The following is a 51,101-nucleotide window of genomic DNA, read 5'->3' as shown; positions in this document are numbered from 1 at the left end:
CACACCTATAGACCCCGCAGCCGAACGCACCCGTCCGCTCGCCGGTCGAGCGAAGCCGAGACCCGCGGCGTACGACGGATCTCGACTCCGCTCGATCAACCGGGATGGCCGGCTCGCGTACTAGCCTCACCGCGGCACGCGCCCCATCCTGCTGGTCGAGCGAAGTCGAGACCCCTGGCGTACGACGGATCTCGACTCCGCTCGATCGACGTGGTTGGCGGGTTCGCGCTCTAGCTCACTTACGTGCGGACGACGGATCTCGACTCCGCTCGATCAACCGAGGTGGCCCGCTCGCGTATAGCCTCACCGCGGCACGCGCCCCATCCTGCTGGTCGAGCGAAGTCGAGACTCCCTGGCGTACGACGGATCTCGACTCCGCTCGATCAACGTGGCCGGCGGGTTCGCGCTGTAGCCTCACAGCGGCGTCCAGCGGATCTCGACTCCGCTCGATCAACGTGGCCGGCGGGTTCGCACTCTAGCCTCACAGCGGCGTCCAGCGGATCTCGACTCCGCTCGACCAACGTGGCTGGCCGGCTCGCGCTCTAGCCTCTCGAACCGGTCGATCAACGGGGAGCGTTGGCGTCTGTTTCTCTCAACGTTGGTTTATCGATCTTTCCGACGGGGTTCTTCGGGACGTCGTCGATGAGGATGATCTCGACGGGGATTTTGATTGACGCGAGTTGTGTTCGCAGCAGTGTGTAGAGACCGTCGACCGTAGTGCTGGCATCCTCGCGCAGAGACACGTAGGCGACCGGAACTTCGCCGAGGACGTCGTGGGGACGGCCGATGACCGCTGCTTCGTAGACGCCGACGTCGGTATAGATGACCGCCTCGATCTCCTTCGGATAGATGTTCTCGCCGCCTCGGATGATCATGTCTTTCACGCGATCGACGAGCAGTAGGTAGCCATCGTCGTCGAACCGGCCAACGTCGCCGGTGCGCAACCAGCCATCGATGATCGTCTCCGCGGTGGCGTCCGGTCGATTGAGGTAGCCAGCCATCACGACGTCGCCCGCGATGAGCACTTCACCGGGCTCGCCGGTCGGCACGTCTACGAGGTTCTCGTCCACTATTCGGATCTGCTGACCAGTCAGTGGCGGGCCCACGGTTCCGGGTTTACGAACGCCGTCGAGTGGGTTCAGAGCGGACGCCGTGGTCGTCTCCGAGAGCCCGTAGCCTTCGACGATCGGAACACCGAATCGACGCTCGAACCGACCGATCAGGTCGGCAGGCATCGGCGCAGCGCCACAGATGCCGAAGCGCAGAGATGAAGTGTCCGGTTGCACTGTCTCCGGAAGCGCGCTCAGCATCGCGTAAATGGCGGGCACCGCGGAGAAGTACGTCGGGCGATGCTTCTCGACGGCCGGGAAGAACTCATCCGGTCTGAACCGTCCGACGATAGTCGCTTGCCCTCCCGCCCGTAACGGGCTCAGGGTCCCGAGCACTACTCCGTTCGCGTGGAACAGTGGCAGCACCAGCAGACTGTGATCGGCTTCGTCGAAGCGGAAGTGATCGACGAAGGTCGCTGTCATCGCATCGATGTTGGCGTGGGTGGTCATCACCCCCTTCGGTTTCCCGGTGGTGCCCGCCGTGTAGATGAGGAGCGCGATGTCTGTGCCCTCGACGTCCACTGCATCGCGATCGTCCCCCGCGTTATCTGCCAGGAGGTCATCGCAGGAGAGTGTCGGGCAGCTCAGCCCGGTGTCGCTTCGCGCGTGGTCGCTGCCTGGCTCGACGACGAGGATCTTCGCTCCGGCGTCTGTGGTCTGGAACTCGATCTCCGGGCCCGCGAGCGCAGGATTGACGGGCGTGACGGCAGCACCCAATCGCCAGGCCGCGAACAATGCGACGACCAGCTCGACACGATTGGACAGCAGCACGCCGACCACGTCGTTGCGCCCGACGCCCGCACTTGCGAGGTGACCGGCCGAACGCCGCACCGCGTCGGCGAAGCCGACGTTCGTCAGTGCAGTGCGGGCGTCCGCCAAGGCAGGGCGGTCGGGAGCAGTTGCGGCCCGTGACTCGGGGAGGCCCGGGACGACGAGAACAGTCACTGTTGCACCGTCACGACGGGTGCCGAGATGAATCCGAACGATCGGAGAACGCCTTCGAGTTCGCGGTGTCCGAAGGCTTGGCATGCAGACGCGAGTCCTACGCGGCGTGGCGGCTGCTGCAGGAGACTGTAGGCCGCGTAGGCCTGCAGGAGTCCGGTCTGCTGGTAGTTGTTGTTGCCGTGGATCACGACGTGTGCGCGACCGAGCGGGCCGGAGGCGTGCACCGAGTCGAGAGACTTGTGCGTCCGTCGGTTCTCGCGTGGAGGCATCGAGTTCATGACTTGCGCGGCCACTGCGTCGAGAGCGGAGTCGCGCTCGTCGGGCGTCATGTCCTTAGTTGCCTCGAGCGCGTCTGCGACGATCACTGGGACGTTCTGCATGAGTGCCGCATTGAACACGCCGCCCTGCGCCTTGCATGTCGACACGCGTGGGTCCCGTTTGAACCACACCGGATGTGAGGTCCCACCCCACGGCAACGACTGCGCGAGTTCGTGCTGGCCGGGAACGATCAACGGCACGAGACCCTGAGCCGGATCGAACGGAACGAATTCGTTCTGTTCCAGGTGGTACGCGGCACCGCCCGCGGCGTTGACGAGGATCGTTCGGGTGGACGCGATCGTCGGACTGCCGCCCCAGAAGACAGCGATGTCGAGAGTGTCGAGGCCGGGGGTCTCGAGGGCGATCTGAGCCGCGATCTCACCGGTCGTATACATCTGCGCGGTTCCCGGTGCGATGAGCAGGCCGGCTGCTGCAAAGCGGGTACCGAACTCCTCGTCGCAGTGGATCAACCAATCCTGTTCGCCGGTGGTGTCCAGGTAGTGCGCGCCCGCCGCGAGGGCAGCTTCGACGACCGGGTCACCGAGCTTCATGAATGGCCCGACGGTATTTAGAACCACCGAGCTGCCGTGGAACAGGTCGGTGAGCGCGGCGACGGTGTGCTCGGTCTCGACCACCTCGTAGTCGGCGGTCTCGATACCGGGGACGTGCGAGTCCATAGATTCTGTCAGTGTGGCCGTACTGCGGCCAGCGGCGGTGAACGGAACGTTGTACTGGCGGAGGAATTCGCAGACGAGTCGTCCGGTGTAACCGGATGCTCCGTAGACGACGACAGGCTTGGTGCTCATGAGATCTCCTTAGGTGAGGTCGGGGGAGTGTAGACGAGGTCGTTCGTATCGTTGGGGCGCTCGTGCGGACTCACATGCCCATACCGCCGTCGACGGGTAGGCCTGCTCCGTTCACGAAGCGTGCGGCGTCGGACGCGAGGAAGACGACGGCGTCGGCCATGTCGCCGACCTCGCCGAGCCGGCCGCTCGGCGTGAGTCCGACGACGGCCTCGACCGCCTCCTGCGTGGAGCCGAAGAGGCCGAGATCAGCCATGTCGCTGGCGAGGCCCGCGCCCATCTCGGTGGGGACCAGCCCGGGGTAGATGCAGTTGACGCGGACCCCGTAATCGAGTTTTCCGGCCTCCATCGCGGCGACCCGAGTCATCCGGTCGATCGCGGACTTGGTCGCCGAGTAGATCGCGATGCCAGGGAAGGCAATGGTCGCTGCGACCGACGCGACATTGATGATCACCCCGCCGTGGCCCGCCGCTCCGCCCGGTCGCATCGTCCGGAGTGCGTGTTTGATGCCGAGGGCGGTGCCGAGAACGTTCACGTCGAGCTGGCGCCGGACGTCGTCGGCGGAGAGCTCGGTCATCAGAGCGCTGATCTCGACGCCCGCGTTGTTGACGACGATGTCGAGTCCGCCGAGCTGCCCGGTCGCGGCTGCGATCGCTGTCGACCAGCTTTCGTCGTCGGTGACGTTGAGTGAGACGGCTCCGTGGCCCGAACCCAGTGAATCGGCGACGGCGCCCGCGGCGTCGGTCTGCAGGTCTCCGATCAGCACTTTGGCGCCTGCGGCCGCGAGGGCGCGTGCCATGCCCTCGCCGAGGCCTTGGGCCCCGCCGGTCACCAATGCTCGCCGTCCAGTGAGGTCGAATGCGTTCATGAGTCGCTCCCTTGTCTCCGTTTAGTGGCGTGTGCCACACTACCGAAGTCTGGACGAGCGTCAAGAGAAAACCTGGACGACTGTCAAAACACTCGACAGCCTGCGGGTCCAGATGTTCTTGTGCCGGTTATGCTCGGATGATGAAGAGTGCCAGAGGAGGACCGATGACGATCGAAGCCGAGACGGCGAGCGAGCCGATCGCAAAAGCTGGGTCTCCGGCTGAGCGCGGCGTCGGCCGACGGGTCAGCAAGGTAGCGACGAAACGGGATGAACTCGCGCGCGCGGCGTTCAAGACATTGTCCGAACTCGGTTACGCGGGAGCGAGTCTCCGCGAGATCGCAGCGAATTCCGAGTACAGCCACGGTGTGCTGCATTATTACTTCTCCGACAAGCTCGACTTGATCTCGCACTGTGTGTCGCTCTACAAGAGCGAGTGTGTCGCCTCATACGACGATGTGCTCGACGACGTCGACGATGCGCAGACGCTGCGCGAACGATTCGTCCAGCGACTGGTCGCGACGATGGCAGGCGACCTACCGACTCACAAACTGTGGTACGACCTGCGGATTCAGGCATTGTTCGAGCCGTCGCTACTCGACGGGGTGCGGGAGATCGACGCAGAACTCGAGGCGATGATCTGGCGAGTGGTCTCACGGTATGCGGAACTCGCAGGCAGTGACCCGCTTCTGGACCCCGGCGGTGTCTACGCCGCGTTCGACGGTCCCTTCGAGCGGGCCGTCCGCCGGTCCGCGGTGGGGGAGGACGGCGTCGGCGCAGAGTTGGCGGCGCAGTTGGACGGGCTATTGGCCGCACTCGTCCCCACGCGTTCCTGACGTCCCCGGACAGTCTCGGCGTCACCGTGATCGCCTACACTCGGCGACTGTGAGACTCGTGATTGCCGATTGCCAGGTCGACTACGTCGGCCGTCTGACCGCGCACCTGCCGATGGCCAAGCGGCTTATCCTCGTGAAGTCGGACGGCTCGGTGAGCATTCACGCGGACGACCGAGCGTTCAAGCCGCTGAACTGGATGAGCCCACCGTGCTGGATGTCCGAAGAGGCTCCTGCCGAGGGTGTCGACGCCGAGGTGGTCTGGGTGGTCACGAACAAGGCGGGGGAGCAGTTGCGGATCACGGTCGCGTCGATCGAGCACGACTCTTCTCACGAACTGGGGCTCGACCCCGGGTTGGTCAAAGACGGCGTCGAAGCGCACCTGCAGGAGTTGCTCGCCGAGCACGTGACGACTCTCGGCGAGGGCTATACGTTGATCCGTCGCGAGTACATGACGGCCATCGGCCCCGTCGACATCCTGTGCCGCGACGCGGACGGGGCGACGGTGGCGGTCGAGATCAAGCGTCGCGGTGAGATCGACGGCGTCGAACAGTTGACCCGGTACCTCGACCTTCTCAACCGTGATGCGACGATCGCCCCGGTTTCCGGAGTCTTTGCCGCACAGGTCATCAAGCCGCAGGCACGGACACTCGCGACTGATCGCGGAATCCGTTGTGTGACATTGGACTACGACAAGCTTCGCGGTACCGAGAGCACGGAGTTCCGGCTGTTCTGAGCCGAGTCAGGCGCTCGCCGACGTGTGCCCGCTCTTGCCGCGACCCGACGCGCCGAAGCGTTGCTCGTCGTAGGCGTCGAGCGAGTACTCGTCGTCGACAGCGTCTAGGACGTCGGTAGCCTCGGTCGCCCGAGGATCGTCAAAAGGGGCGTCGTCGGACGCGTTCTCCTCGACCTCGCTGCCGTCGCCCGTCGTGAAACGGTCGCGACCCGATAGCGTGCGGTTGAGGAGCTCTAGATCGTCGGAGTCGGTGAGCGACACCAGATCCTGCTCGTCTCCCGACAGCGTCAGCGCCTCCGGCAGATCGACGAGGTGCTGCCGAAGGGCATCCAAGTGATCGAGGATCTGTCCGTGTGCGTCATGGGCGGCGCCCGCGAGTTCGCGGGAGCGTGCCAGGCGGTTCATCGAGATCGAGTGAGCGGCGCCCCGGAGGCGAGCGGCCTCCGACTCTGCTTCGTCGAGAATCTCCTGTGCGCGTCGGCGCGCGTCAGCGAGCGCATCCGCGGCTTCCTGTCGGGTCCGCTCGGCTTCGGTGTCGATGTCGGCGGCACGTTTCTCGGCATCGGTGATCAGTGAGTCGGCGTGATCCTGTGCCAGTTCCTTGGTCCGCGCGGCTTCGGCGGAGGCGTCCGAACGCTCCTGGTGTGCGTTCTGGCGAGCGATGCTCAGCGTCTCGTCGGCTTCGTCGCGGGCGTTCGCGCGGAGCTCTGCGGCCTCGTCGGTCGCGAGTTGAAGCATGCGCGACACTCGATCGCTCATGCCTGCCACTGTGGTCGGCGGCACCGAGAGGGCGTCGACCTCCCGTTGGAGCTCGTGCATCTGAGTGCGAGCTTGCTCGAGCCGGTCATGCAACTCGTCGGCGCTCGCGTGCGCGGAGTCGCGGTCGGCCGCCATCATCTGCATCTCGGCGTCGAGCCTCCGGAGGTGGTCGGTCACCTGGTCGCGGTCGTAGCCGCGCATGACGATGGGGAACGGGCTCTGACGCTGACCAGGATTAGACATGTCTCAATTGTAGGACGACGAGCTCGCGAGACACCGGACCCGCTGCCCTGTGTCTCGCCGCAGTTTGGTAAAGGGGCGTCCCGTCAGTGCTCCGCGGGCTCGACGAGCTCGAGGAGCACGCCGCCAGCGTCCTTCGGGTGGACGAAGTTGATACGCGAATCAGCGGTTCCACGCTTGGCCGCCGGGTACAGCAAGCGGACTCCCGCATCGGTCAGTCGAGCCGTCACCGCGTCGAGGTCGGTGACGCGCACTGCCATCTGCTGCAACCCGGGACCGTTTCGGTCGATGAACTTGGCGATCGTCGACTGCTCGTTCAACGGTGCGAGCAGTTGAATCAGTGCGCCGGAGCCACCGCGCGGACCGACCATCGCCTCACGCACCCCTTGGTCCTCATTAATCTCCTCGTGGAGGTTCTCGAAACCGAAGTTCTCGAGGTACCACGCAGCCGACGCGTCGAGGTCGGTGACGGCGATGCCCACGTGATCGATGCCCACGACGAGGTCGCCCGCAGCGGCCAGTGCGCCATCGTTCGGGGTGGTGGTGTTCACATGCTCGGATGCTGAGTTACTCATCTCCTAACGGTAGCTTGGAAGGGACTACGCACTGTTTTCGACTAGGAGTTGGCTGAATGTCCGACAACACCACCGTCATCGTCTCCGGCGCTCGCACGCCGCTCGGACGCCTCATGGGATCACTGAAGGGGCACTCCGGCGTCGACCTGGGTGCGGTCGCCGTGAAGGGCGCTCTCGCGCGTGGCGGAGTCGACCCCGACGTGGTCGACTACGTGATCATGGGTCAGGTGCTCACCGCAGGCGCCGGGCAGATGCCCGCACGGCAGACCTCGGTCAAGGCGGGCATCGGCTGGGATGTTCCGGCGTTGTCGATCAACAAGATGTGCCTGTCGGGCATCGACGCGATCGCATTGGCCGACCAGCTGATCCGCGCGGGCGAGTTCGACTGCGTCGTCGCGGGCGGGCAGGAGTCGATGACGCAGGCCCCGCACCTGCTTCCGGGCAGCCGTGGCGGCTTCAAGTACGGGAACACCGAACTCGTCGATCACACCGCGTACGACGGCCTGCACGACGTTTTCACCGACCAGCCGATGGGCGCCCTCACTGAGCAGGGCAACGATACCGACGGATTCACCCGCGAAGAGCAGGACGAATTCGCCGCGCGGAGCCACCGCTTGGCCGCTGCCGCAGCCGCCAACGGCGTCTTTGACGACGAGATCGTCCCGGTCGAGATTCCGCAGCGCAAAGGCGACCCGATCTCCTTCACGACCGACGAAGGCGTGCGCGCCGACACCACCGTCGAGTCGTTGAGCGGCCTGCGTCCGGCCTTCGCCAAGGGCGGCACCATCACCGCAGGCAACGCGTCGCAGATCTCCGACGGTGCCTGCGCCGTCGTCGTCATGAGTAAGAAGAAGGCCCAGGAGCTGGGTCTGTCCTGGCTCGCTGAGATCGGCGCGCACGGCGTCGTCGCGGGGCCGGACTCGTCGCTGCAGCAGCAGCCTGCCAACGCCATCCTCGCGGCGTGCGAGAAGGAGGGCATCACGCCTGCCGATCTCGACCTGATCGAGATCAACGAGGCGTTCGCCGTAGTCGGCCTCGCATCGACCAAGACGCTGGGCGTCGACCCGGAGATCGTCAACGTCAACGGCGGCGCGATCTCGCTCGGCCACCCGATCGGCATGTCCGGCGCCCGCATCGCGTTGCACCTGGCTCTCGAGCTCGCTCGTCGCGGCGGTGGCGTCGGGGCGGCGGCTCTGTGCGGTGCAGGTGGCCAGGGCGACGCCCTGATCGTCCGCGTCCCCAAGGCGTGATGACCATGAAAGACTTCTTCACTCTCACCACCCCGGCCAAGTGCTTTCGCTTCATCGCCGTTGTCGAAGCCATTACGTGGGCCGCGCTGCTGATCGGTATGGCGTTCAAGTACGGCGGCGGGATCGACAGCGCGGTGCGATACCCCGGTATGGCCCACGGTGCGGCGTTCGTCGCCTACCTGGTGATCACGCTCTGGGCCGCATACGCATTGAAGTGGAATTTCAAGACTCTCGTCCTCGCGGGCATCGCTGCGATCCCGCCGTTCTTCTCGGTGTGGTTCGAGGTGTGGGCGCGACGCAATGGTCACCTCGGCGAACTGTCGCATGATGTGACGGCACGTGGCGACGACGACGTCGATCGTGACAAACTGGCGGTGTGAGCAGTCCTATGAATCGTCGGCAGGCCGCAGCGGCGGCCATGCAGCAGGCAAGCACCATGTCGGGTGCCGTTGACCTGTCCGTCCTCAAAGAACGTGCCGAAGCTCAGCGGTCGCGGGCCGCTGCGCCCGCTCCACAACCCGGTGCCGAGCCGGGCGCGCCGGGGCAGGTCCCTCAGGGAGCGTCGATCATCGATGTCACGGAGGCCACGTTCGAGACGGACGTCGTTGCGCGATCCGATCAAGAACTCGTCATCACCCTCCTATGGGCGGGGTGGAGCGAGCCGAGCGTCCAACTCGCGCAGCTCCTCCAGGAACTCGCCGTCCGGGCTGCGGGTGCGTGGACGTTGGCCCGCGTCGATGTCGACGTCGCACCACGAATCGCGCAGGCCTTCGGTGCGCAGTCGGTGCCGATCGCCATCGCTCTCGCCGGCGGACAGCCGGTGTCGGCGTTCGACGGTCGTCAGCCGCTCGAGCAGGTCGGTGCGTGGCTCGACGAGATCACGTCGAAGATGGGCATCCCGAGTCCGGACACCGAGCCGGAGCCGGAGCCCGAGGACGATCCGCGGATGGTCGCGGCCGAGGAGTTGCTGAACTCCGACGACCTCGAGGGCGCGTTGGCCGCGTACCAGGCGATCCTTGCGCTGGAACCCGAGAACGTCGAGGCTGCGGCGATCGCGCGGAACGTCGAGTTCACGATTCGCGCGAAGCAGCACGACCCGACGATCTTGGAGACCGCGGAGCCCGGCGACGTCGACGCGCAACTGGCGGCTGCCGACGTGCTACTACTCGGTCAGCGTCCAGAGCAGGCGTTCGACCGCATCATCGACGTGGTGCGCGTATCGGACGGCGACGACAAGGCGCGGGCGCGCACGCGGCTCCTCGAGCTCTTCGAGTTGTTCGATCCGGCCGAGCCGTTCGTCGTCGCCGCACGCCGGAAACTAGCGGCCGCGCTGTACTGACACGCGGCGGGTTCAGGCCGGGGCGAGCCAGAGCGACGAACGCGCGGGGAGCGTCAGGTCCGCACTGAACCCGCGCCCGTGAGCCGGGCGGTCGTGTGCTTGCACCGACCCGAGGTTCCCCACGCCCGAACCCCGGTACTCCAGAGCCGCGGTGTTCAGGACCTCCCGCCACCGTCCACCGCGGGGCAGACCTGTCCGGTACTCGTACAGGTCCTCGTCGGAGAAATTGAACACACACGCGAGGGCGCCGTCGCCCGTGGGATCGAGCCGTAGGAACGCGACCACGGAATGCTCGGTGTCGCTGGTATCGATGATCTCCAGCCCCGCAGCGTCGGCGTCGCCGGTGTATAGCGCTGGCGAGGCGAACATGATCCGGCCGAGATCTCGGACGAGCCGTGCGATACCGCGGTGGGTGGGCCCATCGTCTCGGTGCAGGGCGGGCCAGTCGACGCCGACGTGATCGGACCATTCGTCGATCTGCCCGAACTCCTGCCCCATGAAGAGCAGATTCTTGCCGGGATGTGCCCACTGGTAGGCCAGTAGCGCGCGGACGTGGTCGGCGCGCCGTTCACCCGCACCGGGCATGCGGGTGGTCAGCGTGCCCTTGCCGTGCACCATCTCGTCATGACTGAGCGGCAGGACGTGCCGCTCGCGGACCGCGCTGGTCAGCGAGTCCAGAAGCAGTGGGTTGCTCGCACCGCGCTGCGCAGGCGGTGTGCCGACGTAGTCCAGGGTGCGGTGCATCCAGCCGAGGTCCCATTTGAAGTCGAAGCCGAGCCCGCCGCCGGAGGTCGGTGCGGTGACTCCGGGCCACGCGGTGGACTCTTCGGCGATGACCACGACCCCGCTATGGCGTCGATGGACCATGTCCGTGAGCTCCCGGAGGAAGTCCACCGCCTCCTCATTGCGATGGCTGCCGTCGACCGCGGGCCGCCACTGGCCAGGTCCCCGCGAGTAGTCGCGGTACAGCATCGCGGCGACCGCGTCCACGCGCAGTCCGTCGACGTGGAACTCGTCGCACCAATATCGCGCGCTTGCCAGGAGGAAACCGCGGACCTCGTCGCGTCCGAGATTGAAAGCGTAAGTGCCCCAGTCGGGTTGGTCGCGTCGCAACGGGTCGGCGTGCTCGTAGAGCGCGGTGCCGTCGAACTCGCCGAGCGCGAACGGGTCCTTCGGGAAATGAGCGGGAACCCAGTCGAGGATCACGCCGATCCGTCGTGAATGCAGATGGTCGACGAGATACCGCAGGTCGTCAGGTGCGCCGAATCGAGCGGTCGGCGCGAAGAACGAACCGACCTGATAGCCCCACGACGGACCGTACGGGTGTTCGGTGAGCGGCAGCAGTTGCACGTGCGTGAAGTTCAGATCGACAACGTGGTCGGCGAGCAGATGCGCTGCACGCCGATAGTCCAGCCCGGGCCGCCAGGAGCCGAGGTGGACCTCGTAGATGCTCAGGGGACGGCTCGCCGGATCGCCGTGTGCGCGGGCGGTCATCCACTCCTCGTCACGCCACGAATACTCGGAGACCGCGTCGACTATCGACGCGGTCTCCGGTGGACACTGCGTGCGGTGGGCGAGCGGATCGGCCTTGTCGCGGAGGAGTCCGTCGGCGCCGACGATCCGGTACTTGTAGCGATCACCGACTTGTGCGCCCGGGACGAAGAGCTCCCAGACGCCGTCGTGCCGGACCATCGGGAACTGTTGGCCGCCCCACGAGTCGAAGTCGCCGAATACGGTGACTCCGCGCGCATTCGGCGCCCACACGGCGAAATCGACACCGTCGATCGACCGTCCGGAGTCGGTGTCGCGGCGGCTGGGGGTTGAGCCGAGCATGTCGACGATCGTGTCGCCGCCCGCCCGGATGACGTCTCGATCGGCGTCGGTCAGTCGCGGTCCGAATCGGAAGGGATCGTCGAGGGTCACTGGACCGGAGCCGTAATCGACCTCGTACCAGTAGTCGGCACCGGGACGGTCCGCTTGCCAGAGCACATCGCGGATCTGATGTAGCGGCGTCCTCGCGCCAGAGGACGCGACGGCCTCGCCGCGGACGATGCCGGGCAGCAGTGCGTGCACCCGCACCGACGGCCCGTCCCGGTGCGCGCCGAGGATGCGGTGCGGGCTCGGATGGGTGCCCGCGAGGAGTCGGCCGATCCAGTCGGTCATGATCGGCTCGACGCCAACCTCGTCAACGCGGCCGTGACGGCCTTCAGGTCGCGCGTCTTCCAGAACGGTGGCAGCCCCGCCATCAGATAATTGCCGTAGCGAGCGGTGGCGAGTCGGGGATCGAGGACGGCGACCACACCGCGGTCCGACGTCGAACGGAGGAGCCGGCCTGCGCCCTGCGCCAGCAGCAGTCCGGCATGATTGGCAGACACGGTGAGGAAGCCGTTGCCCCCGAGAGCGTCCACATCGCGTTGACGCGCCGACAACAGTGGGTCGTCGGGGCGCGGGAACGGGATCCGGTCGATCATCACCAACTGCAGTGAACGTCCCGGGACGTCGACGCCCTGCCACAACGACAACGTGCCGAACAGACACGTCCGCTCATCGTCGGCGAACGTCCGGATCAGCGTCGACGTCGCGTCTTCGCCCTGGCACAGGATCGGGAAGTCGACGCGGTCGCGGAGTTGTTCGGCGGCCTCCTTCGCCGCGCGCATCGACGAGAACAGCCCGAGCGTCCGCCCACCTGCCGCCGTCATCAACTCGACCATCTGGTCGAGGGTCGCCGGAGCGATACCGTCGCGGCCGGGCGGCGGAAGTCGATCGGCGACGTACAGGATCGCCGATCTCGGGTAGTCGAACGGCGAGCCTGCGTCCAATCCGCGCCAGCCTGCGCCTTCGGCGTCGTCGCCATGTGTCGGGAGGCCCCAGGTGCGCGCGAGGGCGTCGAAACTCCCGCCCAACGTCAAGGTCGCGGATGTGAGAACCACCGTCGAGTCGGTGAACAGGGACGTTCGCAGCAGACCCGCGACCGACAACGGCGCGATCCGCAACGTGTGGCGTGTGTTGTTGCGGAAGTCGTCGACGGACTTCCACACGACGTCGAACCGTTTGGTGATGTCGGACTCGCCGAACACCGTCAGGGTGCGGACGACGCTGTCGTGCAGGGACTCGGTCGCCGACATCGCCATCTGGCGGGCGGCCGCGGCCTCCGGATCAGTACCCGGTTTGGCCGGTCCGATCTCGCTGCGCGCGTTCCACAGTCGATCGCGCAGCGACGCGAGGATCTCGCCCGCACCGTTGGGCAGACGGGTCCACTCGCCGTTATGCGTCGCCTCGAGCAGGATGCCGAGTTGCTCGCCTGCGCCGATCAACGAGTCGGCCGTCTCGTCGGACACGAGCTTTCCGAGACGACGGGCGACGATGGTGACGCCCGCGGCGGAGATCTCCTCGGTCGTCACCGACGTGATGCGATCGACCAACTCGTGGGCCTCGTCGATCACCACGACCCGGTGCTCGGGGAGGATCGTCGCCGGACTCATCGCGTCGATCGCGAGCATCGCGTGGTTGGTGACGATCACGTCCGATGCCCCGGCTTTACGACGCGCGAGTTCGGCGAAGCAGTCGTCGCCGTACGGACATGCGTTGGCGCCCAGGCATTCACGCGATGTGACGCTCACCTGTCGCCACGAGCGGTCCGAGACGCCCTGGGGGAGGTCGTCGCGGTCGCCGGTCTCGGTGTCCGACGTCCACTCGCGCAGCCGGGTGACCTCTCGGCCCGTTCGTGACAGTTCGAAGGCGTCGAACAGTTCGCTGTCGGGCTCGTCGGCGACTCCGGAGTGCAGCTTGTTCAAGCACAGATAGTTCGCGCGCCCCTTGAGGATCGCGAAGAGAGGCTCGCGACCCAGCGGTTTCGTCAGCGCGGTCGCCAGCCGCGGTAGGTCGCGTTCGGTGAGCTGACGCTGCAGTGCGATGGTCGCCGTCGAGACGACCACCGTCTCGTTCGATTCGACGGCATGCCGGATGGACGGGACCAGATAGGCCAACGACTTGCCGGTACCTGTACCGGCCTGCACGGCCAGATGCTCGCCGTCGTCGATCGCGGTGGCGACGGCGGTCGCCATCGTCACCTGTCCGTCTCGGCGGGTGCCGCCGAGTTCGGATACCGCGTGGTCGAGGAGTTCGGGGACCTCTGGAACGCTCACTGGGCAGGGGCGCCGGTGTGCAGCAGTGTTCCGGACACCTCGACGCCTGCCTCGCGGAGTTCACGCAGTGCGGTCTGTGTGGTCTCCTCGGCAACGGCTGCGGTGAAGTCGAGCAAGACGCTCGTGCGGAAGCCGTTGCGGGCGGCGTCCACAGCGGTCGCGCGGACACAGTGATCGGTGGCGACGCCGACGACGTCGACCGCTTTGACTCCGTGGGCGGTCAACCACTCGGCGAGCGGCGTCCCGTCGGCGTCTTCGCCCTCGAACCCCGAGTACGCGGCCGAATAGGCGCCCTTGTCGAAGACGGCCTGGAACGGCTCGGTGTCCAAGCTCGGGTGGAACCCGACGCCGTCGGTGCGAGCGACGCAGTGCGGGGGCCACGAGTCGACGAAGTCGGGGTCGTCGGAGAAGTGCGATCCGGGGTCGATGTGGTAGTCGCGGGTGGCGACGACGGTCGAATAGTCTCCGCTGATCGAGTTCACGCCGGCAGCGACGGCCGCCCCGCCCGTGACGGCGACGGAGCCTCCTTCGCAGAAGTCGTTCTGGACGTCGACGACTATCAGGGCTCGATTGGTGGACATCTACTTCTCCGGTCGGCTGACGTGTCGGGTGACTACTGCGGGATCGCCGTGGCTCAGGCCGAGCCCCTCCCAGGGGAGCGACACGAGGCCTCGCGCGAGATGCTCGCGGGCGTCGGTGAGCGTCGGCACGTCATCGACGACGCGGCCACCGCGCACCAGTGGGATCTGCAGGTCTCTCACTTCTAGGCTACCGAGGCCGCTCACCGCGTCGTCGCCCGCCACACCGGCTCCGGTCACGATGATCTCCTCCACGATCGTGCCGGTGTCGCGGGCGGCGCGCAGTGCACGCTTGGCTCCGCCGTGGCTCTCCTTGTGACTTGAGCGTTTGGCGACCGGAACGCCGTCCACCTCGACGAGCTTGTAGACCATTCCCGCGGTAGGCGCCCCACTGCCGGTGACCAGCGAGGTCCCGACGCCGTAGGTGTCGACGGGTTCGGCGCGCAGGGATGCGATCGCGTACTCATCGAGGTCGCCGGAGACGACGATCTGGGTGTTCGTCGCGCCGAGATCGTCGAGCTGGGCGCGTACTTGACGGGCGAGGACGCCGAGGTCGCCCGAGTCGATGCGGACCGCGCCGAGTTCGGGGCCCGCCACCTCGATCGCGTTAGCGACGCCTCGCGTGATGTCGTAGGTGTCCACGAGCAGTGTCGTCCCGATGCCGAGGGCGTCGACCTGGGCGGCGAACGCGGCCTTCTCATCGCTGCCATCGGCAGTAGCGAACGACAATGTGAACGCGTGCGCCGCGGTGCCCGCGCTCGGGACTCCGTAGGTCCGAGCGGCTTCCAGATTGCTGGTGGCCGTCAGGCCCGCGATGTACGAGGCGCGCGCCGCGGCGACTGCTGCCCGTTCGTGGGTGCGTCTCGAGCCCATCTCGATGATCGGCCTTCCGGCCGCCGCGCTGACCATTCGGGCCGCGGCCGATGCGATCGCGCTGTCGTGATTGAGGATCGACAGGATCACGGTCTCCAGAACCACGCCCTCGGCGAAGCCGCCGCGCACGGTCATGATGGGGGAGCCGGGAAAGTACAGTTCGCCTTCGCGGTAGCCGTCGATGTCGCCGGAGAATCGGTAGTCGGCGAGCCAGTCGAGAGTCGGCTGATCGACCACGCCGCGCAAGGCCTCGATCTCGTCGTCGGAGAAGCGGAACTGCGCGAGAGCCTCCAGGACACGGCCGGTCCCGGCGACGACGCCGTACCTTCGTCCGTCGGGGAGTCGACGAGCGAACACCTCGAAGACGCACGCACGATCGGCACGCTCGGCCTTGATGGCCGCGGAGATCATGGTCAGTTCGTAGTGGTCTGTCAGCAGCGCGGTACCGGTCACATTCGCTACCCTATTACTCATGGTGCGCGATGAGTCGACGCCGGGCACGAGCACCGGTACCGCGGTGGCAGAACCCGCGGTCGAAACGGATCGACCGTGGGTGACGATCGTGTGGGACGACCCGGTGAACCTCATGAACTATGTCGCGTACATCTTCCAGAAACTGTTCGGCTATTCGGAGGTACGAGCTCGCGAGCTGATGATGCAAGTGCACAACGAAGGCAAGGCGGTCGTCTCTTCGGGCGACCGGACCAAGGTCGAGGCCGACGTCCGCAAACTGCATGCGGCAGGGCTCTGGGCGACGATGCAGCACGATTCGTGAGGCGGCGCCGATGAGGACGTGGCGCCGGACCGGAAGTGGAGCTCAGGCGCGGATCTGCTCCAATCTGGAGAGCTACGAGTGCCAACTGCTCGCCTCCATGATCGAGTCGATCTCCGACCTGCTCGTCGAACGCGTCGACTCGGCGCCGAACGACGAACTGTCGGCTATCACCGGGATCGCGACCGGCCATACGCGCGCACCAGAAGACGTGACGATGGGGCGGCTGCTACCCGATTTTCACCGGCCCGACCAGGAGGACGAGTTGACGGCGGCGTCGCTCGCCTCCGACCTCAACGGCGGTCTGCGTAGTGTCAACGAGCCGCGGATCATCGACGCCAAACTCGACGCCGCGCGCACCGTCCTCGACACCCTGCCGCCCGATGGCGGAGACATCCGCCTCACCGAGGCGGAGGCCGACCGCTGGCTGGCTGCCCTCACCGACGTGCGGTTGGCACTCGGCGCGATGCTGGGCATCGACGACCAGCCGATGAGGCTTCCACCCGACCATCCACAGGCCGCGCACCGCGACGTCTACGACTGGCTGTCGGTGGTCCAGGGACTGCTCGTCGAGGCGCTGATGGCCGATGAATGGACGCAATCGGACTGGGACGTCCTCGAGTGACCGCCGGAGGATCGCTGTCTCGCGCGGGCAACCGCATCACCGACGTCGCCGGGATCGGCGTCGGACACCACCACTTGATCGACGACGACGTGGTCGTCGCCACTGCGACGGAACCCGGCTCGGGGTGGGCGTCGGGTTCCACCGTGGTCACCGTCGCCGACGGCGCGACGACAGCCGTCGACGTGCGCGGCGGCGGGCCGGGCACCCGGGAGACGGACCTGCTCGAACCAGGGAACAGCGTGCGGGGCGCAAACGCGATCGTCCTGACCGGCGGCAGCGCGTACGGCTTGTCGTCGGCAGACGGTGTGATGCGTGGTCTCGAGACCGCGGGCATCGGACTGCCGATGGACCGACAGGGGCACGTGGTTCCGATCGTGCCCGCCGCCGTGATCTTCGATCTGCCCGTCGGGCGCTGGGAGAACCGACCCGACGCCGAGTTCGGGGAGCGTGCGCTCGCTGCCGCGGGCGCCGATTTCGCCGTCGGGTCAGTGGGTGCGGGCGCGGGCGCGCGCGCAGGAGTCCTCAAAGGCGGGGTGGGAACGGCTTCGCTCACGGTGACCGAGGGGCCTGCGCGCGGACTGACGGTCGGTGCACTCGTCGTCGCCAATCCCGTCGGGCAGGTGGTCGACCCCCAGACCGGGCTGCCGTGGGGCCCGGACGATCTGACCCATCACGGGCTGCGTCGACCCGCCGCCGCCGAACTGACCCGACTGCGGGCGCTCGAAGCGAAGGGGTCGGTCCTGAACACGACGATCGGTGTCGTCGCGACCGATGCGACGCTGTCGGTGCCCGCCGCACGACGGCTCGCGATGTCCGGGCACGACGGCCTCGCGCGTGCGGTGCGTCCCGCGCACTCGCCGCTCGACGGGGACACACTGTTCGCGGTCGCGACCGGCGAGCGTACCGCCGACCCGGACGTGGCCGTAGACATCCCACCCGGCATGGAGTCCGACATCGCCGTCGTCGCCGCACTCGCCGAGGCGTCGGCGACCGTCGTCCAACGCGCCATCGTGTCGGCAGTGGTCAACGCGACCGGTGTCGCCGGCATACCCGCCTACCGCGACGTGCTCGCGTCGGCGTTCGTGGACGGTCTCGTGTTCGGGCCGGGGGATCGGTGAGCGCGCAGTTCCCGGCCGATCCGTTCGGCACCCCGTCGTCCGATGGTCGCGGCACGAGCCCCGAAACGGCCAAGCCGTGGGATCGCTGGCTGCAGATCCTGATCATTCTCGCCGTCGTCACCGCGATCGGGTTCGCCGTCGAACTGCTCGACGTCGTGATGGACGGTCGGCTCGACATGTACGGCATCGTGCCTCGTACCTGGTCCGGCTTACTCGGAATCATCTGGGCGCCCTTCCTGCACGCCGACTTCGCGCACCTCGTCTCGAATCTCGTGCCGGGTCTCGTCCTGGGCTTCTTCGTGCTGTTGAGCGGCCGGGCTCTGGTCGTCACAGGTGTCGTCTGGGTGGTGTCCGGCGTCGGCGTGTGGCTGACGGCACCGTCGATGTCCACCACGATCGGGGCGTCCGGAATCGTCTTCGGCTGGTTGACGTTCTTGATCGTGCGCGGGCTGTTCAGCCGCGACGTGTGGCAGGTGCTCGGCGGGGTGGTCATCACTGTGATCTACGGCGGAATCTTATGGGGCGTCGTTCCGGGCGCGTCCGGGATGTCGTGGCAGGGGCATCTGTTCGGGGCTATCGGCGGGGTTCTTGCGGCGTGGATGACCGCGACGTCGGCAGGGGATAAGAAGGTCGGCGACAAGAACGCCATCGAACTGGGAGGACTGTCCTGAATCACGGACCGATCGGAATCTTTGACTCGGGCGTCGGTGGGCTCACCGTCGCGCGCGCGGTGATCGACCTGCTGCCCGACGAGGACATCGTCTACATCGGCGACACCGCGAATGGGCCGTACGGTCCGTTGACGATTCCCGAGATCCGCGGCCACGCGTTGGCTATTGGCGACGAGCTGATGCATCGCGGCGTCAAGGCGATCGTCATCGCGTGTAATACGGCGTCGGCCGCGATGCTCCGCGATGCTCGAGAGCGCTATGCGCCGATCCCGGTGATCGAGGTGATTCTGCCCGCCGTCCGCCGTGCCGTCGCGTCCACGCGCAACGGTCGGATCGGTGTGCTGGGCACCGAGGCCACCGTCGCGTCTCGGGCATACCAAGACTCTTTCGCGGCAGCTCGCGACATGGAGATCACCGCCGTCGCCTGCCCGCGATTCGTCGACTTCGTCGAACGCGGCGTGACGAGCGGCAGACAGATCCTGCAACTCGCCCAGGGGTACCTCGCGCCTCTGCAACAAGCCGATGTGGACACCGTCGTTCTCGGATGCACCCACTATCCGCTGCTGTCGGGTGTCATCCAGTTGGTGATGGGCGAGGAGGTGACGCTGGTGTCGAGTGCCGAGGAGACGGCCAAGGACACCTTCCGCGTGCTGACCGAGTCGGATTCGCTGAACTCGCACACCGGTCGGGAAGCACATCGATTGTTTTCGGCGACAGGCGATCCCGGAAGTTTCGCCAAGTTGTCCAAGCGATTCCTCGGGCCACAGATCGGCCATGTGACGCACTTCTGACGCTTCTCATGTGATGCGTCTCGCTTCTGGCCTGCTTCAATCGGTCGATCACCCGACAACCGTTCGATGCTTGAATCCGGGTAGGGCATGGCAAAGTGGGGCGTATGCGATTGACGGTGCTCGGGTGTTCCGGGAGTGTGAACGGCCCCGGGGCCGCATGCTCGGGATACCTGCTTCAGGCCGACGGCCACCAGCCGGTGCTGATCGACTGCGGGCACGGCGTGTTCGGCGAGTTGCTGCAGCACGCGGACCCGAACCACGTCGCCGTTCTGCTGAGTCACCTGCACGCCGACCACTGCATGGATCTACCCGCGATGCTCGTCTGGCGGCGGTGGGCTCCGGACTGCGCGACCGAGCGATCGATTCTCTACGGGCCGACCGGTACGGCGTTGCGTATCGGCGCGGGTTCATCGGAGTACCCGGGTCAGGTCGATGACATCTCCGACACCTATGAAATCCGCGAATGGGTCGACCGGGAGGCCGTCGACCTCCACGGCCTGCACATCGAGCCGTTCAAGGTGGATCATCCGCCGAGCACCTACGGGCTGCGGATCACCGGCCCGGACGGGGAGGTGTTCGCCTACAGCGGCGACACCGGCGTGTGCGACGAGGTGGTCGACCTCGCCCGCGACGCCGACCTGTTTCTGTGTGAGGCCTCGTGGACACATGCGCCCGAGGACCGTCCCGTCGGCCTGCACCTGTCCGGGACCGAGGCGGGACGCGTTGCCGCTCGCGCGTCGGCTCGTTCGCTCGCGCTGACGCACATCGTCCCGTGGGCCGACTCGGACGCCATCCTGGACGAGGCCTCAGTCGAGTACCTCGGACCGCTCCAATTGGTCCATCAGGGACAGGTCATCGAGGTTCGCTCGCCGCTGTAGACGGTGAGCCGCTGCACCCAGGGCGTGACCGTTGCTGCCCAGAGCATCACTTAGTGCACAGGCCCCGGCCCTGAGCACAATCTTCTGCCCTGGGCATATCAGGGTGGAAAGCGGTCGCGTCACGAGCCGTGCCATGCTCGAAGCATGGCGAAGCGATTGATCGACGCGCTCCTCATCGTCGTCGCGACCGGAATCGCGATCACCGTCGCCTTGTGGGTCACGCCGATGCAGACGGTCGAGGCGGTCGGTCAGACGATCCGGGTCGGGGCGACGTCTCCGACGTGGTCGTGGAGCGGCCCGGGGCAGGTCGACCTGTTCGGGCAGGAACTGCCGACCACCGTCGACTTCTCGGGACCGATCAGGCCACGTCTCGAGCTGACCGACCTCCAACTGACCGAGCAGCTGACCGGTCTCGCAGGTCCGGACAGCGATGAATCCACGCGTTCCGCGGCGCAGAGCGAGTTGACCGACGCACTGATCACGGGGTGGCGGAACTATCTGATCCTGCAGGTCTTGATCGTCGCAGCGATCACCGTGCTGCTGCTCGGAGCCGTTGCCGGATGGCAGCGACGATCGATGCGACCGTCGATCGCGTTCGTCGTGGTCGGTGCACTGGTCGCAGTGACGATCAACATCGGCGCATTCGTCGCCACCGCGTTAGCCACCTCCGACGAGTTGCGCGAGATCGACTCGCTGGCCTCACTGGTCGGAGCGGCTCCGTCGGCGACGCCTGCGCCTCGTGCTGCTCCGGCCGGCGAGGCGGGGAAGGTCGTGGTGATCGGCGACTCCACAGCGGCCGGGATCGGGAACCCGGCATTGGCCGACCCGACGCCTGAGGACACGGCGTGCGAGCGGACCAGCGGATCGTTCGCGGCGGCCCTGGACCGTTCCACCGATTGGGGTGTGACGAATCTGGCCTGCAGCAGCGCGACCATCCGGGAAGGGCTGCTCGGCGACCAGGAGCGAGGCGGCGGACAGGTGCCGCCGCAGTTGGCGCGAGCACTCGAGGCAGCGCCGGGGGCGCTGATCATCAGTGTCGGCGCGAACGACGTCCGCTGGTCGCAGATGATCGGTCTGTGCGCCACGCTGCCGGACTGCGGCGGGGCCGCCTCGGACGCGTACTTCCGGCAGCAGTTGAGTGCATTCACGCGCGATTATCTAGTTCTGCTCACCCAGTTGCGGTCGGTGCCGGACCCGCCGACAGTGATCATCAATCAGTACTACGACCCGCTGTCGGGCGACACCGACTGCGTCCGGGATCTCGGCATCACGGCGGGCAAGGAAGAGATCCTCCGCGGGTGGCTGCAGTCGATGAACACCGTCCTCGCCGAGGGGGCCCGTGCGTCGTCGTTCCAGACCGCTCAGCCGTCCTTCGCAGGTCACGGTGTGTGCGCGAAGGATCCGTTCGTGCAGTCGATAGACGGAGCCGAGCCTCTGCACCCGACCACCGCGGGTGGTCTGGCGATAGCGCTCGCGGACCAGGCGGCGCTCCTCGAGTCCGGGTTCCGGTAACTGTGGGACGCGCCGCCCCGTGCGCTCGGCAGCGGTCCAGATAGACTCGCGAGGGTGAGCACACGAGAAGACGGCAGGGCCGACAACGAGTTGCGCCCCATCAAATTCACCCGCGGATTCACCTCGCATCCGGCGGGATCGGTTCTAGTGGAATTCGGGAACACGCGTGTCATGTGCACCGCGTCGGTCACCGAAGGAGTTCCGTCCTGGCGACGCGGCTCCGGTCTCGGTTGGCTTACCGCGGAGTACTCGATGCTTCCCGCAGCCACCCACGAGCGGAACAAGCGTGAATCGGTGCGTGGAAAGATCGGCGGCCGCACCCACGAGATCAGTCGCCTCGTCGGTCGGTCGTTGCGCGCATGCATCGACCTCGCGGCGCTCGGCGAGAACACCGTCGCCATCGACTGCGACGTGCTGCAGGCCGACGGCGGCACCCGGACCGCAGCGATCACCGGCGCGTATGTAGCGCTCGCCGACGCCGTCGCCTGGCTCGGCGCTGCGGGCAAGCTCAACGATCCGCAGCCGCTGTCGTGCGTCATCGCCGCTATCAGCGTCGGAGTCGTCGACGGTCGGGTCCGCCTTGACCTCCCGTACGAGGAGGACTCACGCGCCGAGGTCGACATGAACGTCGTCGCCACCGACGCGGGAACCCTCGTCGAGCTCCAGGGCACCGGCGAAGGCGCGACCTTCCCCCGTCGCACCCTCGACGCCATGCTCGACGTCGCGACCGCGGGCATCGAACAGATCGTGCAGGCTCAGCGCGATGCGCTCGCAGCGCCGTACCCGGGCGTTCTGCCCACTCCGTCGAAGTGACCACCCGCGTTCTACTCGCATCGGGGAACGCGAAGAAGCTCGCCGAACTTCGGCGCATGGTGGACGGTGCCGCGATCAGCGGTATTGATGTGCTCGGACTCGGCGACGTCGACGCCTATCCCGAGCCGGTCGAGGACGGGGCGTCATTCGAGGAGAATGCGTTGATCAAAGCGCGTGAAGCGGTGGCACGCACCGGCCTTCCGTCGCTTGCCGACGATTCCGGGATCGCCGTCGACGCGCTCAACGGCATGCCGGGCATCCTGTCCGCACGGTGGAGCGGCGGTAAAGGAGATGCCGCGAACAACGAGTTGTTGCTCGCGCAGATCGCCGACACCCCGGAGCATCGACGTGGAGCAGCGTTCGTGTCGGTCTGCGCGCTCGTCCTTCCGGACGGCTCCGAGACCGTCGTACGAGGTGAGTGGCGTGGGGCGATCGTGCGGGAGAGCCGCGGTACGGGTGGCTTCGGCTACGACCCGCTATTTCTGCCACACGACGTCACCGACGGGCGGACCGCAGGCGAACTGAGCCCGGCCGAGAAGGATGTGCGCAGCCATCGGCACCGGGCATTGGTGCAATTGCTGCCCACCCTGGCGAGACTCGCGGGCTGAGGGGGTCTCGACTCCGCTCGACCAGCGGTAGCTGTCTCGCAGACTCCGCTCGACCAGCGGGAGCTGTCTCGCAGACTGCGCTCGACCAGCGGGAGCTGTCTGGCAGACTGCGCTCGACCAGCGGTAGCTGTCTGGCAGACTGCGCTCGACCAGCGGGAGCTGTCTGGCAGACTGCGCTCGACCAGCGGGAGCTGTCTGGCAGACTGCGCTCGACCAGCGGGAGCTGTCTGGCAGACTCCGCTTGACCAGCGGGGCGATAGATCGGGGGTCAGAGGTCGTACTGCGCCTTCACTTCGCGGGTGCGGACGTGCTCGAAGTAGAACGACAGGAACGGGATGGTTCCGGCGATGGCGGTCGCGATCAACTTGCCGATCGGCCAGCGCACGCGGATGCTCAGATCGACCGTCATGATCAGGTAGATGAAGTAGATCCAGCCGTGTGCCACGCCGACCCAGCCGAAGCCGTCGGCACCGAAGCCGTAATTCGCGATCACCTCGGCCACGAGCAGCAGCAGCCAGACACCAGTGACCCAGGCGAGTACGCGGTATCGCAGCAGGGCACCGCGTACCCGGGACTTCTGGGCCTCGGGGACGGTCGCCGTCGTCACTGACGTGGGGGAGTCGAGATTGTCATCGGTCACGTGTCGATCCTTCGGTGCAGTCAGGCGTCGTCGCGCCGGTCGTTGAGTTCGCTGAGATACCGGTTGTACTCGGCCATTTGGTCGTCCGGCGCATCATCGAGCGGGGCGAGTATCGGGTCGGCCGCATCCGGCCGGGGAGGCAGGACGCCCTCGGGGATCTCGGTGGGACCGCGTTTGGCAGTCTCTTCGACGAATCCGTCCGGGTCGGCCTCCATCACCACGAACCGTCGGTACGCGTAGACCACGGCGATCGCGAAGGCCGGCCATTGCAGGGCGTACCCGAGATTCTGGAAGCTGCCGGACGTCGACTCGAAACGTCCCCACTGCCACCAGGCGAGCGCGAGGCAAGCACCAGCGGCGACGACGACCAGGGCGATCAACGCGGGTCGGTGTCGCTTCTGGATAGGGGAAGGTGCTTCGGTCACGACCTCCACGGTACCTGTCGCGCGGAAGCGGCCTGCCTCACAGCACCGGTGCGACCCGCGTGCCCAGCAGTCATCGCGCTCACCGATCGCCCACGCACGGGGAGCACGCATTCAGCAGCGAATGCCGCCGCCACGGCGACCAGCCAGCCGCCGATCACGTCCGACGGCCGATGCCACTGCAGTCCGACGACCGCGACCGACACGGCGGTCGCCCCCACGAGCGAGCAGGCGGTCACCAGACCCCGGATCCGTGCCGGGCTTACCGCGATGAGTGCGAACGCGGCGGCGCCGAAGGCGGCGACAGTGTTTGACGGGAAGGAGTTGTTCGCCGCGCCGACACCGAGCGCTGGACGCTCGAGGCCGGTCTTGAGTGCAATCGCGGCCACGACCGCGCCGATGACGAGGATCGCAGCGTGCGCGGCAAGACGTACCGACCGGCGACCAGCACAGATCACCCCGAGGACCAAACCGATTCCCGCGAGCACCGCCAACTGATGATCGCCGAGCCACCCGCTCGTTGGGGCGTCGCTCCCGAAGTGCGTCGCCCACGACTGCATCGTCTGCTCGTCAGACGCCTGGCCTGGGTACGACCGGACGAACACGGCGAACGTTCCGGCGAGGAGCGCGAGCGCTATGAGGGCGCCCGCGAACGCGGTCGCGCGGCGGGTGATGGCGGACATGACCTCCACCGTGCCCTAATCAGGTCCCCGGATGCATCCACGTCGGCGTCGGAGTGTCGCGATCGCGTCGAAATGAGCCCGGTACTGCCAATCCCATCGGGGCAGACGTGACGTTCCCGACAGTCCTCAGGCCGGGTCGGGAGCGTCCTGCGCTTCGTCCGCGGTCGGCTGGGCAGACAGGTACCGCTCGCGGGAGTCGTCGAGCTCGTCGAGCCACGCGGTGTGGTGGACCGTCGCCATCGTTCCCGTCATCACCGACCGGTACGGCTGATCACGGTAAGTGAGGATGTTCGTCTTCTTGTCCTTCTTCCACGCGAGGAACGTGTCGACGACCTCTTCGAGATCGAACATCGGATAGTCGGTCTGCTCGATGAGATCGCGGACGTAAGCGGCTTGGAAGCGGACGGCCGCTGGGTCGTCGTCGACCTCGGCGTAAGCGGTCAGCCACTCGTCGATGTGCGCCTGTCGGGCGTCCGCGTCGGGTAGCTCGAAGCTGCCGAGGATCACGTCGCGCACAAACCACGCCTGCGCGTCGAACATGTTGAATGTGAACCACTGGTCCTGTGCACCCAGGTAGTGGATCTGCGGATTCGCCTGCCACGTCACGCCCCGGTACAGGCCTGCCGGGTACAGGTTGTTCGGCGAATCGACCTGGGCCTCGTGCGGGAGGAACGGGTAGTGGTGCAGGTAGCCGGTGCACAGGATCACGGCGTCGAATTCGCGTGAGGAGCCGTCGACGAACGTCGCAGTCGATCCGTCGAACCGTACGACCTGGGGCACCTCGTCGACGCCCTCCGGCCATGCGAACCCCTGAGGGCCGGATCGGTAGCTCATGGTGACGTGCCGCGCGCCCATCTTGTGCGACTGGATGCCGATGTCCTCGGCCGAGTACGAGCCGCCGATGAGGAGCAGTCGCTGCCCGGCGAATCGTTCGGCGCCGCGGAACTCGTGCGCGTGGATCACCTCACCGGGAAAGGTCTCGATGCCGTCGAAGTCGGGGACGTTGGGGAAAGAGAAGTGCCCGGTGGCGACGATGATTTCGTCGAACACCTCGGTAAGCGTCTTCTTGTTCTTCAAGTCGTCCACTGTGACGGTGAAAGTCTTTGTCTCATCGTCGAATTCAGTCCACCGAACGGCGTGAGCGAACAACACGCTGTCTTTGACGCCCGACTGTGCTGCCCGGCCGTCGATGTAGTCCCACAACACTTCACGCGGCGGATATGACGAGATCGGTCGGGCGAAGTGCTCATCGAATGTGTACTCGGCGAACTCGAGGGCTTCCTTCGGACCGTTGGACCACAGATTGCGATACATGCTCGAGTGCACGGGTTCGCCGTAGTGGTCGGTGCCGGTGCGCCAGGTGAAGTTCCACTGGCCGCCCCAGTCGTCCTGCTTCTCGTAGCAGACGATGTCGGGCACGTCGACGCCGCGGCCTTCCGCGGACTTGAAAGCGCGCAGGGCGGCCATGCCGCTCGGCCCCGCGCCAATGATGGCAATCCTTCTTCTCTGCTGCACAAATCCCTTCCCACCCGCGAGAATCTCCCCGGATGTCACGTCCACTGTCGGCAGCGAGCGTTGCGGAAGTCAACTTCGCACCGACGCGACGCTTCCGGTGTCGTCAGCGTTACCTGTAGATGACCGATTCCTCGCAAGGCTGCCCCGCCGACCAGTGCGTTCGCCGCAGTCACCACGATTGTTCCAACCGACCGGAGGGACGTCGACGATGAACGACCGTCAGATCACGCTGCGATTCATGGCGGCACCGACAGATGTGGCGACGATCGGCGGTGGCGTGCGCGGCGGCCGGATCCTCGAATGGGTCGACAAGGCCGCCTACGCGTGCGCAGCTGCGTGGTCGGGCGGATACAGCGTGACCGCGTACGTCGGAAACACCAGTTTCGGCCGCGACATCGCTTCCGGTGACCTCGTCGAGGTAACGGCCACTCTCATCCACACCGGACGGACGAGTATGCACATCGAATGCGAAGTGCGGTCGGCAGATCCACGTGTCGGCACCTTCACACAAGCGAGCCGATGCTTGCTCGTGTTCGTCGCTGTCGACGAGGGCGGGACTCCGGCGCCGGTGCGGCAGTGGGTGCCGATGTGCGCCGAGGACGTCGCCCGGGACAGATTCGCGTGCGACCGCTCGGAGATCCGCACCAGGATCACCGCGGCGATGGCCGGGGCCGACTACTCCGGCGCGACCGCCGCTCAGGAGGCATCGACCCGATTCCTCGCGGCGCCGACCGACGTCAATTGGGGCGGTAAGGCACACGGTGGCCGCGTGATGGGGTGGATTGACGACGCCGCCTACCTGTGCGCGGTCCGGTGGTGGTCGGGTCGGGGGAGGCGGTCACTGTGTATATGGGCGGTGTCCGCTTCTACCGGCCGATTCACATCGGTCAGGTGGTCGACGTGAGCGCGCGCCTGATTCACACCGGCCGCCAGACGATGCATGTCGCCGTCCACGTCTACGCGCACTGGCCGCGCGAAGGTACGCACACGAGACTGCTTGCGGCCCATGGCCTCACTGTTCTCGCTGCGCTCGACACCGTTGGCGATGCGACAGACGTCCTGCCTTGGGCGCCGCAACTGCCGAAGGACGTCGCGCTCGACCTTCATGCGCGAGAACTGATCGCCATTCGTGGGCGCAGATCGCCTGCGGCGGAACACCGGATGGTCGAGATCTAGGGTGGTCGAGATCTAGGAGGACTGAGTGTCGACCTCTGTGCGCGAGGGGGGACTTGAACCCCCACGTCCTGAGACACTGGAACCTAAATCCAGCGCGTCTGCCAATTCCGCCACTCGCGCATGCACGCGCCGCACGCGTGCATGAACACTGTACCGGTAGTCTCGGGCCGTGACGGCATACCCTCTCGCTGACTCCGCCCTCGTCGATGCGCTCGGCAATGCCTTGCGCTCAGCCGATTTCTCGTCGGACGGGGTCGCTGGGCTCCTCGGTGATCAAGCGAGTGCAGCGCTTCTGAACGGAACGTGGTGGCCCGCACTGCATGCGACCCGTCGAGCACCCGCGGACAAGCAGGCGCTCGCCACCCTCGTCCGGCTGTTTCTGCTCGGCTCCACCGAGCCCGAATCACAGGTCGAGGCCGCTTTCGCCGGAGTCGCCGTCGGTGCGCTCGTCGACGACGGAGTTCTCGCCCGCGAGCAGGACGGGATCCGCGCGCTCCTTGACATCCGGCCGCACGGCAGCGACGACGTCGACTACCTGGTCGTCGCCGACCAGGACGCGTCGATGCGTCCTGGCGCGGTAGCGCACGACCACGTGCTCGGTATTGGGGGCGCATCGATGTCGTTGGCGCAGGCTGTGATTCGCTCGCCCGCCGCGCGCGCACTTGATCTCGGAACCGGCTGTGGAGTCCAGGCACTCCATATGAACGGACACTGCGGCGAGATCGTCGCCACGGACACGAACCCGCGAGCCCTCGCACTCGCGGAGGCGACGGCGCGTCTCAACGGAATGGCGTGGGACCTCCGGGAGGGGAGTCTTTTCGAGCCCGTCGCGGGAGAGACCTTCGACCTGATCGTGTCGAACCCGCCGTTCGTCGTCGGCAGCGGGGGCCAGGACTACATCTACCGCGATTCCGGCATCGTCGGCGACGGGGTCAGTCGCGAGCTCATCGAGAACGCCGGAGAACACCTGAAGCCGGGCGGCATCGCCCAGATGCTCGCCAACTGGATCGTCCACGACGAGGAGGAGTGGGATCAACGCGTCCGCTCGTGGGTCGAGACGAGCGGACTCGACGCGTGGGTCGTGCAACGCGAACTCGCCGACCCGATCACCTATGTGTCCCTTTGGGTTTCGGATGCAGGCGAGTCCCCGGCCGATGCGGCCCGCCGCGGCGCCGACTGGCTCGACTGGTTCGAGCGCGAAGGGATCGTCGGCATCGGTATGGGATCGGTGACGTTGCGCAAGCCTGTCGAGACCCGCCCCGCGGACGTCGTCATCGAGGAGATCACCGCTGCGGGACAAGAGGTCACCGGCTTCGAGGCGCAGGCGTGGTTCTCCCGGCGCGACTTTCTGCGAACGACGACCGGCGACGACCTCCTGGCTGCCCGACTTCGGTCGTCGCCGGTCTTCTTGGAGTCCCAGTCGCTACCGAGCGACGACGGCTGGCAGCAGGTCGGTGCATCCGTGACCCGGCCGGGCGGCCCGGGCGCAGTGCTAGGTGTGGACGAAGTCCTCACCGCACTCATCGCGGGGTGCCGCGGCGAAGTGCCGCTCGGCGCACTCCTGACTCTGCTGGCAGAGTTCCACGGCGTCGACGCCGAGGCGCTCACCCAAGCAGCCATGCCGAGTGTTCGCGAGGCGATCGGGAGAGGCATCCTCTTCGTCGTCGAGTGACGGCGGAGGACAGTTCCCGCACGGGAGTCACCGACGGGCGTACTCGTCGACGTAGTCGAGCTCACCGAGCTCGCAGATCGCGGTCATGAGCCGGTCCGTCCCTGTACGGATGTCGCAGTCGGAGCCGAGGAGTTCTGACGCGTCGACTGGGTCGCCGATCCGGACAGTCACGCGGCCAGGGACTACTCGCCGGCCAGCACGCGGATTGACCTCGGCGGTCCCGTGTAGGGCGACGGGAATCACTCGCACGCCCGGCGCCTGCGCCGCGACCCGCATCGCTCCGGTGTGACCGCGGTGAAGACGGCCGTCCGACGAGCGGGTGCCCTCCGGGTAGATCGCCCAGACGTCTCCGCGCACGAGGGTGCGTCGGGCGGCGGCGAGCGCAGCGGTGTCACCTGATCGGTCCACCGGGATCTGGCCGGTGCCGACGAAAAACGCCCGAGACGCGAGGCCGCGAGCGCCGGGGGCGGTGAAGTACTCGGCCTTGGCGAAGAACGAGAGCCGTCGCCGGATCGCCAAGGCCAGGACGAGCGAGTCGATCTCGGCGAGGTGATTCGCTGCGACTATCAGCGGCCCACGCGCCGGGACGTTGTCCGCACCGATCACCACCAGGTCGAGTCGCCTGCGAAGAGCCGGGCCGAGGAGGACGTGCTTGCAGAGCGGATACAGCAGACGCGGTGCGATCGGCACGAAGCCTCCATATGTAGACGGCGATAGTAGACGTTGTCTACTAGACAGTCTGGGCGAAGGGATAGACACTGTCAACATGGCTGAAGGTACAAGGGATCGGCTCGTCGCGGCAGGCGTCGCGATTGTCGACGAACAGGGGTTCGGTGAGGTCGGAGTGCGGTCCGTCGCATCCAGGGTCGGTGTCTCCCACGGTGCGCCGCGCCGCTACTTCGCTACGCGCGACGCTCTCCTCGCCGCAATCGCCGCCGAAGGCGTCGCGGACCTCGACGCAGTGCTCCGCCCGACGATCGCAGTCGGTGTCGGCGCTGCAGCCGTCGCCTACTGGCGCTTCGCGAACGAGCGACCCGGAATGTTCGAACTGATCTTCCGCCACGACGTCCTCGATGGAGCAGGAGGGCGGTTGCGGGAGACGACTGGCAGATGGTTCGCCGCCCTCGTTGACGAGATCGGCGACCCCGAACAGGCTTTGACCTGTTGGTCGGCTGTTCACGGGCTCTGCGTCCTTGCTGCGACACAGGTGCCCGACGCCGTCGGCGCCACCGTGGACGAGTCGGTCGTGTGGCGCGTGGCCGAGCGACTTGCACGGTGAACACCGCCAGGCGCGGATCCGCTCACCTGCGATGCGTTCGCTCATCGTCCGACGTGAGCGAACGCCGCTGAAGTGAGCGAAGCCTATCGAGGGCCGTCAGGAGACGGCGTCGAGGGCGGCGGCGAGGTCCGCGCGTAGGTCCGCGACGTCTTCCAGGCCGACGGAGAAGCGGAGGTGGCCGTACCTTCGGAAGCCGTCCGGGTAGGCGGCGACGCGAGGCCCCGTGGTCCCCACGTGGACGATCAGGGACTCGTCGTGGCCGACGGAGACCGCTGAAGTGATGACGCGCAGGGCGGCGACGAAACGGTTCTGCAGGTCTGGGTCGCCCTTCAATGCGAACGACATGATCCCGCCGAATCCTGCGTCCGGGCTCGCGGCGCCGCCGAACTGGCGGATCGCGGTCTCGTGCTGCGGATGGGACTCGAGTCCCGGGTACGCGACGTAGGCGATTCGCTCGTCAGACTCCAGGTATCGAGCCAGGTCGAGCGCCGACGCCTGGTGCTGACGAAGTCGCAGTGGCAACGTCACCGAACCGCGCATGATCAGCCATGCGTTGAACGGTGAGATGACGCCGCCGACGTCGACCATCGCTTCGGACCGGATCGGTTCGACGGCGTCGGTGTGGCCGACGACCGCGCCGCCCATCGCGTCGCCGTGCCCGTTGATGTACTTCGTCAGCGAATGCACGACGAGGTCGGCTCCGTGGTCGAGCGGACGGAACAGCGGCGGGGGAGTGAACGTCGAGTCGACGACGAGCAGGGCGTCGCCGGCATGCGCGATCTCTGCGAGCGCGGCGATGTCGGCGACCTTCGTCGTCGGATTCGCGATCACCTCGGTGACGATCAACCGCGTGTTCGGGCGCATCGCCGCACGCACCGCGTCGAGGTCGGCGATGTCGACGAACGTGGCCTCGATTCCGTATTTGCGGGGGAGCAGCGAGGTCCATAGCTTGTACGTCGCCTCGTAGGTGGCATCGGCGACGACGACGTGTTCGCCGACTGACACGTGGCCGAAGAACACGGCGTGCAGGGCGGCAACCCCCGACGCCAGGGCGACGGCGTCCTCGCCGTGATCGAGTGCCATCAACTTGTTCTGCAGCGCGATCTGGTTGACGCCGGTGTTGCGCGTGTACGTCAGATGCTCGGGGTTGGACCAGTCCATCGTCGATGGATCCTCGGGCAGGCGATACGAGTTGGCCATGGTGATCGGCACCCGAATCGCCGAGCCCTGCGTATCGGAGCCGGGTGAGTGGTTGCCGCCGTGGACACTCCACGTCTGTTCGCCGACGGTCGACGGATCCCGCCGATCGGGTCGTTGATTCGCTGTCATGACACCTTCTCTACTCGCCGAATCCGTGTCGACGCAGCACGCACGGCCCGCACGGGCAGTCGGTGCAGCTTGTCGATCCCGAACCGGGTGCGGGCCTCGGCCCACGCCCAACACATTGCGTAGACGCCCAGCGCGAGCCCGACGGCGACCCCCTGCGACCAGGGGCGCTCGATCAGCACCGCGGGAATCGCCAGGAGGCACGTCGCCTGGAGCACGTATGCGTCGAGACTCCGGGCGCCGGTCGAGACCAGCGGACGCAGCACATCGCGACGAGTCCAGCGTAGGACTCGCGTCAGCACGCCGTACAGGGTGGTTACGACTAGAAAGGCGACGACGACACGGACGGGGCCGAGTTGCACCTTGTCGATCAGGAACTCGGCGTTCGGCAGGATGTCGGGAGAGCGGATCACATCCTCGATCGTGAATGCGATCGCCAACGACACCGCGATCAGCACCGGGAGCGCGGTGTCGATCCGTTCCGGCATCCGCCACGACTTCCACTGCCAGCCGACGACCAAGGCCATCATGAACACGATCTGCCATGCCGCCCAGTTCTGAATGCCGTACCAGTCGGGCGCCGAGTGGATCATCATCCAGGACGCGGGCCACAGGTGGCTGCACACGTAGAGCACGATCGATGCGGCGGCGACGACCGGCCACAGTCCCCGCACCAGCAGCGTGATGGCGCCCACCGCGATCACCATCATGATCAGGTACATCAGCAGGATGTTGCCCCCGCTCGGGAGATACCGCAGGGTCAACGCCCACTCGATCTTCGACCCGATGTCGGGGCGATACGGCAGCACTGCGATCGCGCGGAACTCGGGGCCGGTCATCTCCGTTGCCACCCAGACGGCGACCAGCCCGATTACGGCCTGGCACACGTACAACACCGCGATCCGTCGTCCGAGACGAGTGATGCTGTAGCGCAATGAGAATCGTTGCGTCCACCGTCGGTGGACGATGCCGAGGACGAGCCCGGAGAGCAGAACGAACGCACTCATCCCGTCCATGTACGGGAACGAGTGCGTCGGCTCAGCGGCCCAGGTGCCGTCGGCGAAGTGAAGACTGACCATGCTCCAGATGGCCAAGCCCCGCAACGCATCGATCGCGAGGTCGCGCCTCACCGGACGGTAAGGCGTGACCCCGCGAACGGTGTCAGATCGGGTCGACTCACGTGTACAGGTCGGCGATAGCCTGCTTGTACGAGTCGTGGATGACGTTTCGCTTGAGCTTCATCGTCGGCGTCAGCTCGCCGCTCTCGATCGTGAAGTCGGTATCGAGTACTGAGTACTTCTTGATCGCCTCCGCGTTGGAGACCTTCGAATTCGCTTCCGCGACAGCGCCGTCCAGCTCAGCGCGGATATCGGGATTGGAGATCAGCTCCGACAGCGGGGTCGACGCGGGGAGCCCATGGCGGTCCAGCCAGCCGGGTAGCGCCTCGGGATCGAGGGTGATCAGTGCGGCGATGAACGGCTTCTGGTCGCCGACGACGAGACACTGGCTCACCAGTGGGTGGGCGCGGATGGAGTCCTCGAGCTGCGCGGGCGAGACGTTCTTTCCGCCCGCGGTGACGATCAGTTCCTTCTTGCGGCCGGTGATGAACAGGTAACCGTCCTCGAGGCGTCCGATGTCGCCGGTGTGGAACCAGCCGTCGCGGATGGCGTCAGCGGTCGCCTGCTCGTTCTGCCAGTAGCCGGAGAACACCATGCCGCCGCGAAGGAGGATCTCGCCGTCCTCCGCGATCTTCACCGTCACACCCGGCACCGGACGTCCGACCGAGCCGATGCGGCTGTGGTCCTCGTTGTTGGCGGTCACGGCTGCCGTCGTCTCGGACAGTCCATAGCCCTCGAACACCGGGATGCCCGCGCCGCGGAAGAAGTGGCCGAGACGGTCGCCGAGCGGCGCGCCGCCCGCGATCGCGCCCTCGCACTCGCCGCCGAGCGCGTCGCGAAGCTTGGTGTAGACAAGCTTGTCGAAGACCGCGTGCTTGATCTTGAGTGCCAGCCCTGCGCTGCCGGACTCGGTGGCCCGGCTGTATGCGATCGCCGTGTCGACCGCCTTGGCGAAGATCGCGCCCTTGCCGCCGTCGATCGCCTTCTGCTCGGCAGTGTTGAACACCTTCTCGAAGACGCGCGGCACCGACAGCACATAACTCGGCTTGAACACGGCGAGGTCGGCGACGAGGTTCGGAATGTCGTTGGTGTGGCCGAGGACGACGCCGTTCTCGACGCAGCCGACCGCGACGACGCGAGCGAAGACATGTGCGAGCGGCAGGAACAAGAGTGTGGACTTGCCCTCCTGCATGCCGTTGCCGACGGCTTCGGCGGTCGCAACGACCTCCTCGAGGAAGTTCTGATGCGTCAGCACAACGCCCTTGGGCCTGCCCGTGGTGCCGGATGTGTAGATCAGTGTCGCAGCGTCGGTGGCCTTCGCGTTTGCCTCGCGCTCGTCGAGCGCCGACGACGGAACGTCGGCGCCGCGCTTACGCAGCGAGTTCACCGCGCCGTCGTCGATGACGAGCGTCTCGCGCAGCGAGGTGGCCGCAGCGATGACCTCTTGGTGCTTGCTTCGGTGGCCTGCGTTCTCGACGATCAGAATCGATGAAGCCGAGTCGGTGAGGATCCACTCGACCTGATCGGGCGAGGACGTCTCGTAGATGGCGACCGTCGTAGCGCCGGCGCGCCAGATCGCGTAGTCGATGAGGCTCCACTCGTACCGTGTCCCCGACAGCAGTGCGACCCGGTCACCGGGCTGGACCCCCGCCGCGATCAATCCTTTCGCGACCTCGTCGACCTCGTCGGCGAACTGAGAGGCGGTGACTGTCACCCAATTGCCCGAGTCGGTGCGGCGCTTGAACAACGGCAGCGTCGGCCGCTGTGATCGGTAGTCCTGCAGTTTGGTGATCGTCGTCGTGTTCGGGTCGACGGTGGCGATGGAGGGAGTGGCGTACTCCTGCATCATGGAACCCCTTCGGCGAAATTGCGCAACTGAGACGGCGCTGGATATGTGAGTCGCACAGTACCGTAGAACGAGGTGAGGGGTATCACAGGCCTGTTTCGGGGTAGCATCTACAGGCGATGACTACCGAAAACCCTGATTCTGCCGCTCCCGATTCCACCAGCGGTTCCACCCCGGCCCCCACGTTCGACGATTTCGGTATCGACGACCGTGTGCGCGCGGCGATCGATGAGGTCGGATACGAGACCCCGTCGCCGATCCAGGCGGCCACCATTCCTCCCCTCATGAACGGCCGCGACGTCGTCGGCCTGGCCCAGACCGGCACCGGTAAGACTGCGGCGTTCGCAGTCCCGGTGCTGTCGAATCTCGACACGTCCGCACGCAAGCCACAGGCGCTCGTGCTGGCGCCGACTCGCGAACTCGCCCTGCAGGTCTCCGAGGCGTTCGGTCGCTATGCGAGCAAGATGCCCGAGGTCAAAGTCCTGCCGATCTACGGCGGACAGAGCTACGGCGTCCAGCTGGCCGGGCTGCGTCGCGGCGCCCAGGTGATCGTCGGAACCCCCGGCCGCGTGATCGACCACCTCGACAAGGGCACCCTGGATCTGTCCCAACTCGAGTTCCTGGTGCTCGACGAGGCCGACGAGATGCTCACCATGGGCTTCGCCGAAGACGTGGAGCGCATCCTCGCGGATACTCCCGATCGCAAGCAGGTCGCATTGTTCTCGGCGACGATGCCCGCGTCGATCGGGCGCCTCGCTCGCAAGTACCTCAACGATCCGCAAGAGGTCACAGTCAAGGCGAAAACCGGTACCGCGCAGAACATCACGCAGAAATACCTGCAGGTCTCGCATCACCGAAAGCTCGACGCGCTTACTCGCATCCTCGAGGTGGAGCAGTTCGACGGGATGATCATGTTCGTGCGCACCAAATCGGCGACGGAGGAGCTCGCCGAGAAGCTGCGTTCGCGCGGCCTGTCGGCGCAGGCGATCAACGGCGACATGGTGCAGGCTCAGCGTGAGCGCACCATCAACCAACTCAAAGACGGTTCGCTCGACATCCTGGTCGCGACCGATGTGGCCGCACGCGGTCTCGATGTGGACCGGATCTCGCATGTCGTCAATTACGACATCCCGCACGATGTCGAATCGTATGTGCACCGCATCGGACGCACCGGCCGGGCGGGACGGTCGGGCGTCGCGCTGCTGTTCGTCTCCCCGCGGGAGCGTCACCTGCTGCGCTCGATCGAACGGCACACTCGCCAGCAGCTCGAGGAGATGGACCTGCCGAGCGTCGAGGACGTGAACGCGCAGCGTGTCGTCAAGTTCGCGGACTCGATCACGGCGAACCTCGGATCGGACCATCTCGACATGTTCCGTGGGCTGGTGGAGAACTACGCTCGCGAGAACGACGTCACGATGGCCGACATCGCGGCCGCGCTCGCTCTCGAGTCGCGCGACGGTGCGTTTCTCATGGCTCCGGATCCGCCTGCCGGACAACGACGTGACCGCCCCGAGCGTGAGCGTCGTGAGCGCGCTCCGCGTGGTGGCGGTGGACAGTTCGCGACCTACCGGATCGCAGTCGGTCGCAAGCACAAGGTGTCGCCGGGTGCCATCGTCGGGGCGATCGCGAACGAGGGCGGTCTGACTCGCGGTGACTTCGGCAACATCAGTATCCGTGACGACTTCTCGCTCGTCGAGCTCCCGAACGATCTCGACCCGGAGACGCTCAACCTGCTCAAGCACACCAGGATCGGCAAGACGCCGATCGATCTGCGGGTGGACATGGGCGCCCCGCGCGGGCGCGGAGGCCAGAAGTACAACAAGCGTGACGGCTACAACAAGCGTTCGCCGCGCGTCGCCGGTCGGGGTCGGGGCTAGTGCCCAGGGGCTAGGGGGCTCTGGTCAGTCGGCGTCGATCACTCGCTGCAGTTGAGGCCCCCATAGGGCTATCACCTCGTCGCGGGTCAGGTCGGCGAAGAGTGGTACTCCAATGAGGTAGCGCATCGTCGCTACGCCGAACAACATGCTCACGGTGACGCGGGCCGTCTCCAACGAGACGCCTGCCGAATCGGCGACGAGCGGCACCATCTCGGTGGACGCGAACTCGCCGAAGGAGCTGGCACGGCTCTCGTCGTTGACCACCGACCGCAGCAGTCCCTGTAAGGCACTGCCGGTCTGCACGCCTTCCCACGCTCTCGTGAACTCGGTGATCATGCGTTCGCCGAGTTGGTCACGCGGTCCGTCGGTCGCACGTCGGACCTGCTCGGCCGGATCGATCGGTACCTCGAGGGCGGCGACGAAAAGGCCGTGCTTGCTTCCGAAGTAGTAGGGGACCAGTGCCACGTCCACTCCGGCTTCGGTGGCGACGGCGCGCATCGACGTGTTCTTGAACCCGTTGCGCCCGAACAGATTCTGAGCGGCGTGCAGGATATCGTCGCGGGTCGTGGAATCGCCCGCGCGCCGTCCGGGGCGACGAGAAGAGCTATCGGCCATGCGTCCCAGTGTAGCTACATTTCAACGCATGTTGACGCGCCGGGAGCATCGTCGTACCGTCGCGGTCAACGTATGTTGAAATATTTTGGAGGTTGGACGTGTCATCGACTGTCCGCACACTGGTCGGCGTCGTCGTCGGCCTCGCGATCGTTATCCCACTGGTACTGCTGATGTTCATCTCGCCCGCGTCGAAAGGGTCTCCACGCGACCTGCCTATCGGCGTCGTCGGGCCGCAGTCTGCCGCGGAGTCCGTTGACGGCATGCTCAAGGAACGTCAGCCGGGAGCCTTCGAGGTCGAGGCCTACGCGAACGCCGAAGCGCTGCGAAGCGCGGCCGAGAACCGCGACGTGTACGGCGGATTCGTCGTCGGTCCGTCGTCGCAGACGGTGATCGCCACCGGCGCGAGTCCGGCGGTCGCGACGATGCTCGTCGAGATCGGAGCGGGCGTCGCCGCGCAGTCGGGTGCGACGCAGACGGTCCTCGACATCGCCCCGGCCGCCGACGGTGACCCGCGGGGCGCCGGCTTCGGCTCGATGGTGATGCCCGTGTTCATGGCGGGTGCAGCCCTCGGAGCAGCGGCCGCGCTGGTCGGTCGTCGCCGTCGCGTCATCGCGGCAGTCCTGCCCATCGGTGCTGCCGCGGTCTCGGCGAGCGCGATCGGCGTCGCGACGTGGATCGGCGTGCTGTCGGGTGATTTCGCACTCGAATGGCTGGCACTGGCCGCGGGCATCCTGGCGATCGCCGCGCCGGTATCGGGCCTGGTCTCGGTGATGGGAGCCAAGGGGATCGGTGTGGCAGCGCTCCTGTTCATGCTGATCGGAATGCCGCTCGCCGGCGTCTCCGCGCCGCCGGAGTTCCTTCCCGGGATCTGGGGCGGACTAGGCCAACTGCTACCCCTCGGAGCGACCGGAACTGCGCTGCGCAGCGCAGCGTTCTTCGACGGGGCGGGTTCGCTGAACGCCGCGATCGTGCTCGCGTGCTGGATCGCGGTGGGGTACCTGTTCCTCACGGTGTCCCGACGCCGGACTCCCGCAGTGGAAGAATCGGTGGACGCACCTGAGCTCACGCCTGTGTGAGCGAGCCCTACCGCCGGTCAGCTCTGATCGCGCCGCGCGAGGAGGTCGGGAAGCATCTGCGTCGCCGGTCCGGCGAGTCTCACTGTCGCGAACGTCGTCACCGCCGATGGTTCCGGGTTCACCTCGATTACCGGTACGCCTGCCGCGCAGGTCCGCTCGGGCAGTTCGGCTGCTGGGTAGACGACTCCGGTCGTGCCCACGACGATCATCAGGTCTGCGTCATCTAGTACGTTCTCGGCGCGCCGCCAGTCGTCAGACGGCAGGGGCTCGCCGAACCAGACGACGCCGGGGCGCAGCGTCGAACCGCACAATGGGCAGGCCGGTCGAGGTGTCGCCGCAGCGAGGTCCGACGACTCCGGCCGTCCGCAGTCCTGGCATCGGGGCGCGAACAGGCTGCCGTGCAGATGGCTCGCGACGACACTGCCCGCCCGTTCGTGTAGATCGTCGACGTTCTGGGTGACGACTGAGACTGTGACGCCGCGGCGTCGGCCAAGTTCGGCGACCGCGAGGTGTCCGGCGTTGGGCGCCACCGACCGCACCCGAGTGGCGCGGTCGGCGTACCAGGCCCACACCAGGTCCGGGTCGCTCGCCCACCCCTCGGGGGACGCGAGCGTCATCGGATCGTGGTTCGCCCATATTCCGGTCAACGCGTCGCGGAAGGTAGGTATCCCGCTCTCCGCGGACATCCCGGCGCCGGTGAAGACGACGATCGACGAAGCGGCTTCGAGCAGATCGCGTGCGGTATCGAGATCACCGGTGCTCACTTCTGCGCCGCGATCGTCGTACGTAGTTGCCTCGCAGTCGATTCCAGATCGCCGGGGCGGCGAGTGAGGAAGCCTTTCGCGAAGGTCAGCTTGTCGCCCGACTGTCGCGGCACCACGTGGACGTGCGTGTGGAACACCGTCTGCATCGCGGCCCGGCCATCGTTGAGGGCGAGATTGACCCCATCGGCGCCGAACTCGGGGGCCTTCAGTGCGTTCGCGATCCGCTGCGCGGCAGACAACAAGGCAGACCCGAGAGACGGGTCGAGATCGGAGAGCCCGGACGAGTGTGTGCGCGGAACGACGAGTGTGTGGCCGCGTGTGATCGGCGCGCGGTCCAGGAAGGCGACCACGTCGTCGTCGGCATAGATCAGATGTCCTGGACTGCGTTCGGCGACGATGTCGCAGAATACGCACGCGTCGCGAGTCATTGGTTCACCGTAATGCGTGGCGTACCGCGTTTTGTGTGAGCACAATCACCGAGATCTTCCTAGGCGCAGGTCGATTCGGTTACCCCGCGGTCTACCGGCGGGTATACCTGCGGGTCGCTCGGAAACATGAGGGTTACCTCATGTTTGTGTGTCACGATGGTCGCGTTCCGCACATCGGCCGACAGGAGTATCAGTGACCCTCGACCAGTTCCGCTTCAGCAATCGCACTTCCCCCTCTGAGCCATCTGAAAGTCTGATCGACCGATTCAGCGCGGGCGAGGGCTACGCGATTAGCTTCGGCGGACAGGGGGGACCGTGGCTCACTGGCCTGGCCGAGCTCGTCGCCGACGCCGATCTGAGTCGTGACATCGAGGCGACGCTCGTCGGCGCCGCGCGTCTTCTCGCTCCGGTGGCCGATGAGCTCGCTGCCGCAGGCGGCGACCGATTCACGCCAGTCGACTGGCTCACTGCTCTCGACAACGAGGAGTCGGTGCCCGACGACGCCGAACTCGCGAGCGCTCACCTGTCGCTGCCCGGGATCTTGCTGACGCAGATCGCCGCGATCGCGAATCTCGCCAAGCAGGGGCTGGACACCCGCGCGCTGCCGCCGAGCGCCGTGATCGGGCATTCGCAGGGCCTGCTCGCGATCGACGCCGTCGCCACCGCCGAGCACGCGCGTGAGCATGAGGACGCCGAACTGCTGGCCGTATCGCAGCTGATGGGAGCCGCCGCAACCCTCGTCGCTCGTCGCTCGGGGCTGTCCGGGAGGGCCGACGGACACCACGACGGCACCGCACCGATGGTCGCCGTCTCCGGGGTTGCGCCGCACGAGATCGACGCGATGCTCACCGAGTACGCGGCGAGTCTGCCCGCAGGAACTGTCGGCCTGCCCACCGTCGCGATCGTCAACAACCGACGCTCCGTCGTGGTCTCCGGCGCGCCCCGCCACCTCGCAGGTCTCGCGCAGCTGTGTGATCGGCGAGCTGAGTCCGACGCGGCCGACCGCAAGGCGAAGAAGACCGGTGGGAGTCCGTTCGCACCGGTCTTCGACGAGTTGTCGGTGACCGTGCCGTTTCACCACCCCGACCTGAGCCCCGCAGTCGACCTCGTCGAACAGTGGGCCGAGCGCTGCGGCATCGATGTCGAGTTCGCGCGCCGCCACGCCACCCGCATCCTCGTCGAGCCGGTGGACTGGGTCGACCAGATCGGCGACGTCGTCAGCTCCGGAGCCACGTGGATCCTCGACTTCGGCCCCGTCGATCTCGGGGCACGCCTCGCCGCGTCGGTCGCCCGAGGACAGGGCGTCGGCGTCGTCGCCGCGGCGACGAGGCGCGGCCAGCGCAGCCTGTTCGTCCCCGGCAGCGCCCCAGCCGTCGCAGCAGCATGGTCGACGTTCACGCCGCGGTTGGTGTCGCTGCCGACCGGGCGGGTCGGTGTCGACACCGCGTTCACGCGCCTCACGGGCCGGTCGCCGATGCTCCTCGCGGGCATGACGCCGACCACTGTCGATCCGGCGATCGTCGCGGCCGCTGCCAACGCGGGTCACTGGGCCGAGTTGGCAGGCGGTGGGCAGGTCACCGAGGAGATCTTCGCGGCCAACGTCGACAAGCTGACCGGCCTGCTCGACGCGAACCGCCAGGTCCAGTTCAACTCGCTGTTCCTCGATCCGTACCTGTGGAAGCTGCAGCTCGGCGGCAAGCGTCTCGTCCAGAAGGCGCGCGCACAGGGTGCGCCGATCGACGGCGTCGTCATCACAGCTGGTATCCCCGAGCTCGAGGAAGCGGTCGACCTCGTCGCCGAGTTCACCGACGCGGGTCTGCACTACGTCGCGTTCAAGCCGGGCACCGTCGATCAGATCCGCTCCGTCGTCCGTATCGCGACGCAGACGCCGGAGTTCCCAGTCATCGTCCAGATCGAGGGCGGGCGCGCAGGCGGGCACCATTCGTGGGAGGACCTCGACGATCTGCTGTTGGCCACCTACGGCGAGCTGCGCGACCGGCCGAACGTCGTCGTGTGCGTCGGTGGCGGCATCGGTACGCCAGAACGTGCGTCGGAGTACCTGACCGGCGCATGGTCGACCGCGTACGGTTACCCGGCCATGCCGCTCGACGGAATCCTGGTCGGCACCGCCGCGATGGCGACTCTCGAGGCGACTACCGCGCCCGAGGTCAAGCAGCTCCTCGCCGACACCGAAGGCTGCCCGGACTGGGTCGGCGCCGGACACGCCACCGGCGGTATGGCGTCGGGCCGCAGCCAACTCGGCGCAGACATCCACGAGATCGACAACTCCGCGTCGCGGTGCGGTCGACTCCTCGACGAGGTCGCCGGTGACCCAGAAGCTGTGGCCGACCGCCGCGACGAGATCATCGCCGCCATGGCGGGCACGGCCAAGCCCTACTTCGGCGACGTCGCCGAGATGACCTACGGCGAATGGCTCGGGCGCTACGCCGAGCTCGCTGTCGGTTCGACGGAGGATCCGTATCCGTGGGCCGACATCACCTGGGAGTCGCGCTTCGTCGAGATGCTGCGTCGCACCGAGGCGCGCATGCACGAGTTGGACAACGGCGAGTTCGAGTCGTTGTTCGGCGATCGCGTCACCGACGCGCACGCCGCTCTGCGGCTGATCGCCGAGGCGTTCCCCGCGATCGACACCGACATCCTGCATCCGGCCGACGTCGCATTCTTCCTCGAGCTGTGCCGGACCCCGGGCAAGCCCGTCAACTTCGTCCCCGTCATCGACAAGGACGTGCGTCGCTGGTGGCGTAGCGATTCGCTGTGGCAAGCCCACGACGCACGCTACTCGGCAGACGAGGTCTGCATCATCCCCGGTACCGTCGCCGTCTCCGGCATCACACGCGTCGACGAACCGGTCGGCGATCTGCTGAACCGTTTCGAGCGCCAGGTGATCACTGATCTGCGTGCGTCCGGCGCCGAGCCCGAGGTGGTTGCCGGCCGTCGCCGTCGCGGCATCGTCGAGCAGTCCAGCCCCTTGAGCATCCTTATCGAGGCCGAGGACGTCCTGTGGGCAGGCCGCCAGGTTCGCAACCCGATCGCACTTCTGGGCGACCGCGAGGAGTGGACGATCATCGACGGCGAGCGCGCCGAGCACCCGAACGGCGCTGTCATCGCGTACGTTCCGGATGCCGAAGCCGCCGACGACGAGATCCGGCTCGACCTGACCGTCCCGGTGTCCGGCACTGAACTGCGCATTCCGTTCATCGGTGACCTCAGGGTGGTCGACGGTGGCAGCCCACGGGTGGGCACCGCCTCCGCGGCGGGAGCGATGCGCGAACTGTTGGCCGTCGCCGCAGGCGGGAGCCTCGCCGCCGTGACCGACGGTGCGGCGTGCGACACCATCGCGTGGCGTGCGGACTCGGTCGCCGACCACAGTGGTGCGACCAGTGCAATCCTCCCCAGTGTCCTGCGCGCGGTGACCCCGTCGTCGCCGAACGGCTTCGCCGTGCCCGACGCACTGGTCGTCGCGTGCTGGCCGACCGTCTTCAGTGTCATCGGGGCCGTTGCCACCGACGACGGCCTACCGGTCGTGGAGGGCCTGCTCGACCTCGTCCACCTCGACCACGCGATCTCGCTGGTCGGCGCGCTTCCGACCGTCGACACGGGCTTGACCGTCGAGGCTCGGTGCCTCGGCGTCACCGACGCCGACGTGGGGCGCGTGGTCGAGATCGAGGTCGCCGTCACCGACGGCGACACCCCGGTCGCCCGTCTCGTCGAGCGCTTCGCGATCCGCAATCGTGTCGGTGCGGCGACGCTGGCCGACCCGGTCCGTGCAGGTGGCGCGATCGACGACGAACGGGCCGGAACCCGCAAGCATGTCCGGTCGGCGACCGTCACCGCGCCGGCCCGCATGAACGGTTTCGCCGTCGTATCGGGCGACCGCAACCCGATCCACACCGACCCGCTCGCCGCGCGGCTGGCCGGGCTCGGTGATCCGATCGTGCACGGCATGTGGCTGTCGGCGGTTGCGCAGCAGGTCGTCACCGCAGCGTCCGTCGCGCAACCGGTGCCCGCACCGCGTGCACTGCGCGGCTGGACGGCTCGCTACCTCGGCATGGTCCGTCTCTCCGACACCGTCGACATCAGGGTGGACCGCGTGGGCATCGATCACGGCCGCGAGGTCGTCGAAGTAACCGCCACGGTCGACGGCGAACTGGTGATGGCGGCGACCGCGCTGCTCGACGCACCGCGCACCGTGTATGCGTTCCCCGGACAGGGCATCCAGAGCAAGGGGATGGGCTTGGACGCCCGGTCGCGCAGCGCTGCAGCCCGGGAGATCTGGGATCGTGCCGACAAGCACACCCGCAAGGCCCTCGGCTTCTCGATCCTCGCCGTCGTCCGCGACAACCCGACCACGCTCATCGCCGGTGGCGAGCGGTACCACCACCCGGACGGCGTCCTGTTCCTGACGCAGTTCACACAGGTCGCGATGGCCACACTGGGTGTCGCGCAGATCGCAGAACTCCGAGAGGCGGATGCCTTCGTCGAAGACTCCATCACCTGTGGCCATTCGGTCGGCGAGTACAACGCGCTCGCCGCATGCGCAGGTGTGCTCCCGCTCGAAGCCGTCCTCGAAGTCGTCTTCCAACGCGGAAGTGCGATGCACCACCTCGTCCCCCGGGACGCGAAGGGACGCAGCGACTACCGGTTGGCGGCTATCCGCCCGAGCCAGTTCGGTCTGGCCGACGATGACGTCGAGAGCTTCGTGACCTCGCTCGGCGAAGAGAACGGCGAGTTCCTCGAGGTCGTCAACCTCAATCTCCTCGGCTCGCAGTACGCCATCGCAGGTACTGTCCGCGGACTCGAACTCCTCGAAGAGGACATCGATCGACGTCGCGCCGAGTTCGGTGGCAAACGAGCGTTCATCCTCGTCCCGGGGATCGATGTCCCGTTCCACTCAACCGTCCTGCGCGCAGGCGTGCCCGAGTTCCGAGGCAAGCTCGACGAACTGCTGCCCGAGGTCATCGACCCCGAGATCCTCGTCGGGAACTACATCCCGAACCTGGTCCCGCGCCTGTTCAATCTCGGCCGTGACTTCGTGCAGGAGATCGCCGACCTCGTTCCGTCCGAGCCGCTCGACGCGGTGCTCGCCGACTGGGACGCGTGGGAGGCCGAGCCCGCCGCGTTGGCTCGCATCATCCTCATCGAACTGCTCGCCTGGCAGTTCGCCAGCCCCGTCCGGTGGATCGAGACGCAGGACCTCCTGTTCTCGACGGTCGAGCAGGGTGGCCTGGGCATCGAGCGATTCGTCGAGGTCGGCGTCAAGTCGGCCCCGACGCTGACCGGCCTGGCCCGCAACACTTTGAAGCTCGCGCCGTACGGTGCTGCCGTCACCGAGGTGCTCAATGTCGAATCGGACGAGCAACTGCTGCGGGCCGAAGACAGCGCGCCCGAGCCCGTCGACGAGGAGAGTGCCGACGAAGCACCGGCCGAAGCCCAGCCGGAAGCCACTCCGGTCGCTGCTGCCCCGGCGGTCCCGGTCGCCGCCGCAGCAGGTCCGCGTCCCGCCGACATCGAGTTCGGGCCCGCCGATGCGGTCCGTGCCGTGATCGCGCTCTGGACCAAGATGACTCCCGCACAGATCGGGGCGGTCGACACCATCGAGTCGCTGTGCGACGGCGTCTCCTCACGCCGTAACCAGCTTCTCCTCGACATCGGGGGTGAGCTCGGTCTCGGTGCCATCGACGGCGCGGCCGAAGCAGATATGGCGGCGCTCTCCACGACAGTCGAGACGCTCGCTCGTGGTTACAAGCCCTTCGGTGACGTGTTGACCGATGCGGTCGGTGACCAGATCCGCAAGGTCGCGGGCCCCACCGGCAAACGTCAGGCCTATATCACCGACCGCGTCACGGACACGTGGCAGCTGGGCGGTGGCTGGCCACAGCACGCGCTCGTGGCCGTCGCGCTCGGATCGCGTGAGGGCGCCAGCGTCCGCGGTGGTGACCTCGGCGATCTGCTCGACGGCGGCGTGTCCACGGCGGCCGACCTCGACGCTCTCGTCGACCGTGCCGTCCGCTCGGTCGGTGCAGCTCGGGGTGTCACCGTCGAGCTGCCCGCGGCCGCGTCGTCAGAGGGCGGCGCCGTCGACTCGGCAGCGCTCGACGCCTTCGCCGACGAGGTGACCGGACCCGGCGGCGTTCTCGCGGCGACCGCCAACACGATCCTGACCAGGCTCGGACTCGTCGACCTCGAGTCGGCTGGCGAGGTCATCGAAGATCCGAATGCCATAGCCGCGGAACGCATCAGCGACGAGCTCGGTGCCGACTGGGTTCGCACCGTCACGCCGTCGTTCGACGAGAAGCGTGCCGTACTGCTCGATGACCGGTGGGCCAGTGCGCGCGAAGACCTCGCGCGTCTCTGGCTGGCCGAGGAGGACGTGGTGGACGCCGACCACGACCGGATCGTCGCACGTCTACGCGCGGCGGGCCCAACTGTCGCCGAACACGCCACCTGGTGGCAGGGCAAGGCGCTGCACCGCGGCTTCCGTGTGCACGCCCGCCTGTTCACGGCAATCGCCGACGCTGCAGAGTCGACCGAGCGTGGAGAGTTCGCCGACGACGTCGCTGTCGTCACCGGCGCATCACCCGACTCGATCGCGGCCTCCGTCGTCGGCAGACTGCTCGGCGGGGGAGCGACGGTCATCGTCACCACGTCGCGGCTGAACGCCGAGCGTCTCTCGTTCTACAAGAAGCTCTACCGTGAGCACGCCGCCGTCGGCGCCGCGCTGTGGGCGGTTCCGGCGAACTTGGCCTCGTACGTCGACGTCGACGCCGTCGTCGAGTGGATCGGTACCGAGCAGACCGAGAACCTCGGAGCGACGACCGGAGTCATCAAAGAAGCGATGACACCGACTCTGCTCTTCCCGTTCGCGGCTCCGCGAGTGGCGGGCGACCTCACCGACGTCGGTGGTCGCGCCGAACTCGAGATGAAGGTCCTGCTGTGGTCGGTGGAACGTCTGATCGCCGGCCTCGGCGCCATCGGTGCCGACCACGATCTCGACTCCCGGGTCCACGTGGTGCTTCCGGGATCGCCGAACCGCGGCATGTTCGGCGGCGACGGCGCATACGGCGAGGCGAAAGCCGCGCTCGACGCCCTCGTCACCCGCTGGGGCGCCGAGGAGTCGTGGGGATCGCGCACAACGCTGGCGCACGCCCTCATCGGGTGGGTACGCGGCACCGGACTTATGGGCGCCAACGACGGAATGGTCGCCGCGGTCGAGGCCGCAGGCGTGCGTACCTGGAGCACCGAGGAGATGGCGGCCGAGCTCGTCGCACTCTGCTCGGCGGGCACCCGTAAAGATGCGCGCCGAGGCCCGGTCGTCGCCGACCTCACCGCCGGACTCGATCCGAACATCGACCTCAAGGCGTTGGCGGCGCAGGCCGCGGAGTCGGACGCGCCCGTTGAGGGGGAGTCTGACGCGGGAGAGGACGATGCCCGCAACCCGCTGGTGGCCGCACTGCCCGCCCCGGCCCGTGCCGACCTCCCGACCGCGCACGCGTGGCCCGAGATCACGGCGCGGCCCGAGGACATGGTCGTGATCGTCGGCGCGGGTGAGGTCGGACCGTACGGTTCGTCGCGCACGCGGTTCGAGATGGAGGTCGACGAGAAGCTCTCCGCCGCAGGCGTTCTCGAGCTCGCATGGAACACGGGCCTGGTCACTTGGGAAGAGACGCCGAAGCCGGGTTGGTACGACGTCGCCTCCGGCGACCGGATCGCTGAAGCCGAGATCGCCGACCGCTACCACGACGAGGTCGTCGAACGCTGCGGTATCCGTCGCTACGCCGACGAGGGCGCGATGGTCGAGAACTCCGCTCCGTTGCTGGAGTCGGTGTTCCTCGACGACGATCTGACGTTCACCGTGCCGAACGAGGCCGCGGCCCGCGCATTCGCGTCGGCGGATCCCGAGCGCACCCGGATCGTCGCGACCGAATCCGGTGATTGGACGGTCACTCGGCTGGCCGGCACCGAGATCCGCGTCCCGCGTCGCTTCGAATTGTCACGGACCGTCGGCGGACAGATCCCGACCGGCTTCGACCCGGTCCGCTGGGGAGTCTCACCGGACATGGCCGAGTCCGTCGATCGAGTCGCGCTGTGGAACCTCGTCGCGACCGTCGACGCGTTCTTGACCGCGGGTCTTAGCCCGAGCGAGCTCATGCGCTGGGTCCACCCCGGCCTGGTCGCCAATACGCAGGGCACGGGCATGGGCGGCATGACGTCGATGCGGTCGCTGTACGTGGACACGCTGCTCGGCGAGTCGAAGGCCAACGACATCTTGCAGGAAGCGCTTCCGAACGTCGTCGCCGCGCACGTCGTGCAGTCGTACATCGGCTCGTACGGAGCGATGATCCACCCGGTCGCCGCGTGCGCGACGGCTGCGGTCTCCGTCGAGGAGGGTGCGGACAAGATCCGGCTGGGCAAGGCGCTGTTCGCTGTTGCAGGTGGATTCGACGACCTCGGTATCGAAGGCATCGTCGGATTCGGTGACATGTCGGCGACGGCGGACTCAGCGGACATGGCGGCCAAGGGAATCGGCGAGCGTCGCTACTCCCGAGCCAACGACCGTCGTCGCGGCGGCTTCGTCGAGTCGGCGGGCGGCGGCACCGTGCTGCTGGCCCGCGGTGACGTTGCCGCAGAACTGGGTCTGCCGGTTCTCGGCGTGGTCGCGTGGGCGCAGAGCTTCGGCGATGGCGTGCACACGTCGATCCCGGCTCCGGGCCTCGGCGCCCTCGGCGCGGCCCGCGGCGAGGCGTCGTCGCCGCTCGCGTCGTCGCTCGCCTCGCTGGGCGTCAGCGCCGACGATGTGGCGGTCGTGTCCAAGCACGACACGTCCACTCGTGCCAACGATCCGAACGAGTCGGAACTGCACGAGCGTCTGGCCGGTGCCATCGGCCGCGGCGACGGAGCGCCGTTGTTCGTGGTGTCGCAGAAGTCGTTGACCGGTCACGCCAAGGGCGGTGCTGCCGCATTCCAGCTGATCGGGCTATGCCAGGTGCTCCGCGACGGTGTCCTCCCGCCCAACCGGAGCCTGGACTGTGTGGACGAGAAGATGGCCGAGTACCAGCACCTGGTGTGGCCGCGGGAGCCCCTGCGGATGGGGGCGCGGTTCCCGCTCAAAGCGGGTCTGCTCACCAGTCTCGGCTTTGGCCACGTGTCGGGTCTCATCGCAGTCGTCCATCCCGAGGCGTTCGTCGCCTCGCTCGACGAGTCGAGCCGCGACGGCTATCGGCGGGCGGCGGCTGCCCGTCTGCGCGACGGTCGTCAGCGTCTGCTGTCGTCGATGTGTGGCGGCGAACCGGCCTACCAGCGTCCGGACGGACGTCGTTTCGGCGACGCCGACGAGCACACCGCCGAGTCGGCGCTGTTGCTCGACCCGGAGTCGCGGCTGACCGCGGAAGGCACTTACGTCTGATGAGCATTGTCGGAGTGGGGATCGACATGGTGTCGGTTCCCGAGTTCAGCGAGCAGCTGTCCACGCCGGGCTCGACGTTCATCGGTCACTTCTCGGTCGGCGAACGTCGTGACGTGGCCGACCGCAGCGGCGACGGCGTCCGAAACCTTGCGGCGCGGTGGGCGGCCCGCGAAGCCGTCATCAAGGCGTGGTCGTCCAGCAGGTTCGGTCTCGCACCGCTGTTGCCGGACACGGCTGTGAATCAGGTGGAGATTCAGTCGGACTCGTTCGGAAGACCGCGTGTTCGTCTACACGGCGATCTGGCGAATGCGATCGGCCACTTGCGGATCCACGTATCGTTGACGCACGACGGCGACATGGCCGGCGCCGTCGCGATCCTTGAGGAGGCGGCGCAAGGCTAGTCGTCTTGGCGCTCGGAGGTTCAGGCGCCCTCGATCGACTCTTCGAGGAGCAGGTAGCCGGCGAGCATCCGTTTGAGTTCGCCGACTACCTCTTCGTGGTGGTGCGGCGCCTGCACGGAGAAGCTGAGCAACGAGTACGCGGCGTGGACGAGGACCTCGGCCATCATCTGGCGTCGGTCGCGCTCGGACGTCGGGGTCAGCGGCGCGAGGATGCGCGAGACTTGTTCGGCGAGGATCTTCTCGGTGATCGACGCCGTCGCACGTGTGGCGGGGGTCGACTGGACCGCCAGCCAGACGGCACGGCGCGACGGGTCGGTGCGCCACAGCTCGGCGAGGTGGTCCAAGAACTTCTCCAGTAGCTGCGGCCACTGGAGCGACGGGATCTCTGAGGCGAACGCGGACAGTTCTTCGCTCACCGCGGTCGTGTCCTGGCGGTCGAGCTCGCAGACGACCACGTACTTGTTGGCGAAGTACTGGTAGATGGTACCGATGGGGAGATCGGCGCGCTGCGCGATCTGCTCGCAGGTCAGCGAATCGAAACCGACGTCGATCAGTACATCGCGCGCCGACGACAGGATCGTCTCGAACGTCCGTCGACTCCGTTCCTGCGTCGGCCGCTTACGCGGGACGAGGGGCTCAGGTGAGTCAGCATGGGTCATGCCGAGAGAGTCAGATCGACAGGTCGCGACGTAGCTTCGCGACATGCCCGGTAGCGCGCACGTTGTACTGCGCGGCCGCGATGACGCCGTTCTCGTCGACGAGGAACGTCGATCGGATGACGCCCTGGACGACCTTCCCGTACATCTTCTTCTCGCCGAACGCGCCCCACGCGGTGAGGACTGTCTTGTCGGGATCACTCAGGAGCGGGAACGTCAGCTCGTCGCGTTCGACGAACTTCGCGAGCTTGGCAGGTTTGTCGGGCGAGACGCCGATGACGTCGATGCCCTGGCCGTTCAGCTCGGCGAGACTGTCGCGGAAATCGCATGCCTGCTTGGTGCAGCCGGGGGTCATCGCTGCCGGGTAGAAGTAGACGATCACCTTGCGTCCGGCGTAGTCGGAGAGGGACACGGGCTTCTCAGTGGAGTCGAGAAGAGTGAAACCAGGGGCTGTGTCTCCGACAGAGAGGCGCGCATTCTCAGACATACCGCCAGGCTATCCGATCGTAGTGACAGTGATCCCTTGTAGGCTCAACCCGAAGACGAACGCTGAGAAGTCGAAAGTATCTGGAGGACGAACGTGGCCGGTGACACCGAACGGATCGAGAAGGACATCGCGCAGGCGCGCGAGGAGCTCGCGAAGACCCTCGATCAGCTCGCGGTGAAGGGGAACCCGCAGCGACTGGCTGGCGAGGCGAAGGCGAAGGCGTTGGGCATCGTTCAGAAGCCGGCCGTCAAGTACGGAGCCGCCGGAGTCGGCGCCCTCGTCGTGGTCGCGGTGATCGTCAAGATCTTCCGCTGACCGCACTGCTGGTCGAGCTCAGCCCTGCTGGTCGAGCGGAGTCGAGACCCCCGGTCCGCCGGTCTGTTCGCAGACCGGCGGACCACTGCGTTAACGCCCAGTCCCACCGCCGACCTGGCGATTTGGGTTATCTTCGATCCTGCTGTTAATGTTTCTTCTCGCAAGGCCAAGCGCCATTAGCTCAATTGGCAGAGCAGCTGACTCTTAATCAGCGGGTTCGGGGTT

The 51,101-nt window shown here is 67.0% G+C and carries 43 protein-coding genes, 1 tRNA gene and 1 pseudogene; 22 read left to right on the top strand and 23 right to left on the bottom strand.

Annotated features, from left to right (window positions below; genetic code table 11):
• Positions 1-563: 563 nt before the first annotated feature.
• The 3 genes from ACTIMF_RS14690 to ACTIMF_RS14680 form a co-directional block, all read right to left on the bottom strand.
• Complete coding sequence (locus tag ACTIMF_RS14690) at positions 564-2,054, bottom strand: class I adenylate-forming enzyme family protein (RefSeq protein ID WP_442351036.1); 1,491 nt, start codon at positions 2,052-2,054, stop codon at positions 564-566.
• Complete coding sequence (locus ACTIMF_RS14685) at positions 2,051-3,178, bottom strand: DUF5938 domain-containing protein (RefSeq protein WP_442351035.1); 1,128 nt, start codon at positions 3,176-3,178, stop codon at positions 2,051-2,053. Before ACTIMF_RS14685 ends, ACTIMF_RS14690 begins: the two co-directional genes overlap by 4 nt.
• Before the next feature lie 70 nt (positions 3,179-3,248).
• A complete protein-coding gene (locus ACTIMF_RS14680) occupies positions 3,249-4,043 on the bottom strand; it encodes an SDR family NAD(P)-dependent oxidoreductase (RefSeq protein WP_442351034.1) in 795 nt (264 codons plus the stop codon).
• A 164-nt stretch (positions 4,044-4,207) separates the two neighbouring features.
• Here ACTIMF_RS14680 and ACTIMF_RS14675 point away from each other — a divergent pair, with 164 nt between their 5' ends.
• Both ACTIMF_RS14675 and nucS read left to right on the top strand, forming a co-directional pair.
• Entirely contained in the window at positions 4,208-4,876 is a 669-nt protein-coding gene (locus tag ACTIMF_RS14675) for a TetR/AcrR family transcriptional regulator (protein WP_442351033.1), read from the top strand.
• A 49-nt stretch (positions 4,877-4,925) separates the two neighbouring features.
• Positions 4,926-5,609, top strand: a complete 684-nt coding sequence (gene nucS, locus ACTIMF_RS14670; protein ID WP_442351032.1) for an endonuclease NucS — start codon at positions 4,926-4,928, stop codon at positions 5,607-5,609.
• Positions 5,610-5,615: 6 nt separating this feature from the next.
• Here the strand turns inward: nucS and ACTIMF_RS14665 are convergent, their stop codons facing one another.
• Positions 5,616-6,611, bottom strand: coding sequence for a hypothetical protein (locus ACTIMF_RS14665; RefSeq protein ID WP_442351031.1), 996 nt, complete (start codon positions 6,609-6,611; stop codon positions 5,616-5,618).
• An 83-nt stretch (positions 6,612-6,694) separates the two neighbouring features.
• On the bottom strand, positions 6,695-7,183 hold the full coding sequence (gene mce, locus ACTIMF_RS14660) for a methylmalonyl-CoA epimerase (protein WP_442351030.1): 489 nt from the start codon (positions 7,181-7,183) through the stop codon (positions 6,695-6,697).
• A gap of 56 nt (positions 7,184-7,239) precedes the next feature.
• Between mce and ACTIMF_RS14655 the strand changes: the two genes are divergently transcribed.
• The 3 genes from ACTIMF_RS14655 to ACTIMF_RS14645 are packed head-to-tail and all read left to right on the top strand — an operon-like array spanning position 7,240 to position 9,772.
• Positions 7,240-8,433 (top strand): acetyl-CoA C-acetyltransferase, encoded by a 1,194-nt coding sequence (locus tag ACTIMF_RS14655; protein ID WP_442351029.1) that lies wholly within the window; start codon positions 7,240-7,242, stop codon positions 8,431-8,433.
• 5 nt (positions 8,434-8,438) lie between these two features.
• Entirely contained in the window at positions 8,439-8,813 is a 375-nt protein-coding gene (locus ACTIMF_RS14650; RefSeq protein WP_442351040.1) for a DUF3817 domain-containing protein, read from the top strand.
• A 56-nt stretch (positions 8,814-8,869) separates the two neighbouring features.
• Positions 8,870-9,772: a tetratricopeptide repeat protein gene (locus ACTIMF_RS14645; protein WP_442351039.1), complete on the top strand. Its 903-nt coding sequence runs from the start codon at positions 8,870-8,872 to the stop codon at positions 9,770-9,772.
• Between the two features lie 12 nt (positions 9,773-9,784).
• On the opposite strand, the gene glgB is transcribed toward ACTIMF_RS14645, so the two are convergent.
• Genes glgB through ACTIMF_RS14625 form a run of 4 tightly spaced genes read right to left on the bottom strand, consistent with a single transcriptional unit; the run spans position 9,785 to position 15,842 of the window.
• The gene (gene glgB, locus ACTIMF_RS14640; RefSeq protein ID WP_442351028.1) at positions 9,785-11,935 is read right to left on the bottom strand and encodes a 1,4-alpha-glucan branching protein GlgB; all 2,151 of its coding nucleotides are present in this window, start codon (positions 11,933-11,935) and stop codon (positions 9,785-9,787) included.
• Complete coding sequence (locus tag ACTIMF_RS14635; RefSeq protein ID WP_442351027.1) at positions 11,932-13,917, bottom strand: ATP-dependent DNA helicase; 1,986 nt, start codon at positions 13,915-13,917, stop codon at positions 11,932-11,934. Before ACTIMF_RS14635 ends, glgB begins: the two co-directional genes overlap by 4 nt.
• Entirely contained in the window at positions 13,914-14,498 is a 585-nt protein-coding gene (locus ACTIMF_RS14630; protein WP_442351026.1) for an isochorismatase family protein, read from the bottom strand. The genes ACTIMF_RS14635 and ACTIMF_RS14630 overlap by 4 nt, the downstream gene beginning before the upstream one ends.
• A complete protein-coding gene (locus ACTIMF_RS14625; protein ID WP_442351025.1) occupies positions 14,499-15,842 on the bottom strand; it encodes a nicotinate phosphoribosyltransferase in 1,344 nt (447 codons plus the stop codon). It lies immediately after the preceding gene.
• On the opposite strand from ACTIMF_RS14625, the gene clpS reads away from it, so the two are divergent.
• The 9 genes from clpS to ACTIMF_RS14580 all read left to right on the top strand — a co-directional run bounded on the left by clpS (position 15,841) and on the right by ACTIMF_RS14580 (position 23,156).
• Positions 15,841-16,143: an ATP-dependent Clp protease adapter ClpS gene (gene clpS, locus ACTIMF_RS14620; protein ID WP_442351024.1), complete on the top strand. Its 303-nt coding sequence runs from the start codon at positions 15,841-15,843 to the stop codon at positions 16,141-16,143. The genes ACTIMF_RS14625 and clpS overlap by 2 nt on opposite strands.
• A 10-nt stretch (positions 16,144-16,153) precedes the next feature.
• Positions 16,154-16,765 (top strand): oxidative stress transcriptional regulator AosR, encoded by a 612-nt coding sequence (gene aosR / locus ACTIMF_RS14615; RefSeq protein ID WP_442351023.1) that lies wholly within the window; start codon positions 16,154-16,156, stop codon positions 16,763-16,765.
• The gene (locus ACTIMF_RS14610) at positions 16,762-17,883 is read left to right on the top strand and encodes a P1 family peptidase (protein WP_442351022.1); all 1,122 of its coding nucleotides are present in this window, start codon (positions 16,762-16,764) and stop codon (positions 17,881-17,883) included. The genes aosR and ACTIMF_RS14610 overlap by 4 nt, the downstream gene beginning before the upstream one ends.
• Positions 17,880-18,554: a rhomboid family intramembrane serine protease gene (locus ACTIMF_RS14605; protein WP_442351021.1), complete on the top strand. Its 675-nt coding sequence runs from the start codon at positions 17,880-17,882 to the stop codon at positions 18,552-18,554. The genes ACTIMF_RS14610 and ACTIMF_RS14605 overlap by 4 nt, the downstream gene beginning before the upstream one ends.
• Complete coding sequence (murI, locus tag ACTIMF_RS14600) at positions 18,551-19,345, top strand: glutamate racemase (protein ID WP_442351038.1); 795 nt, start codon at positions 18,551-18,553, stop codon at positions 19,343-19,345. The genes ACTIMF_RS14605 and murI overlap by 4 nt, the downstream gene beginning before the upstream one ends.
• Before the next feature lie 104 nt (positions 19,346-19,449).
• Positions 19,450-20,223: a cyclic nucleotide-degrading phosphodiesterase gene (locus ACTIMF_RS14595; protein WP_442351020.1), complete on the top strand. Its 774-nt coding sequence runs from the start codon at positions 19,450-19,452 to the stop codon at positions 20,221-20,223.
• Positions 20,224-20,367: 144 nt separating this feature from the next.
• On the top strand, positions 20,368-21,735 hold the full coding sequence (locus tag ACTIMF_RS14590) for a GDSL-type esterase/lipase family protein (protein ID WP_442351019.1): 1,368 nt from the start codon (positions 20,368-20,370) through the stop codon (positions 21,733-21,735).
• A 54-nt stretch (positions 21,736-21,789) separates the two neighbouring features.
• Complete coding sequence (gene rph, locus ACTIMF_RS14585) at positions 21,790-22,548, top strand: ribonuclease PH (RefSeq protein WP_442351018.1); 759 nt, start codon at positions 21,790-21,792, stop codon at positions 22,546-22,548.
• Complete coding sequence (locus ACTIMF_RS14580) at positions 22,545-23,156, top strand: non-canonical purine NTP pyrophosphatase (RefSeq protein WP_442351017.1); 612 nt, start codon at positions 22,545-22,547, stop codon at positions 23,154-23,156. The genes rph and ACTIMF_RS14580 overlap by 4 nt, the downstream gene beginning before the upstream one ends.
• A gap of 268 nt (positions 23,157-23,424) precedes the next feature.
• Here the strand turns inward: ACTIMF_RS14580 and ACTIMF_RS14575 are convergent, their stop codons facing one another.
• From ACTIMF_RS14575 to ACTIMF_RS14560, 4 genes are all read right to left on the bottom strand, one after another.
• Positions 23,425-23,796 carry a DUF3817 domain-containing protein gene (locus tag ACTIMF_RS14575; RefSeq protein ID WP_442351016.1) on the bottom strand — a complete coding sequence of 124 codons (372 nt, stop codon included), beginning with the start codon at positions 23,794-23,796 and terminating at the stop codon, positions 23,425-23,427.
• A gap of 20 nt (positions 23,797-23,816) precedes the next feature.
• The gene (locus ACTIMF_RS14570; RefSeq protein ID WP_442351015.1) at positions 23,817-24,221 is read right to left on the bottom strand and encodes a transcriptional regulator; all 405 of its coding nucleotides are present in this window, start codon (positions 24,219-24,221) and stop codon (positions 23,817-23,819) included.
• Positions 24,218-24,901, bottom strand: a complete 684-nt coding sequence (locus ACTIMF_RS14565; RefSeq protein WP_442351014.1) for a phosphatase PAP2 family protein — start codon at positions 24,899-24,901, stop codon at positions 24,218-24,220. The genes ACTIMF_RS14570 and ACTIMF_RS14565 overlap by 4 nt, the downstream gene beginning before the upstream one ends.
• Positions 24,902-25,027: 126 nt before the next feature.
• A complete protein-coding gene (locus ACTIMF_RS14560; RefSeq protein ID WP_442351037.1) occupies positions 25,028-26,368 on the bottom strand; it encodes an NAD(P)-binding domain-containing protein in 1,341 nt (446 codons plus the stop codon).
• Between the two features lie 256 nt (positions 26,369-26,624).
• Between ACTIMF_RS14560 and ACTIMF_RS14555 the strand changes: the two are divergent.
• A pseudogene (locus tag ACTIMF_RS14555) lies at positions 26,625-27,592 on the top strand (acyl-CoA thioesterase).
• A gap of 38 nt (positions 27,593-27,630) precedes the next feature.
• Here ACTIMF_RS14555 and ACTIMF_RS14550 read toward each other — a convergent pair.
• Positions 27,631-27,712, bottom strand: a tRNA-Leu gene (locus ACTIMF_RS14550).
• Between the two features lie 49 nt (positions 27,713-27,761).
• Here ACTIMF_RS14550 and ACTIMF_RS14545 point away from each other — a divergent pair.
• Positions 27,762-29,264, top strand: coding sequence for a DUF7782 domain-containing protein (locus tag ACTIMF_RS14545; protein WP_442351013.1), 1,503 nt, complete (start codon positions 27,762-27,764; stop codon positions 29,262-29,264).
• A gap of 27 nt (positions 29,265-29,291) precedes the next feature.
• On the opposite strand, the gene ACTIMF_RS14540 is transcribed toward ACTIMF_RS14545, so the two are convergent.
• On the bottom strand, positions 29,292-29,954 hold the full coding sequence (locus tag ACTIMF_RS14540) for a lysophospholipid acyltransferase family protein (RefSeq protein WP_442351012.1): 663 nt from the start codon (positions 29,952-29,954) through the stop codon (positions 29,292-29,294).
• A 76-nt stretch (positions 29,955-30,030) separates the two neighbouring features.
• Here ACTIMF_RS14540 and ACTIMF_RS14535 point away from each other — a divergent pair, with 76 nt between their 5' ends.
• Positions 30,031-30,543 carry a TetR/AcrR family transcriptional regulator gene (locus ACTIMF_RS14535; protein ID WP_442351011.1) on the top strand — a complete coding sequence of 171 codons (513 nt, stop codon included), beginning with the start codon at positions 30,031-30,033 and terminating at the stop codon, positions 30,541-30,543.
• A 96-nt stretch (positions 30,544-30,639) separates the two neighbouring features.
• Here ACTIMF_RS14535 and ACTIMF_RS14530 read toward each other — a convergent pair whose 3' ends face one another.
• Genes ACTIMF_RS14530 through ACTIMF_RS14520 form a run of 3 tightly spaced genes read right to left on the bottom strand, consistent with a single transcriptional unit; the run spans position 30,640 to position 34,836 of the window.
• Complete coding sequence (locus ACTIMF_RS14530) at positions 30,640-31,872, bottom strand: trans-sulfuration enzyme family protein (protein WP_442351010.1); 1,233 nt, start codon at positions 31,870-31,872, stop codon at positions 30,640-30,642.
• Positions 31,869-32,999 carry an OpgC domain-containing protein gene (gene opgC / locus ACTIMF_RS14525; RefSeq protein WP_442351009.1) on the bottom strand — a complete coding sequence of 377 codons (1,131 nt, stop codon included), beginning with the start codon at positions 32,997-32,999 and terminating at the stop codon, positions 31,869-31,871. Before opgC ends, ACTIMF_RS14530 begins: the two co-directional genes overlap by 4 nt.
• A gap of 46 nt (positions 33,000-33,045) precedes the next feature.
• Entirely contained in the window at positions 33,046-34,836 is a 1,791-nt protein-coding gene (locus ACTIMF_RS14520; protein WP_442351008.1) for an AMP-dependent synthetase/ligase, read from the bottom strand.
• Positions 34,837-34,952: 116 nt separating this feature from the next.
• Between ACTIMF_RS14520 and ACTIMF_RS14515 the strand changes: the two genes are divergently transcribed.
• The gene (locus tag ACTIMF_RS14515; protein ID WP_442351007.1) at positions 34,953-36,710 is read left to right on the top strand and encodes a DEAD/DEAH box helicase; all 1,758 of its coding nucleotides are present in this window, start codon (positions 34,953-34,955) and stop codon (positions 36,708-36,710) included.
• Positions 36,711-36,734: 24 nt separating this feature from the next.
• On the opposite strand, the gene ACTIMF_RS14510 is transcribed toward ACTIMF_RS14515, so the two are convergent.
• Positions 36,735-37,325 carry a TetR/AcrR family transcriptional regulator gene (locus tag ACTIMF_RS14510; RefSeq protein ID WP_442351006.1) on the bottom strand — a complete coding sequence of 197 codons (591 nt, stop codon included), beginning with the start codon at positions 37,323-37,325 and terminating at the stop codon, positions 36,735-36,737.
• Between the two features lie 98 nt (positions 37,326-37,423).
• Here ACTIMF_RS14510 and ACTIMF_RS14505 point away from each other — a divergent pair, with 98 nt between their 5' ends.
• The gene (locus ACTIMF_RS14505) at positions 37,424-38,401 is read left to right on the top strand and encodes an ABC transporter permease (protein WP_442351005.1); all 978 of its coding nucleotides are present in this window, start codon (positions 37,424-37,426) and stop codon (positions 38,399-38,401) included.
• Positions 38,402-38,418: 17 nt separating this feature from the next.
• Here ACTIMF_RS14505 and ACTIMF_RS14500 read toward each other — a convergent pair whose 3' ends face one another.
• Positions 38,419-39,165 (bottom strand): NAD-dependent deacylase, encoded by a 747-nt coding sequence (locus tag ACTIMF_RS14500; protein WP_442351004.1) that lies wholly within the window; start codon positions 39,163-39,165, stop codon positions 38,419-38,421.
• Complete coding sequence (locus ACTIMF_RS14495; RefSeq protein WP_442351003.1) at positions 39,162-39,593, bottom strand: HIT family protein; 432 nt, start codon at positions 39,591-39,593, stop codon at positions 39,162-39,164. Before ACTIMF_RS14495 ends, ACTIMF_RS14500 begins: the two co-directional genes overlap by 4 nt.
• 193 nt (positions 39,594-39,786) lie before the next feature.
• Between ACTIMF_RS14495 and ACTIMF_RS14490 the strand changes: the two genes are divergently transcribed.
• Both ACTIMF_RS14490 and acpS read left to right on the top strand, forming a co-directional pair.
• Positions 39,787-49,017 (top strand): fatty acid synthase subunit beta domain-containing protein, encoded by a 9,231-nt coding sequence (locus ACTIMF_RS14490; RefSeq protein ID WP_442351002.1) that lies wholly within the window; start codon positions 39,787-39,789, stop codon positions 49,015-49,017.
• On the top strand, positions 49,017-49,418 hold the full coding sequence (gene acpS / locus ACTIMF_RS14485) for a holo-ACP synthase AcpS (RefSeq protein ID WP_442351001.1): 402 nt from the start codon (positions 49,017-49,019) through the stop codon (positions 49,416-49,418). Before ACTIMF_RS14490 ends, acpS begins: the two co-directional genes overlap by 1 nt.
• Positions 49,419-49,438: 20 nt before the next feature.
• On the opposite strand, the gene ACTIMF_RS14480 is transcribed toward acpS, so the two are convergent.
• Both ACTIMF_RS14480 and bcp read right to left on the bottom strand, forming a co-directional pair.
• On the bottom strand, positions 49,439-50,077 hold the full coding sequence (locus ACTIMF_RS14480) for a TetR/AcrR family transcriptional regulator (RefSeq protein ID WP_442351000.1): 639 nt from the start codon (positions 50,075-50,077) through the stop codon (positions 49,439-49,441).
• Between the two features lie 10 nt (positions 50,078-50,087).
• A complete protein-coding gene (bcp, locus tag ACTIMF_RS14475) occupies positions 50,088-50,561 on the bottom strand; it encodes a thioredoxin-dependent thiol peroxidase (protein WP_442350999.1) in 474 nt (157 codons plus the stop codon).
• A 93-nt stretch (positions 50,562-50,654) separates the two neighbouring features.
• Between bcp and ACTIMF_RS14470 the strand changes: the two genes are divergently transcribed.
• A complete protein-coding gene (locus ACTIMF_RS14470; RefSeq protein ID WP_442350998.1) occupies positions 50,655-50,876 on the top strand; it encodes a DUF3618 domain-containing protein in 222 nt (73 codons plus the stop codon).
• Positions 50,877-51,101: the final 225 nt, after the last annotated feature.

Source organism: Gordonia sp. (in: high G+C Gram-positive bacteria) (assembly GCF_052106715.1).
In the GTDB taxonomy this organism is placed as follows: Bacteria; Actinomycetota; Actinomycetes; order Mycobacteriales; family Mycobacteriaceae; genus Gordonia.
Note: the sequence above shows the minus strand (reverse complement) of the source record. Positions and strands in the feature narration are given on the sequence as shown.

What these genes read in the sequence shown, in the direction of transcription:
- ACTIMF_RS14685 (WP_442351035.1), bottom strand. Translation starts at nt 3,178, where the DNA reads ATGAGCACCAAGCCTGTCGTCGTCTACGGAGCATCCGGTTACACCGGA.
- ACTIMF_RS14680 (WP_442351034.1), bottom strand. Translation starts at nt 4,043, where the DNA reads ATGAACGCATTCGACCTCACTGGACGGCGAGCATTGGTGACCGGCGGG.
- ACTIMF_RS14675 (WP_442351033.1), top strand. Translation starts at nt 4,208, where the DNA reads ATGACGATCGAAGCCGAGACGGCGAGCGAGCCGATCGCAAAAGCTGGG.
- ACTIMF_RS14665 (WP_442351031.1), bottom strand. Translation starts at nt 6,611, where the DNA reads ATGTCTAATCCTGGTCAGCGTCAGAGCCCGTTCCCCATCGTCATGCGC.
- mce (WP_442351030.1), bottom strand. Translation starts at nt 7,183, where the DNA reads ATGAGTAACTCAGCATCCGAGCATGTGAACACCACCACCCCGAACGAT.
- ACTIMF_RS14655 (WP_442351029.1), top strand. Translation starts at nt 7,240, where the DNA reads ATGTCCGACAACACCACCGTCATCGTCTCCGGCGCTCGCACGCCGCTC.
- ACTIMF_RS14650 (WP_442351040.1), top strand. Translation starts at nt 8,439, where the DNA reads ATGAAAGACTTCTTCACTCTCACCACCCCGGCCAAGTGCTTTCGCTTC.
- ACTIMF_RS14645 (WP_442351039.1), top strand. Translation starts at nt 8,870, where the DNA reads ATGTCGGGTGCCGTTGACCTGTCCGTCCTCAAAGAACGTGCCGAAGCT.
- glgB (WP_442351028.1), bottom strand. Translation starts at nt 11,935, where the DNA reads ATGACCGACTGGATCGGCCGACTCCTCGCGGGCACCCATCCGAGCCCG.
- ACTIMF_RS14630 (WP_442351026.1), bottom strand. Translation starts at nt 14,498, where the DNA reads ATGTCCACCAATCGAGCCCTGATAGTCGTCGACGTCCAGAACGACTTC.
- clpS (WP_442351024.1), top strand. Translation starts at nt 15,841, where the DNA reads ATGGTGCGCGATGAGTCGACGCCGGGCACGAGCACCGGTACCGCGGTG.
- ACTIMF_RS14625 (WP_442351025.1), bottom strand. Translation starts at nt 15,842, where the DNA reads ATGAGTAATAGGGTAGCGAATGTGACCGGTACCGCGCTGCTGACAGAC.
- aosR (WP_442351023.1), top strand. Translation starts at nt 16,154, where the DNA reads ATGAGGACGTGGCGCCGGACCGGAAGTGGAGCTCAGGCGCGGATCTGC.
- ACTIMF_RS14595 (WP_442351020.1), top strand. Translation starts at nt 19,450, where the DNA reads ATGCGATTGACGGTGCTCGGGTGTTCCGGGAGTGTGAACGGCCCCGGG.
- ACTIMF_RS14590 (WP_442351019.1), top strand. Translation starts at nt 20,368, where the DNA reads ATGGCGAAGCGATTGATCGACGCGCTCCTCATCGTCGTCGCGACCGGA.
- ACTIMF_RS14565 (WP_442351014.1), bottom strand. Translation starts at nt 24,901, where the DNA reads ATGTCCGCCATCACCCGCCGCGCGACCGCGTTCGCGGGCGCCCTCATA.
- ACTIMF_RS14560 (WP_442351037.1), bottom strand. Translation starts at nt 26,368, where the DNA reads ATGGCCGCCCTGCGCGCTTTCAAGTCCGCGGAAGGCCGCGGCGTCGAC.
- ACTIMF_RS14535 (WP_442351011.1), top strand. Translation starts at nt 30,031, where the DNA reads ATGGCTGAAGGTACAAGGGATCGGCTCGTCGCGGCAGGCGTCGCGATT.
- ACTIMF_RS14530 (WP_442351010.1), bottom strand. Translation starts at nt 31,872, where the DNA reads ATGACAGCGAATCAACGACCCGATCGGCGGGATCCGTCGACCGTCGGC.
- ACTIMF_RS14520 (WP_442351008.1), bottom strand. Translation starts at nt 34,836, where the DNA reads ATGATGCAGGAGTACGCCACTCCCTCCATCGCCACCGTCGACCCGAAC.
- ACTIMF_RS14515 (WP_442351007.1), top strand. Translation starts at nt 34,953, where the DNA reads ATGACTACCGAAAACCCTGATTCTGCCGCTCCCGATTCCACCAGCGGT.
- ACTIMF_RS14510 (WP_442351006.1), bottom strand. Translation starts at nt 37,325, where the DNA reads ATGGCCGATAGCTCTTCTCGTCGCCCCGGACGGCGCGCGGGCGATTCC.
- ACTIMF_RS14495 (WP_442351003.1), bottom strand. Translation starts at nt 39,593, where the DNA reads ATGACTCGCGACGCGTGCGTATTCTGCGACATCGTCGCCGAACGCAGT.
- acpS (WP_442351001.1), top strand. Translation starts at nt 49,017, where the DNA reads ATGAGCATTGTCGGAGTGGGGATCGACATGGTGTCGGTTCCCGAGTTC.
- ACTIMF_RS14480 (WP_442351000.1), bottom strand. Translation starts at nt 50,077, where the DNA reads ATGACCCATGCTGACTCACCTGAGCCCCTCGTCCCGCGTAAGCGGCCG.
- bcp (WP_442350999.1), bottom strand. Translation starts at nt 50,561, where the DNA reads ATGTCTGAGAATGCGCGCCTCTCTGTCGGAGACACAGCCCCTGGTTTC.